Annotated in this window: 51 protein-coding genes and 1 pseudogene (1 of these 52 only partly in view); 7 read left to right on the top strand and 45 right to left on the bottom strand. The window is 44.4% G+C overall.

Annotated elements, in window-relative coordinates:
* Positions 1-10: 10 nt before the first annotated feature.
* Positions 11-1,015, bottom strand: coding sequence for an aldo/keto reductase (locus ACTQWB_RS10605; protein WP_441501631.1), 1,005 nt, complete (start codon positions 1,013-1,015; stop codon positions 11-13).
* 341 nt (positions 1,016-1,356) lie between these two features.
* On the opposite strand from ACTQWB_RS10605, the gene ACTQWB_RS10610 reads away from it, so the two are divergent.
* Both ACTQWB_RS10610 and ACTQWB_RS10615 read left to right on the top strand, forming a co-directional pair.
* Positions 1,357-2,655 (top strand): MATE family efflux transporter, encoded by a 1,299-nt coding sequence (locus ACTQWB_RS10610; RefSeq protein ID WP_441501630.1) that lies wholly within the window; start codon positions 1,357-1,359, stop codon positions 2,653-2,655.
* Positions 2,656-2,736: 81 nt separating this feature from the next.
* On the top strand, positions 2,737-3,105 hold the full coding sequence (locus ACTQWB_RS10615) for a metal-dependent transcriptional regulator (RefSeq protein ID WP_441501629.1): 369 nt from the start codon (positions 2,737-2,739) through the stop codon (positions 3,103-3,105).
* Positions 3,106-3,343: 238 nt separating this feature from the next.
* Here the strand turns inward: ACTQWB_RS10615 and glgB are convergent, their stop codons facing one another.
* Positions 3,344-5,125, bottom strand: a complete 1,782-nt coding sequence (glgB, locus tag ACTQWB_RS10620; protein WP_441501628.1) for a 1,4-alpha-glucan branching protein GlgB — start codon at positions 5,123-5,125, stop codon at positions 3,344-3,346.
* A 199-nt stretch (positions 5,126-5,324) separates the two neighbouring features.
* On the opposite strand from glgB, the gene ACTQWB_RS10625 reads away from it, so the two are divergent.
* The 3 genes and pseudogenes from ACTQWB_RS10625 to recQ all read left to right on the top strand — a co-directional run bounded on the left by ACTQWB_RS10625 (position 5,325) and on the right by recQ (position 7,954).
* Positions 5,325-5,873 (top strand): TetR/AcrR family transcriptional regulator, encoded by a 549-nt coding sequence (locus ACTQWB_RS10625; protein WP_441501627.1) that lies wholly within the window; start codon positions 5,325-5,327, stop codon positions 5,871-5,873.
* Position 5,874: 1 nt separating this feature from the next.
* On the top strand, positions 5,875-5,991 hold the full coding sequence (locus ACTQWB_RS10630; protein WP_441501626.1) for a DUF6783 domain-containing protein: 117 nt from the start codon (positions 5,875-5,877) through the stop codon (positions 5,989-5,991).
* A 25-nt stretch (positions 5,992-6,016) separates the two neighbouring features.
* Positions 6,017-7,954, top strand: a pseudogene (gene recQ / locus ACTQWB_RS10635) (DNA helicase RecQ).
* Between the two features lie 240 nt (positions 7,955-8,194).
* Here the strand turns inward: recQ and ACTQWB_RS10640 are convergent.
* From ACTQWB_RS10640 to ACTQWB_RS10660, 5 genes are all read right to left on the bottom strand, one after another.
* Positions 8,195-8,311 (bottom strand): putative holin-like toxin, encoded by a 117-nt coding sequence (locus ACTQWB_RS10640; RefSeq protein WP_441501625.1) that lies wholly within the window; start codon positions 8,309-8,311, stop codon positions 8,195-8,197.
* A gap of 249 nt (positions 8,312-8,560) precedes the next feature.
* Positions 8,561-9,289 carry a pyruvate formate-lyase-activating protein gene (pflA, locus tag ACTQWB_RS10645; protein WP_441501624.1) on the bottom strand — a complete coding sequence of 243 codons (729 nt, stop codon included), beginning with the start codon at positions 9,287-9,289 and terminating at the stop codon, positions 8,561-8,563.
* Between the two features lie 31 nt (positions 9,290-9,320).
* On the bottom strand, positions 9,321-11,576 hold the full coding sequence (pflB, locus tag ACTQWB_RS10650; RefSeq protein WP_441501623.1) for a formate C-acetyltransferase: 2,256 nt from the start codon (positions 11,574-11,576) through the stop codon (positions 9,321-9,323).
* A gap of 357 nt (positions 11,577-11,933) precedes the next feature.
* Positions 11,934-13,109 (bottom strand): FAD-dependent oxidoreductase, encoded by a 1,176-nt coding sequence (locus tag ACTQWB_RS10655; protein ID WP_441501622.1) that lies wholly within the window; start codon positions 13,107-13,109, stop codon positions 11,934-11,936.
* A 91-nt stretch (positions 13,110-13,200) separates the two neighbouring features.
* Entirely contained in the window at positions 13,201-14,064 is an 864-nt protein-coding gene (locus tag ACTQWB_RS10660; RefSeq protein WP_441501621.1) for a shikimate dehydrogenase, read from the bottom strand.
* A 318-nt stretch (positions 14,065-14,382) separates the two neighbouring features.
* On the opposite strand from ACTQWB_RS10660, the gene ACTQWB_RS10665 reads away from it, so the two are divergent.
* On the top strand, positions 14,383-15,264 hold the full coding sequence (locus ACTQWB_RS10665; RefSeq protein ID WP_441482502.1) for a LysR family transcriptional regulator: 882 nt from the start codon (positions 14,383-14,385) through the stop codon (positions 15,262-15,264).
* A 221-nt stretch (positions 15,265-15,485) separates the two neighbouring features.
* Here ACTQWB_RS10665 and ACTQWB_RS10670 read toward each other — a convergent pair whose 3' ends face one another.
* The 16 genes from ACTQWB_RS10670 to ACTQWB_RS10745 all read right to left on the bottom strand — a co-directional run bounded on the left by ACTQWB_RS10670 (position 15,486) and on the right by ACTQWB_RS10745 (position 33,487).
* On the bottom strand, positions 15,486-15,653 hold the full coding sequence (locus tag ACTQWB_RS10670) for a hypothetical protein (protein ID WP_441482503.1): 168 nt from the start codon (positions 15,651-15,653) through the stop codon (positions 15,486-15,488).
* Positions 15,653-17,521, bottom strand: coding sequence for a heavy metal translocating P-type ATPase (locus ACTQWB_RS10675; protein WP_441501620.1), 1,869 nt, complete (start codon positions 17,519-17,521; stop codon positions 15,653-15,655). The genes ACTQWB_RS10670 and ACTQWB_RS10675 overlap by 1 nt, the downstream gene beginning before the upstream one ends.
* Positions 17,522-17,767: 246 nt before the next feature.
* Complete coding sequence (locus ACTQWB_RS10680; RefSeq protein ID WP_441501619.1) at positions 17,768-18,616, bottom strand: hypothetical protein; 849 nt, start codon at positions 18,614-18,616, stop codon at positions 17,768-17,770.
* Positions 18,617-18,937: 321 nt separating this feature from the next.
* A complete protein-coding gene (locus ACTQWB_RS10685) occupies positions 18,938-20,614 on the bottom strand; it encodes an alpha-glucosidase (RefSeq protein ID WP_441482506.1) in 1,677 nt (558 codons plus the stop codon).
* Between the two features lie 18 nt (positions 20,615-20,632).
* Positions 20,633-21,469, bottom strand: coding sequence for a carbohydrate ABC transporter permease (locus tag ACTQWB_RS10690; RefSeq protein WP_441482507.1), 837 nt, complete (start codon positions 21,467-21,469; stop codon positions 20,633-20,635).
* The gene (locus ACTQWB_RS10695; protein WP_441482508.1) at positions 21,469-22,347 is read right to left on the bottom strand and encodes a carbohydrate ABC transporter permease; all 879 of its coding nucleotides are present in this window, start codon (positions 22,345-22,347) and stop codon (positions 21,469-21,471) included. Before ACTQWB_RS10695 ends, ACTQWB_RS10690 begins: the two co-directional genes overlap by 1 nt.
* Before the next feature lie 23 nt (positions 22,348-22,370).
* Positions 22,371-23,708, bottom strand: coding sequence for an ABC transporter substrate-binding protein (locus ACTQWB_RS10700; protein WP_441501618.1), 1,338 nt, complete (start codon positions 23,706-23,708; stop codon positions 22,371-22,373).
* Positions 23,709-23,899: 191 nt separating this feature from the next.
* Positions 23,900-24,892, bottom strand: coding sequence for a LacI family DNA-binding transcriptional regulator (locus ACTQWB_RS10705; RefSeq protein WP_441482510.1), 993 nt, complete (start codon positions 24,890-24,892; stop codon positions 23,900-23,902).
* Positions 24,893-24,965: 73 nt separating this feature from the next.
* Positions 24,966-25,697: a glycerophosphodiester phosphodiesterase gene (locus tag ACTQWB_RS10710; RefSeq protein ID WP_441501617.1), complete on the bottom strand. Its 732-nt coding sequence runs from the start codon at positions 25,695-25,697 to the stop codon at positions 24,966-24,968.
* A 241-nt stretch (positions 25,698-25,938) separates the two neighbouring features.
* Positions 25,939-27,264 (bottom strand): ABC transporter substrate-binding protein, encoded by a 1,326-nt coding sequence (locus tag ACTQWB_RS10715; RefSeq protein WP_441482512.1) that lies wholly within the window; start codon positions 27,262-27,264, stop codon positions 25,939-25,941.
* 135 nt (positions 27,265-27,399) lie between these two features.
* Positions 27,400-28,323: a carbohydrate ABC transporter permease gene (locus tag ACTQWB_RS10720; RefSeq protein WP_342978929.1), complete on the bottom strand. Its 924-nt coding sequence runs from the start codon at positions 28,321-28,323 to the stop codon at positions 27,400-27,402.
* The gene (locus ACTQWB_RS10725) at positions 28,323-29,180 is read right to left on the bottom strand and encodes a carbohydrate ABC transporter permease (RefSeq protein ID WP_342978927.1); all 858 of its coding nucleotides are present in this window, start codon (positions 29,178-29,180) and stop codon (positions 28,323-28,325) included. Before ACTQWB_RS10725 ends, ACTQWB_RS10720 begins: the two co-directional genes overlap by 1 nt.
* Positions 29,181-29,243: 63 nt before the next feature.
* Entirely contained in the window at positions 29,244-30,368 is a 1,125-nt protein-coding gene (locus ACTQWB_RS10730) for an ABC transporter ATP-binding protein (RefSeq protein ID WP_441482513.1), read from the bottom strand.
* 98 nt (positions 30,369-30,466) lie between these two features.
* The gene (locus ACTQWB_RS10735) at positions 30,467-31,261 is read right to left on the bottom strand and encodes an HAD-IIA family hydrolase (RefSeq protein ID WP_342978925.1); all 795 of its coding nucleotides are present in this window, start codon (positions 31,259-31,261) and stop codon (positions 30,467-30,469) included.
* A gap of 259 nt (positions 31,262-31,520) precedes the next feature.
* The gene (locus tag ACTQWB_RS10740; RefSeq protein ID WP_295278943.1) at positions 31,521-31,796 is read right to left on the bottom strand and encodes a metal-sensing transcriptional repressor; all 276 of its coding nucleotides are present in this window, start codon (positions 31,794-31,796) and stop codon (positions 31,521-31,523) included.
* 5 nt (positions 31,797-31,801) lie between these two features.
* The gene (locus ACTQWB_RS10745) at positions 31,802-33,487 is read right to left on the bottom strand and encodes an AAA family ATPase (protein WP_441482514.1); all 1,686 of its coding nucleotides are present in this window, start codon (positions 33,485-33,487) and stop codon (positions 31,802-31,804) included.
* 169 nt (positions 33,488-33,656) lie between these two features.
* On the opposite strand from ACTQWB_RS10745, the gene ACTQWB_RS10750 reads away from it, so the two are divergent.
* On the top strand, positions 33,657-35,048 hold the full coding sequence (locus tag ACTQWB_RS10750) for a sodium-dependent transporter (RefSeq protein ID WP_441501616.1): 1,392 nt from the start codon (positions 33,657-33,659) through the stop codon (positions 35,046-35,048).
* A gap of 231 nt (positions 35,049-35,279) precedes the next feature.
* Here ACTQWB_RS10750 and ACTQWB_RS10755 read toward each other — a convergent pair whose 3' ends face one another.
* The 22 genes from ACTQWB_RS10755 to ACTQWB_RS10860 form a co-directional block, all read right to left on the bottom strand.
* Positions 35,280-35,831 (bottom strand): response regulator, encoded by a 552-nt coding sequence (locus ACTQWB_RS10755; RefSeq protein WP_441482516.1) that lies wholly within the window; start codon positions 35,829-35,831, stop codon positions 35,280-35,282.
* Complete coding sequence (locus ACTQWB_RS10760) at positions 35,800-36,006, bottom strand: hypothetical protein (RefSeq protein ID WP_441482517.1); 207 nt, start codon at positions 36,004-36,006, stop codon at positions 35,800-35,802. Before ACTQWB_RS10760 ends, ACTQWB_RS10755 begins: the two co-directional genes overlap by 32 nt.
* The gene (locus tag ACTQWB_RS10765) at positions 35,988-36,404 is read right to left on the bottom strand and encodes a sensor histidine kinase (protein WP_441501615.1); all 417 of its coding nucleotides are present in this window, start codon (positions 36,402-36,404) and stop codon (positions 35,988-35,990) included. The genes ACTQWB_RS10760 and ACTQWB_RS10765 overlap by 19 nt, the downstream gene beginning before the upstream one ends.
* Complete coding sequence (locus ACTQWB_RS10770; RefSeq protein ID WP_441501614.1) at positions 36,401-37,276, bottom strand: hypothetical protein; 876 nt, start codon at positions 37,274-37,276, stop codon at positions 36,401-36,403. The genes ACTQWB_RS10765 and ACTQWB_RS10770 overlap by 4 nt, the downstream gene beginning before the upstream one ends.
* 252 nt (positions 37,277-37,528) lie before the next feature.
* Positions 37,529-38,218 (bottom strand): YoaK family protein, encoded by a 690-nt coding sequence (locus tag ACTQWB_RS10775; RefSeq protein WP_441482520.1) that lies wholly within the window; start codon positions 38,216-38,218, stop codon positions 37,529-37,531.
* A 137-nt stretch (positions 38,219-38,355) separates the two neighbouring features.
* On the bottom strand, positions 38,356-38,922 hold the full coding sequence (locus tag ACTQWB_RS10780; protein WP_441482521.1) for a Fe-S-containing hydro-lyase: 567 nt from the start codon (positions 38,920-38,922) through the stop codon (positions 38,356-38,358).
* 2 nt (positions 38,923-38,924) lie between these two features.
* Positions 38,925-39,767 (bottom strand): fumarate hydratase, encoded by an 843-nt coding sequence (locus ACTQWB_RS10785; RefSeq protein ID WP_441501613.1) that lies wholly within the window; start codon positions 39,765-39,767, stop codon positions 38,925-38,927.
* Between the two features lie 118 nt (positions 39,768-39,885).
* The gene (locus ACTQWB_RS10790; protein WP_441501612.1) at positions 39,886-41,499 is read right to left on the bottom strand and encodes an FAD-dependent oxidoreductase; all 1,614 of its coding nucleotides are present in this window, start codon (positions 41,497-41,499) and stop codon (positions 39,886-39,888) included.
* Positions 41,500-41,514: 15 nt separating this feature from the next.
* The gene (locus tag ACTQWB_RS10795) at positions 41,515-42,189 is read right to left on the bottom strand and encodes a 2Fe-2S iron-sulfur cluster-binding protein (RefSeq protein WP_118578143.1); all 675 of its coding nucleotides are present in this window, start codon (positions 42,187-42,189) and stop codon (positions 41,515-41,517) included.
* 32 nt (positions 42,190-42,221) lie between these two features.
* Positions 42,222-42,554: a DUF3784 domain-containing protein gene (locus ACTQWB_RS10800; RefSeq protein ID WP_313719266.1), complete on the bottom strand. Its 333-nt coding sequence runs from the start codon at positions 42,552-42,554 to the stop codon at positions 42,222-42,224.
* Between the two features lie 39 nt (positions 42,555-42,593).
* Complete coding sequence (locus ACTQWB_RS10805) at positions 42,594-43,448, bottom strand: FAD/NAD(P)-binding protein (protein ID WP_441482525.1); 855 nt, start codon at positions 43,446-43,448, stop codon at positions 42,594-42,596.
* Positions 43,448-44,503 carry a 4Fe-4S dicluster domain-containing protein gene (locus ACTQWB_RS10810; protein ID WP_441501611.1) on the bottom strand — a complete coding sequence of 352 codons (1,056 nt, stop codon included), beginning with the start codon at positions 44,501-44,503 and terminating at the stop codon, positions 43,448-43,450. Before ACTQWB_RS10810 ends, ACTQWB_RS10805 begins: the two co-directional genes overlap by 1 nt.
* Before the next feature lie 3 nt (positions 44,504-44,506).
* Positions 44,507-45,481: a 4Fe-4S dicluster domain-containing protein gene (locus ACTQWB_RS10815; RefSeq protein ID WP_441501610.1), complete on the bottom strand. Its 975-nt coding sequence runs from the start codon at positions 45,479-45,481 to the stop codon at positions 44,507-44,509.
* Positions 45,469-45,912, bottom strand: coding sequence for a hydrogenase iron-sulfur subunit (locus tag ACTQWB_RS10820; RefSeq protein WP_441501609.1), 444 nt, complete (start codon positions 45,910-45,912; stop codon positions 45,469-45,471). Before ACTQWB_RS10820 ends, ACTQWB_RS10815 begins: the two co-directional genes overlap by 13 nt.
* Complete coding sequence (locus tag ACTQWB_RS10825) at positions 45,903-47,891, bottom strand: 4Fe-4S binding protein (protein WP_441501608.1); 1,989 nt, start codon at positions 47,889-47,891, stop codon at positions 45,903-45,905. Before ACTQWB_RS10825 ends, ACTQWB_RS10820 begins: the two co-directional genes overlap by 10 nt.
* A gap of 7 nt (positions 47,892-47,898) precedes the next feature.
* Positions 47,899-48,300, bottom strand: coding sequence for a 4Fe-4S dicluster domain-containing protein (locus ACTQWB_RS10830; RefSeq protein ID WP_441501607.1), 402 nt, complete (start codon positions 48,298-48,300; stop codon positions 47,899-47,901).
* Positions 48,300-49,094 (bottom strand): CoB--CoM heterodisulfide reductase iron-sulfur subunit B family protein, encoded by a 795-nt coding sequence (locus ACTQWB_RS10835; protein ID WP_441501606.1) that lies wholly within the window; start codon positions 49,092-49,094, stop codon positions 48,300-48,302. Before ACTQWB_RS10835 ends, ACTQWB_RS10830 begins: the two co-directional genes overlap by 1 nt.
* 31 nt (positions 49,095-49,125) lie before the next feature.
* Positions 49,126-50,073 (bottom strand): L-lactate dehydrogenase, encoded by a 948-nt coding sequence (locus ACTQWB_RS10840; protein WP_441501605.1) that lies wholly within the window; start codon positions 50,071-50,073, stop codon positions 49,126-49,128.
* Positions 50,074-51,213: 1,140 nt separating this feature from the next.
* Positions 51,214-52,431: a peptidase T gene (pepT, locus tag ACTQWB_RS10845; protein ID WP_441501604.1), complete on the bottom strand. Its 1,218-nt coding sequence runs from the start codon at positions 52,429-52,431 to the stop codon at positions 51,214-51,216.
* 245 nt (positions 52,432-52,676) lie between these two features.
* Complete coding sequence (locus ACTQWB_RS10850; protein WP_441501603.1) at positions 52,677-54,188, bottom strand: 4Fe-4S dicluster domain-containing protein; 1,512 nt, start codon at positions 54,186-54,188, stop codon at positions 52,677-52,679.
* A 277-nt stretch (positions 54,189-54,465) separates the two neighbouring features.
* Complete coding sequence (locus ACTQWB_RS10855) at positions 54,466-55,257, bottom strand: glycyl-radical enzyme activating protein (protein WP_441501602.1); 792 nt, start codon at positions 55,255-55,257, stop codon at positions 54,466-54,468.
* Positions 55,258-55,297: 40 nt separating this feature from the next.
* Positions 55,298-57,671 carry the 3' portion of a glycyl radical protein gene (locus ACTQWB_RS10860; protein ID WP_441501601.1) on the bottom strand. Its footprint extends 152 nt past the window's final position, so only the last 2,374 of its 2,526 coding nucleotides appear in the window; its start codon lies off the right edge, out of view; its stop codon occupies positions 55,298-55,300.

Consider the following 57,671-nt stretch of genomic DNA (forward strand, 5'->3'; position numbering starts at 1 on the left):
AATCATTCTCTTACCTGGCTGTATTTTCCGCCGCAATTTCATCAATTCGCGCAAGCTCTTCCTCTGTAAATGGCGCACAATGAATTGCTTTTATGTTATCAAGGATCTGCTGTGGACGTGATGCTCCGATCAGCACACTGGTCACTTCCTCCTGTGCCAGAAGCCATCCAAGAGCCATCTCAGAAAGCTTTTCCCCACGCTCGGCAGCCATATCATTTAATTCACGGATCTGCTGTAAACGCTCTGGTGTAAGCGTGCTTTCTTTCAAAAATCTGCCGTCTGTACGGATCCGGCTGTCCTCTGGAATTCCGTTCAAGTATCGGTCTGTAAGCTGACCCTGGGCAAGCGGGCTGAATGTGATCAGACCTTTTTTCAGAATGCCAGTAGTTTTTTTCAGACCATTTTTCTCCACAGTTCTGTCAAAAATAGAATAGCGGTTCTGGTTGATTACAAATGGACAATGCAATTCCTGCAAAATCTGTGCAGCCTGTGACAAAGTTTTTCCATCATAGTTGGAAAGTCCCACATACAATGCTTTTCCGCTCTGAACAGCACTGGCCAGCGCTCCCATAGTCTCCTCAAGTGGAGTTTCCGGATCCATTCTGTGGTGATAGAAAATGTCCACATATTCCAGTCCCATGCGCTTCAGACTCTGATCTAAGCTCGCCAGAAGATATTTGCGGCTGCCCCAGTTCCCATAAGGGCCATCCCACATTTCATATCCGGCCTTAGTGGTAATAATAAGCTCGTCCCGGTATTTTCCCAGATCTTCTTTCAGAATCCTGCCGAAATTGATCTCCGCACTTCCAGGCTGTGGACCGTAATTATTAGCCAAGTCAAACTGTGTGATTCCATTATCAAATGCTGTAAAGCACAGCTGTATCATGTTCTCAAAATTAGCTGTATCACCGAAATTATGCCACAAACCAAGCGAAACCTTCGGCAGCATTAGTCCACTGTTTCCACAGCGATTATATTCCATTGTCGTATATCGTTCCTTTGAAGCAGTATACATGATAAACCTCCCCAGTACTTATTAATGTTTACTGTTTACTTTTAACGTCATTATACTACCAGGAATATCATTTGTCATGGATAATTATAAATACAATGTTCTCCTTGAATGTTCAAACTATTACTGTTTTCTCCCTGACCAGCCCCTTTCGTGATGCACAGAAATCATGCTTCTTTACATAATAAAATTGCTAGTGTATAATAAGAAAAATTTCGTAAAGGGCCTATCCAAAATGGCAATTCCACACAGATATTATCCACTGCTTGATCCGTAGCCAGCAGATTCAATAAAAAATCCGTTATATTTATAACAATAATAACATTTTCAGGAGTCAATTCAAAATGCGCAAACAATTTTTTCACTATACTATTCAAAGCATTGCTGGAATGATCGGCATTTCCGTGTATATCCTGGCGGATACTTTTTTTATTTCTGTCCACTCAGGAGCAGACGGGCTTGCAGTTCTGAATCTGATTCTGCCAGTTTACGGACTTGTATATGCCATCGGTGCCATGATTGGAATTGGTTCTGCCACCAGATATTCCATCGACAAGGCTCAGCAGAAAAACACAAGCTTTTACTTTACCCAGTCCATTTTCTGGACCTTGCTCTGCAGTGTTCCTTTTATCCTGACAGGAATTTTTCTCCCGGAAAAATTCCTCGGGCTCCTTGGCGCTAACCAGCATTTGACGGAGCTTGGCAAAAATTATCTTCGCATTATGCTGATCGCAACCCCATTTTTTATGACCAATTACACTTTCACTGCATTTGCAAGAAATGATCAGGCTGCATCCCGTGCGATGGCTGGTGCAATCTCCGGAAGTCTGTTCAACATTGTGTTCGATTACATTTTCATGTTTCCGATGGGACTTGGGCTTTCCGGTGCCGCACTTGCCACTGCTGTCAGCCCAGCCATTACTATGCTCGTCTGCACTACCCACTTTCACAGCAGCAAAAATCAGGTAGGATTTCACTGGGAAACACCTTCCTTCCGACACATTCTTTCCTGCTGCCAGCTTGGAATTTCAGCCTTTGTTGGCGAGCTTTCTTCCGCGATCACCACCATTATCTTTAACATGCTGATTCTTGATATTGCAGGAAATGTAGGTGTTGCAGCTTATGGGGTAATTGCCAATCTTTCCCTTGTTGCCATGTCCATCTTCAATGGGCTTGCACAAGGAGCACAGCCTCTGATCAGTCAGAATTATGGCATGAGAAAAACAGAAAATGTAAGAAAACTTTTGAAGTGGAGTATTCTTTGCTGCCTGGTGCTTGAACTGGTTACTGTGGCACTTTCCTTTGGATTTACAGATACTTTTATTGGAATTTTCAACAAGGAAAACAATTTACAGCTTTTAAATTACGCCCATACTGGTCTGCAGATTTACTTCCTTGGATTCCTTTTCGCCGGTATCAACATTATGCTGGTAGCTTATTTTTCCGCCACAGTCAGTCCCCTCCCAGCCATCATCGGATCACTTATGCGAGGCTTTATCGCAATCGCAATCAGCGCTGTGGTGCTCTCAAAGATTCTGGGATTAAACGGTGTCTGGGGATCGTTTTTGAGCTCGGAAATAATCACATTTCTTGTGATTCTTTTTCTTGCAAAATTTAACCATCACCGAATTTTCAAAAAATAATTGCCCAAATCCCTAAACTATGGTAATCTATAAGTATTATACTTGTACAGATGCACAAGCTGGAAATTGAGGTGATCTATCGTGAAATCAAATGAATCCGCTGAGAACTATCTGGAAACCATTCTCGTCCTCAGCAAAAAGAAACCTGTTGTTCGTTCCGTTGATATTGCGGATGAACTTGGCTTTAAGAAATCAAGTGTCAGTGTTGCCATGAAGAATCTTCGTGAGAAGAACCATATCACCGTTACTCCTGAGGGATATATTTATCTTACCGAATCCGGTCAGAAGATCGCAGATATGATTTACGAGCGACATGAATTTTTATCATCCTGGCTGATCAGCCTGGGCGTTAACCCGGAGACTGCTACCTCTGATGCATGCCGTATCGAGCATGTGATCAGCCCTGAGAGTTTTGAAGCTATCAAGAAGCATCTTGCTCCTGGTAAATAAGTTATATATTTTCTAAGAACACACAATTCTCATACACCGTACGATGAATTGTTGTGAAGAGCGTAAACCGTAGCAATGATTAAGACCTGTACTTCAGATAAATCCACTATATTATATTCTTACATAATAATAGTGTTTTATCTGAGTGCAGGTCTTTTTACTTTTCCTAATATTCAAAATCCGCCGATTCATTGCATAAAGCGCTAAGTTTTCATATTGGGCAGGTTATAGCATCCTATTATTTTACGAGATAATATCTCGCACAGAACGGTCCCATTTTGAATACAGCCTTGCCGCCTGTAATCATCTTTTCCTTCTTGGTGTAACGCTTTTTACCGCCATATTTTACCATGTCACTTGCGAGAAGAAGCTCATATCCAGCATAATCTCTTTCCAAAGTATATTCCTGAATTTCATCAGAGAAATTAAATACTGCCAGGATTTTCTGGTCTCCACTGATTCGCTCAAACAGATACAGGCACTTCTGCTCCTGATGACAGTCTACCCAGCAGAACCCTCCCTGATCAATATCTCTCTGATAAAATGCATTATTCTTCAGATAGCACTTATTCAGATCTGCCATAAATTTATGAAAGGCCTCATGGATAGGGAATTTCAGCAGGATCCAGTCAAGCTCATCCTTTTCGCACCACTCTTTCAGCTGGGCAAGTTCATTTCCCATGAAATTCAGCTTGGCACCGGGATGTGCATACATATACATGTAGAAAGCCCTTGCCTGTGGGAATTTCCCATCATAACCACCATTCATCTTCTGGGCGATCGTCGCTTTTCCATGAACAACCTCATCATGGGACAAAGGCAGGATATAGCGCTCATTATAGAAGTACATCATGGAAAAAGTCAGCTTATGGTACTTTTCCCTTCTCTCATTTGCATCTGCCTGGAAATAGGATAATGTATCATGCATCCATCCAAGATCCCATTTGTAATCAAAGCCAAGTCCCCCTTCCCACACAGGTCTGGTTACTCCCTGATAGGGAGTTGAATCCTCTGCAAAAAGAAGACAATCCGGAATCCGCTCTTTCAAGCCCTGATTCATGGTACGGATAAATTTCAGCGCAGCCAGATTCTCCCCACGGCTGGCATCTCCCTGCCAGTAGATCAGATTTCCAACTGCATCCATTCGAAGACCATCAAAGTGAAATTCCTTCATCCAGTAATAAGCAGATGACTGTAAGAAGCTGCACACTTCCCCTCTGGAATGCATAAAGTTGCAGCTGCCCCACTCATTACGACCAACTGCCATATTGGGATATTCATAAAGAGCAGTTCCGTCGTACTCGGCAAGTGCATAATCATTCACTGCAAAATGTACCGGGACAAAGTCCAGAATCACTCCGATTCCAGCCTGATGACACTGGTCTACAAATGCTTTCAGTTCTTCTGGCTTCCCATAGCGGGAAGTAGGGCTGAAATATCCGGTGTCCTGATACCCCCAGGATTCGTCACATGGATACTCACAAAGAGGCATGATTTCCACATAATTATATCCGTGCTCTTTCAGATATGCGATAAGGATCGGTGCCAGTTCTTCATAAGTATACCAGTCTTCTTGTCCCTCTCCTCTTTTTTTCCAGGAGCCAAAATGCATTTCATAAATATTTATGGGCTTGTCATAGGTTACTTTCCGGTTCTTCAGCCATTTGCCGTCATCGAAATCGTAACCGCCAAGTGCATATGTTTTGGATGCGGTTCCCGGACGCATTTCACTATAAAATGCATATGGATCAGCATGATCTATGAAGGAGCCATCCTGACGGTAAATTCTGTATTTATACATCAGGTCTGAGCCTACGCCATCAATCGTGCATTCCCAGAAGTTCCCATCATGGACGCGGTTCATGGGAGTTTCTGTCCATCCATTGAATTCCCCGATCACAGATACCCGCTGTGCAGCCGGGGCAAAGGTACGGAAGGTGGTTCCGCCAGCCCATACATGGGCACCAAGATACTCATACGCTTCAAATTCTTTTCCCGTGTAAAAGTTATAAAAATCCATAAAGTACATCCCCCAATTTTCACTGTAAAAAGATATTAGACAGTAGTTGTTTTTCTTTGTATAATGAGTATAATTGCGTATATGTAAAAATACCACCAACAAAAAACAACTTTAGTTGGTTATCCGACAATTTTTCTAATATGTTGGATTACCTGTTTTCCCTAACAACTGCACTTTACATAAAAAAGGACTTAGCCATATGGATATCAGAATCGAAAAAACCCGCCAGAGCATCATAAACGCCTTCATTGAGCTCCGTTCCCATAAAGAGCTGGAGCGGATCACTATTAAAGAGCTGTGCGAAAAAGCCCAGATCAACAAATCAACCTTCTACGCCCACTACCAGGACATCTACCATCTTTCCGATACTCTGGAAACAGAAGTGGTGATTTCTATTATGGAAAATTTAAGCCATCCGGAAAAAGTACTGGAAAACACAGCCGAATTTTCCCATGAATTATTCATGGGATTTCTGGCAAAAGATTCCCTGATCGGGATTCTCTTTTCCGGGAGCCGCAGTAAATGCCTGGTACAGAAAATCGAGCTGGCTTTGAAAGAGCTGGTTTTCGGAGCCTATCCCAAATACCGGGAAAATCCAGACATTAACATCATGCTTACTTACATTCTATATGGATGCTATTACGCCTTTTATGAAAACCGCAAATATGGGGATATTCCTGTATTTTCCAGTATTACCAGGCTTACAGGCGCAACGGCGGAAGCCGCGCTGAATATGATAAAACACTAGAGTGTGTAAAAAAAATCATTCCAGCAATCTGCATGCCTCACTTTGCGAGAGATTTTGCCTTATTTCAGTCGGCGTAGCCCACTATATTAATCTAGTAACCGTACTTTCAGGAGGTTAATAAATTGACAGGAAACACTTCAAATATGACAGGAAACAACTTTAATCCCCCACCAGTTACTCCCACACAGATTCTAAAAACTTACTTTGGATATGACTCTTTCCGTGAAGGACAAGAAGAAATCATAGATACAATTTTAAATGGAAGAGACGCTTTGGCAATCATGCCTACAGGCGCTGGTAAATCTCTCTGTTATCAGGTTCCGGCACTGCTTTTGCCTGGAATTACATTGGTAATATCACCTCTGATCTCTCTTATGCAGGATCAGGTAAAATCCTTAAATGAGGCCGGAATCCACGCCGCTTATATCAATTCTTCCCTTACTGAAGGGCAGATCAGCAAGGCGCTTTCTTTCGCTGCAAGAGGAGTCTATAAGATCATCTATGTAGCCCCGGAGCGGCTGGAAACAGCTTCTTTTCTGAATTTTGCACTACATACTCCTATCTCTATGGTTACCGTAGATGAAGCCCACTGTATCTCCCAATGGGGACAGGATTTCCGCCCAAGCTACCTGAAAATCGTAGATTTCGTGGAGCAGCTTCCAGGAAATCCTATCATAAGTGCTTTCACTGCCACCGCTACTGAAATAGTTAAAAATGACATTTCAAGAATCCTGAAGCTAAAGAATCCAAACATTGTTGTCACTGGTTTTGACAGAGAAAATCTCTATTATCAGGTGGAACATCTCACTGGAAAACAAAAGGATATCTTCATCCAGAATTACATAAAAGAGCATGCAAATGAAAGTGGTATCATCTACTGCGCCACCAGAAAAAACGTAGATACTTTGTATGAAAAGCTGTTGAAACAGGGAGTCTCTGTCACCCGCTATCATGCCGGAATGAACAACGACATCCGCAAAAAGAGCCAGGACGATTTCATCTATGACCGGGCTTCTGTCGTTATTGCCACCAATGCCTTTGGTATGGGAATTGATAAGTCTAACGTTCGCTTTGTCATCCACTATAACATGCCACAGAGCATGGAAAACTACTATCAGGAAGCCGGCCGCGCCGGGCGTGACGGCGAACCAGCCAGATGTATTCTTCTTTTTTCCACACAGGATGTTATGATCAGCAAAATGCTTCTTGGAAGCAAAGATTTCGAAGGTATGGATTTTCAGGAAATTGAACAGGTCCGACAGCAGGATTTCCGCCGCCTCCAACTAATGGAGGGCTACTGTATGACAACCTCCTGCCTGCGCAACTACATCCTGGAATACTTCGGGGAAAAGCCTGAGAAACCTTGCGATAACTGCGGCAACTGTCATCAGGAATTTGTTGAAACAGACATGACAAAGGATGCCAAATGGGTGATCAACTGTATCTCCGAAATGCGCGGCAGATTCGGCCAGGCCCTGGTGATCAGCACACTCCGCGGTGCAAAAAAAGCACGTCTGAAAGAGATCAGCGCAACCGACTTCACCTCTTACGGGCAATTGGAAAACCGCACCCAAGACGATCTCCGTCTTCTGATCAGTCAAATGGTGCGTGAGGGCTACGTCATTCAGACAGAAGGAGAATACAGTGTTCTCAAGATAGGAAATATTGCAGAATTGCAACAAAAGGACTCAAGGATTATCGTAAAGAAATTTAAAGAAAAATAGAAAATTTCGGGTTCCCGAAGACATAAATCACCTTATAGTGAAGATTTCTTTCAGACAAACTCTGTCGGCAATTCTTCCGGTACATCCAATTCGGGTAACTCAAATAACACAGCTGCCATCCACAAGTCTGACCTCTTCGAGACCTTACGCCAGCTGCGCCTGCAGATTGCCAGGGAGGAATCCGTTCCGCCTTACATTGTCTTCACAGACAAAACCCTGATCGACATGTGCGAAAAACTTCCTCAGAATGAAGATGAAATGCTTGGCGTTTCCGGCGTCGGCCAGAACAAACTGCAGAAATACGGCAGCCGCTTCCTGCAGGAAATTGCCGCTTTTCTTGCAGCAAATACACAGTAAAATAATTTTCTCTTCAACCAGTTGTTATTTTCCGTATTAAAATTTTGAAATTGGTGAGAATAAACACAGGGCTAAACCAAAGCCAGATGAACTGCATATTTGAATTTTCTATTGAAAACAAAAGAAATGTGTGGTACATTTGTTATAGGAAAAGCACCCACTCCAAAGTGGATGCCGCCCGACATGGCTAAATGGTCTTACGACCACCGCCTATCCTGTTGGCCGACAGGATAGGCTTTTTTATTTCCTCTTGTTCTTCCGATCAAGAAAGGTAATAATCGCAATTAACAGGCTACCAAAGGTGATCAGTAAACTGAGTACACCTATGAATATTGAGATGATCTCATAAGCTGTCATATCACGCACCTCCTTTCTTTCATCCTAGAGCCCCGAAAGACTCCAATCTGTAATAGTCAGGAGGCAACCACACCCTGTCGCAGGTGCTTTCCTGTAACATTGCTGTTACCGGATAATCATATCATTATATCCGCTATATTACAATTTATTTTTCTTTTATAATCTCAAAAATTCCGCCAACCTAAAAGAGGCTGCCACAAGGCCATTTGCCTCACAGCAGCCTCCCCTTAAGGAGTTTATTTCACGTTCTTATATTGCCCCGAGAATCCGCCTTGCATTATCAATTCTCTCCTGCGTCGGAGGTTTCACGCCCTCCAGCGGATAAGGGATTCCCAGCTTCTCCCATTTAAAAATTCCAAGTGTATGATACGGAAGTACTTCCACGCGCTCAACGTTTTTCAGTGTATGAATAAAGTCTGCCAGCTGGTGCAGGTACTCATCCTTGTCACTGCCTCCCGGTACCAGTACGTGACGGATCCACACAGGCTTACCCATATCAGAAAGCTCACGGGCCATGGCAAGAATATTGGTATTCGTCTGCCCGGTAAGTTTCACATGCTCCTGCTCATTGATCTGCTTGATATCCAGAAGCAGAAGGTCTGTGTATTTCATCAGCTCCAGCCACTTGGAATGCCAGGGCTCCTTGGTCGTATAAGGATTCCCGCTGGTATCCAGTGTTGTATGGATTCCTGCTTCCTTTGCCTTACGGAAAAGCTCTGTGAGAAAATCCATCTGCAAAATGGGTTCCCCGCCGCTCACCGTGATTCCGCCTTTTTCTCCCCAGTAGGACTTAAAACGAAGTGCTGTCTTCAAAAGCTGATCCGTGGTGTACTCTTTTCCATCTGTCATATTCCAGGTATCCGGATTGTGGCAGAACTGGCAGCGCATAGCGCAGCCGGAAAGAAAGATCACATATCTCACTCCGGGTCCGTCTACAGACCCGAAGCTTTCCAGAGAATGAACATAGCCTTTTAACATTTCTATATCCTTTACATCATAAATTATATGATTACATTCTGTCGTGGCAGGTTCTGGCAATAACATCCAGCTGCTGCTCTCTTGTCAGGTCGATGAACTTAACAGCATAACCGGAAACACGGATTGTGAAGTTTGCATACTCCTCTTTTTCCGGATGCTCCATAGCATCGATCAGTTTCTCTTTTCCAAATACGTTTACATTCAGATGGTGTGCACCCTGGTTGAAATATCCGTCCAGTACATGTACAAGGTTATCTGTACGCTCTTCATTAGTATGTCCAAGTGCGTCCGGATTAATTGTCTGTGTATTGGAAATTCCGTCCAGTGCATCCTCATAGTCAAGCTTTGCAACAGAGTTCAGGGAAGCAAGAAGTCCGTTCTGCTCTGCGCCATAGGATGGGTTAGCACCAGGTGCCAGAGGCTCGCCGGCTTTTCTTCCATCCGGAAGGGCTCCTGTAGCCTTACCATAAACAACGTTAGAAGTAATGGTAAGAATGGATGTGGTTGGCTTGGAATCGCGGTAGGTATGGATGTGTTTCAGTTTGTCCATGAATGTGGAAAGCAGGTTTCTTGCGATCTCATCTGCTCTGTCATCATCATTACCATAGCGTGGGAAGTCACCCTCAACCTGGAAGTCTGTGGTGATTCCATCCTCGTCACGGATAGCTTTTACCTTGGCATATTTGATAGCAGACAGGGAGTCTACTACATGAGAGAAGCCAGCGATACCAGTTGCGAAGGAACGCTCAACCTTTGTATCGATCAGAGCCATCTCAGCTGCCTCATAGTAATATTTGTCATGCATGTAGTGGATCATGTTCAGGGTTCCTACATACAGATGTGCCAGCCAGTCCATCATCTGGTCATATTTCTGGATTACTTCATCATAATCAAGGTACTCAGAAGTGATCGGTTTGTACTCCGGTCCAACCTGAGTCTTTAACTTCTCATCTACACCACCGTTGATCGCATAGAGGAGGCATTTTGCAAGGTTTGCACGAGCTCCGAAGAACTGCATTTCCTTACCTGTCTCAGTAGCAGATACACAGCAGCAGATAGAATAATCATCGCCCCATACCGGACGCATAACATCATCGTTCTCATACTGGATGGAACTTGTTGTAACAGAAATATTAGCAGCATATTTCTTGAAGTTCTCCGGCAGCTTGGAGGAATAGAGAACAGTCAGGTTTGGCTCTGGAGCTGGTCCCATATCCTCAAGAGTATGAAGGAAACGATAGTCGTTCTTTGTAACCATGTGACGTCCGTCAACGCCAATACCAGCAACCTCAAGAGTTGCCCATACCGGGTCACCGGAGAACAGCTGATTGTAGGACTCGATTCTTGCAAATTTAACCATACGGAATTTCATTACCATGTGGTCAACAAGCTCCTGGGCCTCTTTCTCTGTGATCACGCCGTTCTTAAGGTCTCTTTCAATATAGATATCAAGGAATGTGGAGATACGTCCAACACTCATTGCCGCACCGTTCTGAGTCTTGATCGCTGCAAGATATCCAAAGTACAGCCACTGGAATGCCTCATGTGCATTCTTAGCAGGCTGGGAAATATCATAACCGTAGATCTTCGCCATCTCTTTCATTCCTTTCAGAGCGCGGATCTGGTCTGCGATCTCCTCACGAAGCTGGAAATCATAACGTCTCATACCCTGACGGTCACTGTCTGCAAAGTCTTTCTCTTTGCCCTCGATCAGAGCGTCAATACCGTACAGAGCCACACGTCTGTAATCACCTACGATACGTCCACGTCCATAAGTATCCGGAAGTCCGGTAAGGATATGGCTGTGACGTGCTCTCTTCATCTCTGGTGTGTAGATGTCAAATACGCCCTGGTTATGTGTTTTGAATTCATATTTTGTAAACATGTCGTGGATCTGCGGATCTACCTTGTAGCCATACATCTCGCATGCCTGCTCTGCCATTTTAATTCCGCCGTATGGCATAAATGCACGCTTCAGAGGCTTGTCTGTCTGAAGTCCTACAACCTTCTCCAGATCTTTCAGGTCTTCGTCAATGTATCCTGGTCCGTATGCGGTCAGGCCTGTGACAACCTTTGTCTCCATATCAAGCACACCGCTGTTGGCACGCTCTGCTTTCTGCAGCTCCTGCAGTTTTCCCCACAGCTTGTTCGTAGCTTCGGTTGGGCCTTCCAGGAAAGAATCGTCTCCGTCATAAGGGGTATAATTGTGACGGATAAAATCACGAACATTGATCTGTTCTCTCCAACGATTTCCATTAAAGCCTTCCCACTGAGCAAAATCTTTCATTCTTGTACCTCTTTCTTTATTTTTTAGTTCTCCGCGTATATTGAAGAATTGTTATTGGTTTAACGGTTGTAGTATACGAGATTGTTTTTTCCCCGTCAATCGGTTTGGCGCATGCTTTTAATAAAGTACAATCCGTCTGGAAAATGATGGAATTTTCGGGACATAAGTCCTATATTCTGTACTTTATGTTCTTTGCATATTCTCTAGTATCTTCCATTGTTACGGATTGATTCTGATAAATATTCTCAACCTTATCATTGATAATTTTTATCAGTTTAATACAAGGGGCAAAAATAGCTTTGCCCCTTGACTTGTTACATTTATTCGGGACAAAAGTCCCTTATTTTATTTTCCTACTTAAACCTGTAAAGCAGCCTCAAAAGCATCATTCACCGCAACTACTGCATTGCCTGGAGCCTTTGCCGCTTCCCCGATCACCAGCACCTGTCCGGCAACTTTTTCCGCTGTTTCTTTTAAAACACCGTTTGCTCTGGAGCCCATAGCCAGCACTACATTGTCAAAGCCCCTGAGAGATCCTTCTGTATCATCTGCCAGTGCATAATCCACACCATCTGTATAGAAATGACCAACCTTTGCACCAGGACAAAGCTGTACATGGTTTTCCTCAAAATTCTGGAAAATGTATTTGCGGCTTTCTGCTGTCACATCACCTGCAATGACATCTTTCATTTCGATGATCCCAACCTGATGTCCGCGCTCAGCAAGATACTCAGCAGCCTCGCAGCCAACCATTCCGCCACCCACTACCAGCACCTTTTTGCCAGCTTCTTTTTTTCCATCCAAAAGCTCCTGGGCTGTGATATAGCCGCAGTCAGCCAGTCCTGGGATTGGAAGTACCAGTGGATTGGAACCGGTTGCAACAATGATGGTATCTTGGGAAAGGCTGCGAAGGGTTTCCTCATCTGCCTCTGTATTACATCTCAAACCTACTCCGGCGTTCTGACATCTTACGATAATGGAGCGGATCACCTCGGTAAGCTGTCCTTTTCCTGTTGGATAAGCTGCAATACGGAAGTTTCCGCCAAGTTCCTCTTCTTTTTCCAGAAGTGTGACCTGATGTCCACGAAGAGCACACAGCCATGCTGCGTAAAGTCCTCCAGGACCGCCGCCTACAACGACTACTTTTTTCTTACTGTCAGCAGGGGTAAGCTCTGTTTCTCTTCCCACGCACGGGTTTACTGCACAGGTGATGGGCTTTCCGGCAAACATATTCGGCACACAGCCAAGAAGACATCCAATACATGGAGCCAGAGTTTCCAGCTGCCCATTTAACGCTTTATTTGGAAGGTCAGGGTCAGCAATGCTCTGACGGCCAAGGCCGATCGCAGCGATAACTGCCACAACACCGGATACGTCATAGCTTCCGTTTTCCAAAACCTTTGCGCCCCACTGGGCTGCAAAATTCCGCTTGTACTGTCCCATGATGGTGGCTGCAATGCCCAGAACAAAGTATGTAATGTAAAGGGCCAGTGCTGTAGGGTAATATTTTTTTGAATCTGTAGTCTGGTTCATTTTGTTAGACCTTCCTCGTATGTTTTTTGTTTTCTCTGATACTTCATTTATTACGGCTTATTTCTTGTTTTGCCTGTAATTACTAAGTTGTTTATTTATAAAGCAGTTCCCGGATTTCCTCCACCGGCATCTCCAGCCCGCTGTACAGTCTGAATGCTTCGGCGCCCTGCCATAAAAGCATGCCCAGGCCATCACAGGTCTTGCAACCGGCTGCTTTTGCTTCCCGCAGCATCTTTGTCTCTGTCGGAGAATAAACCACATCGGTTACCACCAGCTCCGGGCGGAACCAGGAAAGGTCTGTAATGTTGCTCTGCTCCTCGTATGGTGCCATTCCCACTCTTGTGGCATTGGAAAGAATGTCTCTTTCATCAATTGCAGCTTTTAGTTCTTCTCTGTTTTCAAGATTATGGAGAGTAATTTTACATTCCGGCGCTGCCTTGCTGATTTTCTCAAGTCCTGCCTGTACTCTGTCCCAGAAGCTGTCCTTCAGGTTAAATACGGTAATCTCTTTCGCACCTTCTAAGGCCGCCTGGATCGCGATCGCGGAAGCAGCTCCGCCGCCGCCAAGAAGAACAATTTTTTTGCCGGCTGCTTCTACACCATGAGCCCTCAGATTCAAGGTATAACCGCATCCGTCTGTAATATGCCCTGTGAGCACGCCATTGTCATTCACGATGGTATTTACTGCCTGGATTGCTTCTGCTGCAGGAGTCAGCTTATCCAGATATGGAATGACTGCGTTTTTGCATGGCATTGTCACATTTGCCCCTTTGATGTTCAGGGTTCGAATGGCCTGCACCGCTTCTCCTGCTTTTTCCTTTGGTACGTCAAAGGCCAGATAAGCGCAGTCGAGACCATATTTTGCAAAACAATAATTATACATTGCCGGGGATTTGGAATGCTCTACAGGGGTTCCGATCAGACCCAGCATAGTGGTGGTTCCTGAAATATGCAATTTTTTCTCCTTCCTGGATGTCTCATATGCTTTTTGCACTCGATTGATAATGCCCAGTTGCTACTTTTAACATTATGGCCTATAAACTTTATTGTTCGCACCATACCGTTAGCTCTTCTTTTAGATTGAGACATTTACATTTTTCCATGTTTTTTAAGACCTTTAAAACTTTTTTCTCATCGACCTATGCCTGTACTTTAACTTGTTGTTAAAAAAAAGACAAATTGATTTTTTCTTATAGAACAATAGATTATTTGAATATACAGGTTTATAATAGAGTTGTTTCATTGATTGAAAGAATAGTTGAGGGAATTGAATATGAATTTACTACATTTGCGATATTTTGCAGAATTAGCACAAACACTACATTATACACGAGCTGCAGAACACCTTTGCATCGCCCAGCCAAGCCTTAGCCATGCCATCTCACAGATGGAGGCAGAGCTTGGAGTTCCCCTTTTTGAGAAGGTTGGAAAAAGCATTATGCTCACACATTATGGGGAGCAGTTTCTCGCCTGTGCACAGCAGACGCTTATGACTCTGGACAATGGAGTAGACGCACTCCAGCGGGTTGGACGTGGGGAGGGACTGATCCGCCTGGGGCTTCTTCGTACCTTGGGAGAAGACTTTGTTCCCGAGCTTGCAGCGCGTTTTTTGAAACAGTACCCTGAGAAAAATATCCGTTTTACTTTTAATACCGGAACCACAGGACAGCTGCTCGAAGGGCTTACTGCAAGACGTTTTGACCTGGTTTTCGCTTCCCAGCCACCTGCTGATCTGGGGCTTACCTCTATCCCAGTACACCGGCAGGATCTGGTGCTGATCACTCCAAGAAAGCATCCTCTGGCACAGTTTCATACCATTGATCTTGCACAGACTATTCCTTACCCCCAGGTCTATTTTGCAAAAGGCTCTGGTCTTCGCTCCGTAGTTGACGGCTTATTCCGACAGATCGGGCAGGAGACTCAAATCGCCTACGAGACAGAAGAAGACAGCGTAATCGCCGGACTTGTGGCGCACGGATTTGGTATTGCTGTTGTCCCCTACATGGAAATGCTTCTCCGCCTGGACGTAAAGATCATGCAGATTTCCAATCCCGCCTGGGAACGAAATTTCTACCTGATCAGCAATGACAGGTCTTATCTTTCTCCAGCTGCAAGGGAATTCAGACAGTTTATACTGGAAGGGGTAACATTATAAATAAGTTATAGAAATGAATGATAGATTTTTTGAATGATTCTATATGAAATAAATCATAGTGTAACATGTGACTTATTCCCATATAAATAGAATATGCCTGAAATGCATTCCAACCAAGCCTTCTGAAGCATTAAAGTTCTTGAAAGTTTTCCTACTTTCGGTCGAGAATACATTTCAGGCATATTTTTTTGGTAATAGTTATTTTCTTTAAAAAAGATTTGTTACATAAATAGAAACACTGCTGCCACAATTGCGATCACAACTCCCACTACACTTACAATACTATAAATCTTACGGGATTCCGGGTCTTCTTTCTCCTGGGTGAGGTAGTAGATTTCGGCACAGAGAATTAAGATTCCTATGATAAGTCCAATTACTTTGATTGTCATTATTTTTTCCTCCACTTCAATAAAAATGCTGAGTTTGTAATTACCAGTACTGATCCCGCGTTGTGAACGAGAGCGCCTACGATGGGGTTCAGGATTCCGGTGATGGCCAGTACGATTGCGATAAAGTTCAAGGTCATAGAAAAGGTCATATTCAGCTTGATGGTAGTCATCATACGCTTGGAGAGAGCGATGAGGTGTGGAAGTTCTTTTACTTCATCGTCCACAAGGGCAATGTCAGCTGCGTCTACTGCGATATCACTTCCTACGCCGCCCATGGCGATTCCTACTTCTGCGCGCTTCAGGGCTGGGGCGTCGTTGATTCCGTCACCAATCATACAGACCATTTTGTTTTCCTGCTGGTAGGTATCAATGTATTTCAGCTTGTCTTCCGGGAGACAGTTGGCGCGAACTTCATTGATATGAAGCTGGGATGCGATAGTTTTCGCCGCGTTTTCGTGGTCACCAGTCAGAAGGACTGGCTGAACGCCAAGACCGTTAAGTGCGTCGATCATGCCGGTACTCTCTTCTCGAAGGGTGTCGGAAAGGGCTATGAAACCTGCATATTCTCCGTCAATTGCTACATAGGTAACCGTGCAGCCAGCTTTTATGTACTGTTCTGGATCCAAAGAGTGTATTTCCACACCATTCTCTTTCAGCAGCTCCGGATTTCCAGCCAGAATCTTTTTCCCATCTACCACTGCACAGACACCCCGTCCAGGGATCATCTGGAAATCCTCTGCCTTGGAAAGCACTGCTCCTTCTCTCTTACAACAATTCACAATTGCCTTTCCAAGAGGATGTTCCGACAGCTGTTCCGCAGATGCTGCCAATCTGTAAATGTCATTATTGTTATAATTTTCACTGTTTCTGACGGCTGCGGTCACCTTTGGTGTGTCGTATGTTAAAGTTCCGGTTTTGTCAAATGCGATAACATTTACTCTGGCAAGCCGTTCCAGGGCGTCACCTTCACGAACAAGAAAGCCGTGTTTGGTGGCATTGCCGATAGCTGCCATAATTGCAGTGGGTGTTGCAAGCACAAGGGCGCATGGACAAAATACAACCAGGATGGTCACCGCGCGGATGATCTGACCGGAGATAAGCCAGGTAAGGGCTGCGGCTGTGAGCGCGATCACCACAATCCAGGTAGCCCACCGGTCTGCGATTCCTATGATCTTCGCCTTACCAGCGTCTGCTGATTGGACCAGACGGATCATTCGCTGAATGGAGCTGTCTTCCCCAACCTTGGAAGCTTTCATCTCGAAGGCTCCAAACTGATTCACCGTTCCACTGGATACCTCATCTCCCACCGTCTTATCTACCGGAAGGGATTCCCCAGTCATAACCGCCTGGTTTACAGAGGTCTGTCCGGAAATAATGATTCCATCTACTGGTACCCCTTCACCCGGAAGTACCCGAAGGATGTCTCCTACCTGAACTTTTTCTGCAGGGATGATATTTTCTTTCCCGTCTTTTATTACCCTGGCGATCCGGGGTGTGAGGTGGACCAGCTTCTCAATTCCTGCTCTGGCCCTGGCTACCGTAAGCTCTTCCAGAAGTCCGCCAAGCTGCATGATAAATGCCACTTCTCCAGCTGCAAAATCTTCTCCGATACAGACGGAAGCGATCAGCGCCAGAGATACAAGAACGTCTGCCTTAATGTCGAATTCAGTTACCAGACCAATGATGGCTTCCAGGATAATAGGAAGTCCGCACAGCACAATGGCAATCCAGGACATGTCAAAAGGGAAGGGGGAGATTCCCAGCAGACTTAAGACAATGGCGATTCCAGAGATTACCAGAAAGGTAATATCCTTCTTGGTCCCGCCAAGATCAAGTAACTCTTCTAACTTTCCCATTAGATTTTTCATGGTTTTCCTCTTTTCTATACCATACCAGGTATAGGCTTATTATACCTATAGGGGTATAAGTTGTCAAGTTGCTGAATTACAGTTTCTTGTTTTCTAATTGAGAATTTTTTTCAACGCATACAAAAAACAGGGTACATTCCACATGCAAACTGACACATAAAAATGTGTACCAATGATTTGCTTTGTAAAATGAACCCTGTTCTTCTATTATTGTTCTATTGTATTTATGTTATGCGTTTATACCTTTTATTTCATTTTCACCATTTCCGAAACATATTTCTCACTAACTTCAAGAATATCTGCAATCTCTGCAGCAGACATTCCTTTTTTGGCCAATGACTGTGCGATTTCCCTATCACGCAATTGTATACCTCTCTGCTCTCCAGCTTCGAATTCGGCTTTTCTCAGCTTTCGTTCTTCCTCTTCTTTGTCATACTCAAATATACTCACCGCGATAACCTCCGCTCTATTCCTTTGAAGAAATTCTTCCAGAATTCCATCATGAATACATTTGTCTACAGCTTTTTCCACTGCTGCCTCTAATTCCATAGATTTTGTATATTTACGTACTAGTGCTACATATGCTGCATATTCTCTTAAAGTCTGGCACTGCTCTAATAATTCATGGTTTCTGCCTTCATTAATATTTAAAGTTACTACTTTTAGCTCCAACTTCGGCTCACCGAACAAATTCTCGTACGCTTCTGACAAGCAGTTCTCCCATCTATCTTCTTTCTTATCCATTCCATTGTAGAATACAATAAAATTCGGTGCTGGAATTTTCTGCAACGCTGACGAATACAGAGACTTCTGATTCACCAGCTTCTGGTATTCTGCTGAGATATAGAAAAGATCCCGTAGGGGCATGTTCGGTGTGTAAGTTGACTGGTGTTCATACAGGAAAAGATTCGTGTCAATAATAAATGCCAGATCATTTTTCATTCCCATATAAATAGCATTCTCAAGTGTCACAATTTCCAACTCTTCCGGATTATCATAGGATGTTCCATTAATCGCATTATAAAGCGAAAGCAGATTTTCCCGGTCGGAAAAGAGCATTCTGAATATAGTATCCTTGTAGTTTCTGTTTACCATAAGCTGGTCCTCCTTTTCAGACAGGAGTCAGAAAATACAACTTACACTTACTGTCCGGCAATTACTTTCAGAACTCCTGCTTTTTGAATTTTAATGGGTTTCAAAGCATGAATTTCTGAAATGCAATTAGATGAATCAGATGGCAGATATGCCATGAACTATATGAGAAATATGCTTTTTATAATAGTAACATTGTCAGTGCTGATTTACAAGTACTATATTTATTTTTATCTATTTTTTACTTTATTACTTAAGGATAATTTCCCCCAATTATCCTCATGCGAAAAACGGAATCCCCCTTCAAAGATTCCGTTTTTTGCATTATTTATTCTGTTTTTCTTTCACCGTCATAATTGTCTGATATGGTAATAATTTACCTGTTAATACTTCTGTTCTATTATTCAGCAAAATATGCTTCTCCTCTGCTGCCTCTGGCAGGTCGCTTGTCTCATTGCAGAAATTTATCCAGACTGTAATCTCATATTTTTCATCGGTTCTTCTATAACCAATCAACGTGCCCTTTTCTGTTTCAATTGCTTCAAAATCGCCAAATGTCAGTGTTCCTCCATATTCTGGATCTTTACGCAGGCTCACCATTTTTTGGTAAAAATGATATACACTATGCTGTTCTTCAACCTGAGACTTTACATTAATTGCTTTATAATTTGGATTTACGGAAATCCACGGCTCTTTCTCTGAAAAACCAGCATAAGAAGAATCATCCCACTGCATAGGAGTTCTGCTGTTGTCTCTGCCCCTTGCGCGGAAATATTCCATGTCTTTTCCCGTGTCTTCCCCATCTTTTATGCTCTGCTCATAGCGGTCAATTGCAAATGGATCCCGAAGTTCACTGGCATCTTTAAATGGATAATTCTCCATTCCTATTTCCTGTCCCTGATAAATAAAGGGGGTTCCACGCAGGAAGAAATACAACGCGCCAAGTGCAGTCTTGCTTTCATAACCAATCTCCGCTTTCGGAACATATTTGTCGACGGAACGGGGCTGATCATGATTTTCCAGATAAGGACTTCCCCAGCCATGCTTCTGGATTGCTGCCTGACTCTTAAAAATCCGTTCCTTCAGTTCCTTTACAGACCACTGTCTTTTCCATTCTTTTCCGTTTCGTTTCTCAATATCCATGTCTGTGTAGGTGAAGTCAAATACCATGGAAAAAAGCCCGTCTTCCCCAATAAAGCGCTCCATTTTCTCTTCCGGTACTCCAACCTCAGCAACGGTCATCATATCATATTTGTCGAATACTTCTTCCTTTAGCTCCTGAAGATAATCTTCAATTCCGTCCTGCATCAGCACATGATTTTCCATAGACGCCATGCCGTCTGAGCCATCTGCGGGGATCGGCTTTTGTTCCAATGCCTCCCTGGATTTCTTGATATTTCCAATTGCATCAATCCGGAATCCGGCAATTCCTTTTTTCTGCCAGAATTTCATCATCTCAATGATTTCTTTTCGAAGCTCTGGATTTTCCCAATTCAGATCCGGCTGCTCCTTGGAAAAAGAATGGAAGTAAAAACGATTGCTGTCCCTAATTCGCTCCCAAGCACTTGTGGCATTGTAGCATCGCATATTGTTCGGTTCTTTTCCAGCAGTCTCTTCTATGATAAAATAAGAAGCATATTTACTCTCCGGATCTTTCACTGCTGCCTTGAACCACTCATGTTCATTGGAGCAGTGGTTTACCACCAGATCCATCAATACTTTTATTCCCCGCTTTTTCGCCTCTTCCACCAGTTCTTCCAGATCTTCATTGGTTCCAAAACTTGGATCTACATTATAATAATCCGCAATATCGTAACCATTATCCATCATTGGGGATACATTAATAGGACATAACCAGATGGTGTCAGCTCCAAGTTTTTCTATATAATCCAGTCTCCGAATAATCCCCCTCAGATCTCCGATTCCATCCCCATTGGTATCTTGAAAGCTTTTGGGGTAAATCTGATATACAACTGTATTTTTCCACCACTTTTCTTTCATAATCTTACTGCACCTCTCTTACTTAATAGCACCTGCAACCACACCATCAATGATCTGTTTCTGCAAAAATGCGTAAATAATGATAACCGGAAGGATTGACATGATCAGTCCGGAACACACCAGTGAATAATCTACAGAATATTGCCCAAAGAAAGAATATGTCATAAGCGGCAATGTTTTTAATTTGTTGCTCTGAAGCAGGATATATGGAAGCAGGAAATCATTCCAGATTGCCAGAATATCCAGCACTGCCACTGTAGAAATAATAGGTTTCAATAAGGGAAAAATAATCTTAAACAAAATCTGAAACTCACTGCATCCGTCGATTCTGGCAGCCTCATCCAGTTCCACCGGAATATTTTTTATAAATCCCTGAAGCATAAATACTGCCATGGAAATATGTGCCCCTATGTAAAATACAACCACCATAAAAATATTATCTACGGCATTAATTGCAGAAAAGTTCTTTACAATTGGAATCATGATCGTCTGGAACGGAATGATCATAGATGCAACCATGATCATAAACAGGATCCTGTTAATTTTCCAGTTGTTTCGTGCAAAGAAATAGGCACACATCACTGCAAATAAAATGATTAAAACAATACTTAATACCGTGATGATCAAGGAATTACGGAATGTCTGCAGGTAATTCATTGCAGAAAAAGCTTTCATATAACCTGCAATATTAAGCTTTTCCGGTAATGCCAGCGGATCTAATATAATTTCTTTATTTCCCTTAAAGCTGTTTAACAGAACAAGGAAAAAGGGGACCAGAAAGATAACCAGCAAAATGGAAAACAATACATAAATGAGCGGTTGGCTGATATTGCTTTTTTTCATATTCTTTTTCATTACGCTTCAACCTCCTTACTCTTGGATAGTCCAACCTGTGTCAAAGTGATCACTACAACAATTGCGAACAGAATCAATGCCTCTGCCTGTCCTACTCCATACTGCTGGGATGTAAATGCCCTTTCATATACCTGCATTGCAACAAGCTTTGTAGAAGCAAAAGGTCCGCCATTTGTCAGTGACATATTTACATCATATGCCATAAATGCAGCTTTAATTGACATGAATCCGCAAACTGTGATAGATGGCATGATCAGTGGCATGATGATGTAGCGCAATTCTTTCAGACCAGTTGAACCATCCAGCCTGGCGGCTTCCAACACATCCTTTGGAAGTCCAACGATTCCAGCCATATAAATCAGCATCAGATAACCTGCTAACTGCCATACGGCAACTGCAATCAGTGAGCCAAAAGCTGTACCAGGCTGACTTAACAGATTTTTCTGTAAAAAATCTATATTTAACAGGTTCCCAATAGTGGGAAGTGCTGTGGAAAAAACAAATTTCCAGATAAGTCCTAATACAACTCCACCGATCAGGTTTGGTGTAAAGAATCCTACGCGGAAAACGCCCTGTGCCTTGATTCCTCTTGTAAGTTCATATGCAATGAAAAAAGCTACAATATTGGTAATCACAACTACGAATAAAACATACTGAAATGTCTTTAATAGCGATGTGATAAATTCTGTATCCTTAAAGGCATTGATGAAGTTCTGAAGCCCTACAAACTGGTAGGAATCAGATAATCCGTTCCAGTCTGTAAAGCTTAACTGTACACCACTTACAAATGCTGCACCTATAATTGCAAAGAAAAAGAAAAGTGCCGGTCCTGCAAAACAGATAAATCTTCTTATATTTCTTGCTCTCTTACTCTTCATAGTTTCCCTCTTCTCATCAAGCTCTATTCCTGTCCCTTCCAGTATTCCTCAATTCCGGAAGCCAGTCCTTCACGGTCTATTTCACCAGCTAAGTACTGCTGCATCAGGTTTCCTACTTTTTCATAATGATCTACTGGATATTTCGTATACATAGGTAAAGAATTGCCATCTGCGATATATTCATATGCAGATTTTACAAGGCTCTCTGTCATCTCTTTATCGTTATTTGTATATGCCGGAATATTTCCATCATCCACCACATACTGCTGTCCTTCTTCGGACTGGGTTGCAAACTCAATAAATTCTTTAGCTGCTGCCTGTTGTTCCTCTGTAGCACAAGCTGTGTCTACACAGAAATACCCTGGTACAAGTGAACAGATTTTTCCGTAATTGTTCTCATCTTCAGATGCCAGCGGAACCGGAATAAATCCATACTCATTTTCTGTATCCAGCTGACGGATCACACTTGATTCCCAGCTGCCCTGGAACCAGAATACGGATTGCTCAGTATATAATGTCTGTGACTGCTTCACAGCCTCATCTGCAACATCTTCCAACGGATTATCTTTATAATAATTGTACTTCATCAATGTATCAAAAGTATCCATATAACTATTGAACACATCATTATTGACCAGATCTGCAGTTCCCTCTTTCAGGGATGTTACAAATGCATCCGGGTCATCCTGTCCGGAATATACCATGTTAAAATAGTGATTTCCGAGAGACCAGTTATATGGGCTGATCACCGTAGGTGCAACATCTTTTTTCTCCAATTCGTCACATACATTTGTGAAGTCATCTAGTGATTGAATACTGTCTACATCAAAGTCATCACCAAGCAGCTTGGAAAGGGTTGTCTTATTATAGATAATTCCATATGCCTGTGTTTTCACCGGAACTCCAAGGATTTTCTCATCATAAGTTACGTCATCCAAAGTTCCCTCAGATGCATTCTTGATACATTCCATATCGGACAGATCTGCCAGCTTATCCTGAAGCTTATTCACATCACCAGATTCCAAGAAAAATACATTTGGTGCACTGTTTGAATTATACATAACGGTAAGCATTTGATATCCACTCTGTCCATCTGTCAATGTAACAATTTCTGCTTCTGCATCTGTGCTCTGTGCATTAAATTCATCTACAAGCTGAGCATTTAGATCTGCGTTGTCACCTCCGATATAAACACGGATCTTTGTCTTACCACTGCTTGATGTCTGTGTAGTCTCTGTCTGTGCAGCTTCGTTACTCTCTGCAGTCTGTACTTGGTCAGATCCATCATCTGAACCGCATCCTGCTAATAATCCCATTGTCATAGCTGAAATCAATACTGCGCTGAATAATTTTTTTCTCATTTCTTCCTCCTCATAATAATCTTTTCTTAAAAGTGATAGTTTCGATCGTGTGAAACATGTTTCATTCATGGCTATACAATATCGTATGAAACATGTTTCGTCAAGGACTTTTTTTATAAAAAAAAAGAGCTTTCTGAACTGAAAAATATATTTTCTCATAATATTTTTACATTTCAGAAAGCCTCTTCTTTTTATTTCGTGGTTATTCCCTTTTCCAGCTTTACAGGCAAAATAATTTCACCTGGAGACTGCTCTATTTTCATTTCCTGATGTAATCCCTTCATCAGATACTCCACTGCTTTTTGTGCAATCTCTTCATAGGGCTGACAGATGGTGGTCATCTGTGTGGTGCAGGTTTTCGTCACAAAGGTTCCATCATACGCCACAATTGCCAGGTCCTCGGGAAGTTTTTTTCCAATTGCAAGGGCTGCTTTCAAAAAAGCAGTTGCCGGAATATCTGCTGCCATGACACCGTCCACATCCGGATACTCTTCAAGAATACATTTTGCAAGTTCAAAATAACCGCTGAAATCAAAATCGTTCCAACAAATCTCAACTCTTCTGGATCTTATTCCTGCTTCCTTTAGTTTTTGATCCAGTACTTCGTGACTTTGGAAAGACATAATATTCTTATCCCTTCGATTTCCCGATATATGGATCACATAATGACAGCCACTATTTATAAACTCCTTTGCAGCCAGTTCTGCTCCCATAGCATGATCTGATACAATAACAGGAAAATGTTCTCCCACCTTATAGTCTAACATAACCATTGGCTTTTCCACTTTTTTGTACTCGGAAGCCGACATGGTTGATGTTCCGCAAATAATTCCATCCACGATGTTTGATTTCAGGGTCTGAAAACACTCTTTTTCCCTGTCTTTCTTATCATCCGTGCTGAACAGCATAAGTTTGTACCCCTGTTTATATAAAATCCGCTCAATTGCTGAGGCCAAGGAAGAAAACCAGGGATGCTGGATATTTGGTACCAGCATGGCAATGGTGTTTGATTTTCCCTTGAACATTCCACGCGCCAGTTCATTGGGCACATAGTTTAATTTTTTCATTGCGTCTTCTATTTTTTTCTGAGTTTCTGGTGCTACCTTTGCCGTTCCATTTAATACTCTTGAAACTGTACAGCTTGCCACACCAGCTTCTTTTGCTACATCTCTTATACTTGCCATAAAAAGCACTCCTTATGAAACTTGTTTCATAAGGAGTATAGCACAATCTGTTTTATTTTTCAAACCGAAATTTTTATACCAACGCAATCACTCTATCCGGATAATCCGTGATCACAGCTTCGGCTCCGGCTTCTTTTACAAGCTGGATATGTTCCGGCTTATCGGCGGTCCAGACATGCATTTTCAGGCCGGCGCGTTTTACTTCTTCGCGGAACTGAGGGTATTTCAGATGATAAACGGCAGGATGGACTGCGTTAATCCCCAGTTTTTTTGCATACATGGCAGGATTTACCCAGCCATCACTGAAAAGAATACCAGTCTGTACCTGGCTGTCAAGCTGTTTCATTTTTAACAGGCTGTAATGATTGAAGGAAGAATAAATCAACTGCTCTTCCATTTTCATCTCTTTCACTGCTTTCAGAACCTTTTCTTCCATTCCCGGGTAAAAACAGATGCTGTTTTTCAGTTCGATATTCACCATCATATCGGTGGTGCGCATCAGGTCCAATACCTCCTGAAGAGTCGGGATTCTGTAGATTCCTTCTGGCTCAGCGGATGTACTGACTTTCAGTTCTTTCAACGCTTTCAGTGTTTTTTCTCCTACAAGACCGGTTCCATCTGTAACACGGTCTACGGTTTCATCATGAATAACGATCAGCTGGCCGTCTGCACTTGTATGTACATCAAGCTCAATACCGTCAGCTCCCTGTCTTATGGCAAGCTCAAAGGCCTCCATGGTGTTTTCAGGTCTGTAACCGCTGGCACCTCTGTGTGCCCATACTTTTGTTTCTCTTACTTTTTCCATCTTTCAAATTTCCTTTCCATTTCTTTGCCTGAAAAATCTTAAATAAACATCTCAATAGTTCTAAAAACTACTGCTCCTAGCTGTTATCAACTATAAAAACACTCCATACAAATTTCAAAAGATATTTCGTGCAAACCTGTACCTTAGCGTGTTTCCCTCGTAAATAATAACATGAACAGGGAACCAGCTGTGCCGTCCCCTGCTCGTGTTTTATCACCTATTATACATTTTTCGAATAAGATTACTCATTTAATAGGTTGTATTCCTCAATAGACTTATTCATATCAGAAGCCATCTTCTCCACTGCCTCTTCTGCTGTCTCATTGCCGTTCAGCATGTTCTCGATCTCAGTTTCTACAATAGAACGTGCCTCCGGGAAAACGCTGAGAAGAGCGCCTGCATACTCCGGCGCAGAGTCATGAAGCTGGTCGATTGCGGTCTGGAACTGCGGATACTGTGCAATGTTGTCTTTGAATACCGGCTCGTCATGTGCAGCTGTGGTAACTGGGAAATAACCGGTCTGTGCATTCCAGTATGCCTGGGATTCTGCAGATACAAGGAATTTTACGAATTCCCAGGTTGCAGCTTTCTTTGCCTCATCCTGGTTGTCAAGCATCCACAGGGAAGCACCGCCGATGGAAACACCGCCCTGATCTCCATCTGTAATAGATGGGAAGTATGCAGTACCAACCTCAAAGGAACCATTTACATCCTGAAGGATCTGTTTCAGGGAAGCAGTAGAGCCTAATGTCATAGCTGCTTTTCCAGCAGAAAAATCAGCCAGACCAGAATCCCCGCCCCGTCCTACATTTGGTGCATAGCCTGCATCATAAAGGGATTTCCACTCATTTAAAATGTTCAACGCTCCGCCATTCTCATCAAATACCACTTTTGTAGCGGCGCCCTCACGTCCGTTTCCGTTGTCTACATATTCCAGTCCCTGTTTGCACATAAACTGCTCGAAGAACCATCCGTAAATTCCCATAGATAAGGCTTCCCCTGCGCCGCCTTTGTTTACAAGGTCATCTGAGATACCGGCAATCCCCTCCAGGCTTGTGGGAATCTCAGTGATGCCTGCTGCATCAAACATATCCTTGTTGTAATACAGGATCGGTGTGGAGGAGTTAAACGGCATGGAATATAACTCATCATCAACCGTGTAATATGCCGTAATGTTTGCCTCCAGATCAGATACATCGTATCCTTCTGCATCAATCATATCCTGCATTGGAATCACCCAGCCGGAATCGATCATGAATCGTGTTCCAATATCATAAACCTGTACCAGATCTGCGCCCATGTTTCCAAGCTGTGCACTTTTCAGTTTGTTGATGGCGTCGTCGTAGGAACCCTGATACTGGGAATCTACAGTAATTCCAAATTCATTTTCTTCGTTAAATTTATTTACCAGATAATCAAGTGCCTCACCATTTACACCGCCCATTGCGTGCCAGAATGAGATGGTAGTTCCTTCCGGGATATCTGCGGCTGCTGCCATGCAGTTCACTGGTAAAACACTTCCAAGTAAGGTTGCTGCGGTTACTAAGGTAAGTAATTTTCTTTTCATCTTCTACCTCTTTCGTCTCTCTTCGATTTTTTTCTTCTCTATTCAGTTTTCATCTTTTTGCTGCCGTTTACAACAAACACATTGACTGATTCACACCACAGTCCATATTTTCTCGTAAACAGTAACATCTATTTCTCAGCCTTTTACGGCACCTGAGAACATACCACGGATCAGCTGCTTCTGTCCTGCAATAAATATGGAAATGGACGGAAGGATGATCAGGACAACACCAGCGATCATCAGGGTGATAGACTGGGAGTCCACGCTGTCCAGCATACCGATACCGATCTGGACAGTACGCATTTTGTCGGATCCGGTTACAAGCAGCGGCCACATATACATGTTCCATGCATTGATAAAGGTGTAAACCGCCATAGCTCCCATTGCTGATTTTGTCAGCGGCATCAGGATCTGCCAGATAAAGCGCAGATTGGAGCAGCCGTCGATCTTCGCCGACTCATAAAGGGAGATCGGGAAGCTAAGGTAAAACTGTCTGAACAGGAAAATTCCCATTGCAGAAGTCAGATACGGAATGATCAGTACCTTGTAGGAATCCAGCCAGTGCCAGCTGCTGACAGTCAGGTAATTGGAAATGATGGTCGCCTCTCCGGGAATCATCATGGTTGCCATTACCAGCATGAACAGCACATTTTTTCCCTTGAAATCCAGAAAGGAGAAGGAAAAGGCTGCCAGGGAGCAGGAAATGATCTGCCCGAAGGTGATCAGGCCTGCTACCAGAAAAGAGTTCACTACAAAACGTACAAGGGGAACTTTATGTAAGGCCTGGATAAAGTTTTCCAGGGTTGGATTCTTTGGCAGAATGTTCATTTCCATGGTAAAAAGCTCACCAGATGGCATGAATGCAATGCTGATGGCATATAAAAGCGGTGCCAGGACAATAAATGTCACTACAATATTCAGTGCAATGTGTCCGGCTGTTTTCGCTGCTCTTTTATATTTCTGCTGGGCCAGCATTTTTGCCTTTGTTTCCTGGAACTTCTGGCGTTCCAGTGCCATTTGTTTTTCTTTTTCAGTGGTAATGCTGATGGTCTGTGACATTAGTATTTCACTCCTTTTTTCTCAATCTTAAACATGATCAGTGTGAGTACCAGCACGATCAGGAACAGTACCACTGACTGGGCTGCAGCACTTCCGAAACGGTAATTAAAGAATGCATCCCGGTAAATAGAATATACGATCAGGTTGGTAGACTCTCCAGGGCCTCCCTCAGTCAGGATCTTTACCTGTCCAAAGGACTGGAAGGCCTGGATAATGTTTACTACCAGGGTATAGAACATCATAGGTGCCAGACCGGGAAGTGTAAGGCGGTAAAATTGCTGGAAAGCACTTGCCCCGTCTACAGAAGCTCGCTCGTAAATGGTTTCATCAATGTTGCTGAGACCTGCGGAAAAATACAGGAAATTGATTCCGGTGTTCAGCCATGCTGTGAGAACTGCCACACAGATCAGCGCATATTTCGGATCACTGACCCAGTTGATATCCAGATTAAAAATCTTGTTGATAATTCCAACAGAAGGGTGAAGCATGATCTTGAAAACCATTGCGGCTGAACTGGAAGCAATTGCCATTGGCAGGGCATACGCTGTACTGAAAAAACGGATTCCAGGAAATGTTTTGTTGCAAAGCATGGCGGTAACCAGTCCAAGAAACATGCTGACCGCTACTACGATCACAACAAAGATCAGGGTTACGGTAAGACTGTTCCAAAATGAGGAAGACTGAAGCAGCTCCTGATAATTTCCCAGTCCTACAAATAATTTTGCCTGTCCCATTTTATTCGTTTTAAAAAGACTTAAATATAAAGTTTTGAAAAACGGAAAAAACAGGAAGATTCCAAAAATAAGGAAACTTGGCACCAGGTACCAGTAGGCACCTGCGTTTTTTAACTTTTTCATGAAATAAACTTCCTTCCTTTTTGTGTTATGATAAACCTCTGTATCTATGGCTGTGAGTTTCGGTTACGGCTCACACAGCAGTATGTTTTTCTGATTTCCCATGTCAAACATACAGATGCGCTCCATATCGATCCAGAGTGTTACTTTATCCCCTTTATCCAGGGTACTGTCTCCGGAAACCTTTGCGCAGCAGTCCTGGCCCATGTAACTGAAATGCAGGATCACCTCTGCTCCAAGAAGTTCTCTGGCGGTGACAGTTACTTCGATTTTCCACTCGCTGAATACATCGCCGGATGCAGGCTTTTCCAGGAAATGCTCCGGGCGGATACCCAGCTCGATATTTTTTCCAAAGTATCCCTTTTTCCGAAGGGGCTTCCACAGGAAATCCGGAATAGTAATGGCTGCGTCCTCTTCCAGTTCAAACACCTTTTCATTCTTTTCTTCCCAGACACGGGCCTGGAGGAAGTTCATGGATGGAGAACCGATGAAGCCTGCCACGAAACGGTTTACAGGATATTCATAAAGGCTCTGTGGGGTGTCTGCCTGCTGGATCAGACCATGGTTCATAACCACGATCCGGTCGCCTAATGTCATGGCCTCTGTCTGGTCGTGTGTTACGTAGATAATGGTATTTCCAAGGGATTTATGGATGTTTGCCAGTTCCACGCGCATCTGGGTACGAAGCTTGGCATCCAGATTGGAAAGGGGCTCATCCATGAGAAGCACCTTCGGTTCCCGGATAATGGCATTTCCGATTGCAACACGCTGGCGCTGTCCGCCGGAAAGGTTCTTCGGTCTTTGTTTCAGAAGATTTTCAAGTCCCAGAAGTCCGGCTACCTTGTGAACCTTCTCGTTAATTTCTTTTTTTGGCACTTTTCTTACCTGTAAGGAAAATGCAATGTTGTCATATACGTTCATCTGGGGATAAAGAGCGTAGCTCTGGAAAACCATTGCCAGGTCTCTCTCTTTTGGCTCCAGATAATTGACCAGCCTGTCTCCGATCCACAGTTCTCCGTCTGAGATATCCTCCAGACCGGCAATCATTCGAAGGGTTGTGGATTTTCCACAGCCAGATGGACCGACAAATACAATAAACTCGCCTTTTTCTATTTCCAGATTAAATTCATTGACTGCGTGGAAGCCATTTTCGTAGCTTTTGCAGATGTCTTTTAGCATTATTTCCGACATGTTGTTATTCTTTTCCTCTCCTTCTATTGTGGTAAAGCGGAACCGTTGATCTGATATCTATCTTCACTTATACAGCAAATGTTCTGCTGATTAGTTTTCTACATCAGATACCCTGCCAGTTTTCCCAGCGACGGGCACTGGAAACCATTTTTCCACTCTTCTGCTGTGCCTTCCCCGGTCAGTACCAGACAGCTATCGATTCCAGCCCTTTTGCCGCATTCCATATCTGTGTAGATCCGGTCCCCGATGAGAAGTGTCTGCTTAGGAGTGCAGCCGGTCTCTTCCAGACAGGCGTACACCATTCCAGGTGCCGGTTTGCCGATGTATTCCGGTTCTCTTCCAACGGAGGCGGTGATCATTTTGCAGATGGATCCACAGTCCGGAACCATTCCGAAATCAATGGGACAGCGAAGATCCGGGTTTGTGGCAAACCAGGGAACCTTTGTCTTGGTAAGCTGCCGGCATACCTGAACCAGCTTTTCGTAAGTCAGCTCTGTATCGTAAGCACAAAGCACACAGTCCACATCCTCCCCGGCCTGGCAGGTAATATTCAGTCCTGCTTTTTCTAATTCTTTACAATAAGTCTCTGTGGCTGCTACCAGTATTTTCTCGTTTCTATAGTATTTTTTCAGAAAATCTCTGGCGTAGGTTCCTGCTGTAACAAACTCTTTTTCAGTTGTCTCAATTCCCCATTCCCGGAATTGCCCTACATAATCTTCTGCTGCTTTGGAAGAATTATTTGTAAGGAAACGGAGCATTCCGCCGCTGTCTCTCACTGTTCGGAGAAAGTCTGCGGCGCCCGGTAGAATTTCACTTCCAAGTGCTACTGTTCCGTCAATATCCAAAAGGAATAATTTCTTTTCTTTTATCATTGATGCAAGATCGTGATGCATAAAAATATATTCTCCTCTTTCCATCCTGCTGCAGATGGGTTACTGTGCCTTCCAGCCAGTAACTCCAGCCGCTCCCTGACACAATGGTATTATAAAATTTTTCAGGTCTCCTTAACAATCTTAGTTGTGTCAAATGGATGTTAAATTCAGGCAAAAAAAATCACGGCTCTTCACCGTGATTTTTTACATTCATCTGTCCATGTTAAATTCGGGTAAAAATAACGAAATCAAACGCACATTGAGGTTTTTCAAGCCGTCCTTAGCTCATATTGGAAAAACGTTCCACAGCTTTCGTAAAGCTCTCAATAGTTTTATCCGCGTCACCGTGTTCGATGCCATCGCGGACACAGTGCTTGATGTGGCCTTCTAACACCACTTTTCCGCAGCCGTGGAGGGCAGATTTGGCAGCGTTGATCTGGGAGAGCACGTCCTCACAGGGAACGTCCTCGTCGATCATACGGTCAATGGCCTGTACCTGGCCGATTATTTTTTTCAACCTGCGATGCAGGTTTTCGGAATCCATACATTGTCTCATTTGTGTTATACATCCTTTCTGATCAGTACTTTTTTCCCCTCAAAGGCAAATCCGTAATGATGGATATTCTCTTCTGGAATCCCCCGGGATTTCAAATCCTGATCATATCTTTTATTTTTAATCTGGTTTAAAGCGTTTTCCACTGTATCTTCCAGGGTTTTCTCCTTCACAGCCTGCCGGACTTTAAATTCAAATATATAGGCATTTTCCTTCTTATCCGTAGGCTCCAGAACTACATCATACCTGCCAAGGCCACTTTCACGGTTGGAAGTTATCAGATATCTTCCACCAAGGTCTACAATCAGTCCAAGCACGAATCCATGATAAAATCGTTCTGGTTCAGCTTCTTCTGAGGTCTTTTTTCCTGTGTCAAAAGAGCTGAACGTCTGGAGGGAAATCTGGTTCATGTATTCATTCATGTAATCTACATCATCAGCCAACAGTGCCTTAATAAAATCATTATAACGTACATTGGATTTCTGGAACCAGCTGCGAATCATTTTTCGGAACATATTTCGCACTTCATGGTTGGTAATAGAAAGCAGATATACTTCTTCTCCATTTTCCGGAATATGGTCCGCTTTCAAATAGCCGGAGGCCAAAAGCAGACTCCAGACTGCACAATCGCTTTCCTGAAGCTGATCAAATACCAGTTCCTCTTCTATTGGAGATGCAATCGTTTTTCCTGCAAGAAGATCTTCCATTTCGATTTTAATATCCGGGGAACCTTCCTGGATCAGTTTGCCAACCAGACTGTTCGAGCTGGTGTTGGCCCAGAAATTCTCAAACTTCCCGGTATCCAGAAACTTGGTAATGGACCACGGATTATAGATATCTGTGCGGCTGCCAAAATGAAAGCCATCATACCAGTATCGAATCTGTTCCAGCTTGTCTGCACAATTAAATTCTGTCAGAATCTGTTCCACTTCTTCCTCAGTAAAACCAAAAGTAGTCTCATATTTCCGCGAACCTGTTGTAACGATTTCCAGATTATTCAGATCTGAAAAAATGGATTCCTTGGATATTCTGGTAATTCCTGTGAGGATTCCTCTTTCCAGATATGGATTCGTCTTAAAAGCTGAGTTAAAAAGCCCGCGCAAAAACGCTGTTAATTCGTTCCAATATCCATTTACATAGGCTTCCTGAAGAGGAGTGTCATATTCATCCAGAAAAATAAGGACTTTTCGGTCATAATGTTTCGTCAGACATAGCGCAAGCCGATAAAGTGCAAGCCCTGCCACAGAATCAGAAACATCTTCTTTTATATAATCCAGATATGCCTTTTCTTTTTTATTTAATGCAGAAGATGTTCTTAAAAAATCATACTTTGCATACAAGTCCATCAGAACCTGTATGATTCCCATTCTGGAGTCCTCATATGTTTTTCCTTTTACAGAGGCAAAGCTGATAAAAATAACAGGATAGCTTCCCTGCAATTCCCGATATTTCTCATTCGCCCAGATATGCAGATTCTCAAAATATCTGCCATATCCGGCGTACTGATTAGAAAAGAAGTATTCCAGCATACTCATATTCAAAGTTTTTCCAAAACGGCGCGGTCTGGTGATCAAAGTTACCACATCTCCGTTTTCCCACCATTCGCGGATAAAATCAGTCTTGTCCACATAGAAATACCTATTTTCTCTAATAGAACCAAAGTCCTGATTTCCAATCGAAATAACCGGTTTCATATTGCGGTATGCCTCCTTTCCCAAACATTTATGCCTCTACTTTAACATTTATGTCCTTAATTTACAAGTTATCAACTCGGTGTATTCAGAAAAAATCTGCGTATTTGTTTTACTATTATCTTACCATATGTTATCATATTCTTACAACATTAAGGGGGAAACAAATGTAATGGAAAAGAAATCGAATCATTTTTCAGGGCAGCTTGGTTTTGTCCTGGCCGCAGCCGGAAGTGCTGTGGGAGTGGGAAATCTTTGGCGATTCCCATATCTTGCCGCAAAAGATGGAGGCGGCTTATTTTTAATTGTCTATCTGATCCTGGTATTAACCTTCGGATTTACCCTTCTCACCTCTGATATTGCCATCGGACGGCGCACACAGAAGAGTGCCATCGGAGCCTATACCCAGATGCGTCCTAAGTGGAAGTTCCTGGGCATCCTTACCTTCCTGGTACCAGTACTGATCATGACCTATTACGCGGTGATCGGCGGATGGATCACCAAATATGCAGTGGTATATGTAACCGGACAGGCACAGGCCGCTGCCGCAGATGACTATTTTACATCCTTTATCACCTCTTCCACTTCACCGGTGATCTTTGCACTGCTGTTCATGGGTGTCACTGCTTTCATCGTGTACAATGGCGTGGAAAAAGGCATCGAAAAGGTATCCAAATGGATGATGCCCATCCTGCTGGTTCTGGTTGTGGTGATTGCAGTTTACTCGCTGACACTTTCTCATACAGATGCTTCTGGTCAGGTGCATACAGGATGGCAGGGATTTCTTTACTACCTGACACCGGACTTTCGTGGACTGACGGTGCAGCGCTTTTTGCAGATCCTGCTGGATGCCATGAGCCAGTTATTTTTCTCACTCAGCGTGTCCATGGGAATTATGATCACCTACGGTTCTTATGTAAAACCTGAGGTAAACTTAAACAAAGCGATCAACCAGATCGAAATTTTTGATACCGGCGTTGCCTTTCTTGCAGGTGCCATGATCATTCCGGCTGTATATGTATTTTCCGGTACAGAGGGAATGGGGGCTGGACCAAGCCTGATGTTCATTTCCCTGCCAAAGGTATTTTCCGCTATGGGAAAAGCTGGTACCTTCGTAGGAATCCTGTTTTTCGTGACTGCTATTTTTGCGACCTTGTCTTCCTGTATTTCCGTACTGGAATCCATCACCGCAAACTGCATGGAAATTTTCCATACCAGCCGCAAGAAAACAGTCCTGGTTTTATCTGCAATCTACCTTGCCGCTTCTGCTGTCATCGCTTTGGGATACAGCATTTTCTATGTGGAAGTAAAGCTTCCAAACGGTTCTGTTGGACAGCTTCTTGACATTATGGATTACATCAGCAACAGTGTTATGATGCCTTTCATTGCACTGCTTTCCACTATTCTCATTGGCTGGATCGTAACGCCGGATTATGTCATTGACGAGATGGAACGAAGCGGAGATAAGTTCCGGAGAAAGAAATTATACCGTGTCATGATCCGCTTCGTTGCGCCGGTTATGATGTTTATTCTGTTTTTACAATCTACTGGGATTTTATCTTAAATGAGACAAATGCCAAGGTCGCGTACAAGTATGGGGTAAAATTCACCTGTCCCATAAATATCAACGCGCAAACAAGCTCTGCGATTTTTTCTCATTATCGCAGCAAACGCCAAGGTCTCATGCAAGCACGGACTTTGGCTCGACGGTCGCGAAAAATGAAGAGTGAGGCTGTGATTCAAAAGGTAATCAGCCCCACTCTTTCTCTATAGCACAATATATGCTTCTTTTGTTTTATTTCATAACTTTCTGTATCATCTTCACCAGAGTATCCGGGTTCACAGGTTTGGCCAGGTGGCCGTTCATGCCGCTGGCCAGGGCCTTTTCACGGTCTTCCCCAAAGGCGTTGGCAGTCATGGCGATGATCGGGATGGTAGTCAGTTCAGACTTCAGGGAGCGGATCTCCCTTGTGGCTTCGTAACCATTCATGATCGGCATCTGGATGTCCATTAAGATCAGATCATAATCCCTATTTTTCGCCTGTCTTATTTTTTCTACGGCGATCACACCATCATTGGCAGTCTCTACTGAAAAACCGGCATCTTCCAGAATGGTCTGTGCAATTTCCTGGTTCAGTTCATTGTCCTCCACCAGAAGGATCTTCTTTCCGGTACAATCAAAATCTTCCTTCTTTTCTTCCTCCTTTACCAGAACCGGCTGGGACAATATGTTCCTAAGCTCAGACATAAACAATGGCTTGGAACAAAAAGCGGTAACCCCCGCTTCTTTTGCCTCTTCCTCCACGTCTGACCAGTCATAGGCGGTAAGGATGATGATGGAATTCATCCCCGATCTCCGTGGCAAGCTTAGCCCGGATCACAGCCTCTTTTCCGGAGACAGTCCACTCGGAGCGCATACCGATCTCTGTAAGCATCTTGGAAATGCTGATGCAGGTATCTGTATCGTCATCTGCAACCAGAACTTTCAGTCCCTGAAGCTTTTCTATTTTCTGATATACCACTTTTTCTCCTGTTTGATCCTTAAACTGAGCATGCCGCCGGTTTTATTAAATTTCACGCCATTTCCCAGAATGTTCAAAAGAACCTGGGTTAATCTCAGCTTGTCTGCAATAATATCCTCATCCACCACATCTACGGTATCAATGAGGAAATCCAGCTGCTTGGAGCTGACTGTAGGCTGGATGATGGTTCGGATATCATTCAGCAGTTCCGGCAGATGAAGGGGATTTTCGTCAATCTTTACTTTTCCGCTCTCAATGCGGCTCATATCCAGCACATCATTGATCAGGGAAAGAAGATGCTCACTTGAAGTTCCAATCTTCTTCAGATACTCTTTCAGCAGTTCTTTATTGTCAATGTGGGAGCCAGCCAGGGAGGTAAAACCTATGATGGCGTTCATAGGGGTACGGATGTATGGGACATGTTGTTGAGGAACTGGGTCTTGGCCCGGTTGGCGTGCTCTGCTGCTGCAAGGGCTGTAGCAAGAGCCTCGTTTTTCTGCATTTCCGCAAGCATCATATCGTTGACATTCTTAAAACCAACTACGAAATCATTGCTTTCCCCGCCATCTGTAGCCGTGAAGTTTGCCTGGAAATATTCTTCTTTTCCCTGATAAGCACTTCTGTAGGTTACACTGTAAACAGGCTGCTTCCGGATTTCCTGCTGGACCGTTTCGTAAGCAACCTTCTGGGCAAATTCTTCCCGGATGTCTTCACAGATGTAATGGTCAATATACTCCTGCATGCCTACGCTGTAGTCAATTTCTTTTTTATCAGAAAATCTTGCCTCACCAGCCACACCGATTTGTCCGTTATTTTGAAATTTCACACTGGTTCTGCCGTTGTTGGTAATATACCATACAGCGGAGTACTCTCTGGAAAGTCCGCTGATCACATGGTTCTGATTTTCCAGTGTATCGTTGATGGACTGAAGCTGTTTATTCTCTGTAATATCCAGAAAAGTGGTATAAGACACGCGTTCCCCCTGAGGATTTGTGATTGCCTCACTGTGAACAAGCAGATTGCCTGCATGACCGTCTTTATTTATAAATCTGCACTCATAATCTACGGAACCATCTTCTGTTCGAAGTAAAGTCAGTTTCCGCAAAATAAAGGGATTGTTATAGACAGCTGTAGCCAGTACATCTCTTAAATCATATCCCAGAATTTCCCGGAACGCTTCTGACCAGATGCACCTGGACAATTCTCCCTTTTCATTGTATTCGATCCGCCACATTCCGGTGGTGATCGTTGTATGTACTGTAATTCCCAACACGCCTTGCAAAAGTTTTCTTTTATTATACATTTACTGACCAAAAATGTCTATTTCCATTCCATATTTTTTGTGTAAAAATAAAATGTGGAAGTCACCATGAGAGACTGGTGCAGGCACTTACGCCTGCCCTCTGTACATGAAAAAACGGAACCTCCATCCGGGCAATGTGATTTCGCTAAGACATTGCATCTCTGAAGATTCCGTTTTGTAAATTCTGTATTTTTTATGTTTCTGATAGAAGCCGTTCTTTTACTGCCAGTGATGTTCTGCTTCTTCAATCTCCTCGATGAACATTAAGAGGAAGCTGATGAGAAGCAGGATGCTGGATACCCAGATGGCTCTTACACCGTAGGCCAGGGAAAGTCTGCCGCCAACTCCTGCGCCGATGGCGAACAAGAGGATGATGGCGAAGTAGCATGATGCCTGGTGAAGCAGACGCGGCTTTCTTTCCCGCATGTAGGCGGAAAGGGCTGCGGTACCGCTCCTTAAGTTTCCGATGCACATAGTGCTGGCGTAGGCGTTTCCTTCTACTTTTCGGAAGGTCTGCACCTGAAGGGCGCAGGAAAAGGATACCAGGGTGGTGGCTAGTACGTTCAGGTTTCCTGGGATGAAGCCTACCAGAAACAGCAGGATGATTTCTACCAGAAGAATTCCCTGGCGCCAGTGAAGGCGTTTGGCGTAGCGGAATTTGTCCTGGATGCATTCCGCTAACAAAACTCCAAGGAAGAATGCGGACAGGGGGATCAGGTAATGCAGGCCTGCCTTCACTTCACCGTTCATAAACCGCTCACTCATCAGTACCACGTTTCCGGTCTGGGCGTTGGAAAATACGCCGTCGCGAGTAAAGTAGGTATAGGCATCCTGAAATCCTCCTGACACTGCAAGAAATGCACTGTTTATGAATGCTTCTGAGGTCTGTACCCTTCTATGATGGTCCATAATAAGCTCCTTCTTTCATCTTTTGTCTTTCTTATCCATACATATCCTCAAATTATAGAATAAACATTGGATCCTGTAAACACCTAATTTGATATATGGAGTATATATATCTTATATACCTAAGACAAAACCGCCAATCAGTCTGCTTTGTGTGCTTCCAGATACTCTTTTCTTCCCTCTTCATAGAGGTTGTTGCCTTCGCTGTCGATAATAACAACAAGTGGCATGTCTTCTACGTAAAGTTTACGGAGGGCTTCGGCGCCAAGATCTTCGTAAGCGATAAGTTCAGCTTTTTTGATGCATTTGGCAAGAAGGGCGCCGGCGCCGCCGATGGCTCCGAAGTAAACACCGTGATATTTTTTCATAGCTTCTACAACTTCAGGAAGGCGGGCTCCCTTGCCGATCATGCCGCGGGCTCCTACGGACATCATGGTTGGTGCGTAGGCATCCATACGGCCGCTGGTGGTCGGGCCTGCGGAACCGATAACCTGTCCTGGTTTTGCAGGAGTTGGTCCTACATAATAAATAGTTGCATCTGTTGGATCAAATGGGATTTTTTCTCCCTTTGCAAGGGCTTCACACATACGCTTGTGGCCTGCGTCACGGGATGTGTAAATGGTTCCGGTAAGGAGAACCTGATCTCCTGCGTGAAGGGTTTTTGCCAGTTCTTCTGTCAGAGGCAGTGTAATATGTCTTCTTTCCATGATCAGATCACCTCCGTTTTATGACGGGTAACGTGGCAGTTGATGTTGACTGCACATGGCATTCCCGCAATATGTGTAGGCATTGTTTCAATGTTCAGGCCGATGGCTGTGGTCTTTCCGCCAAAGCCCTGTGGTCCGATTCCAAGCTGGTTTACTTTTTTCAGCATTTCATATTCCAGGTCTGCGTAGAATGGATCCGGGTTGTGGGAATCCAGCGGACGCATCAGTGCTTTCTTGGCAAGAAGGGCACATTTGTCAAAGGTTCCGCCGATTCCAACGCCAACTACCATAGGCGGGCATGGGTTCGGTCCAGCTGTTTCTACTACTTCCAGAATGAAATCCTTGATTCCCTGAAGTCCTGCAGACGGCTTGAACATGCGGATCATACTCATGTTCTCACTTCCAAAGCCTTTCGGGCCAACTGTGATCTTAACCTGGTCACCAGGAACGATTTCTGTGTAGATCATAGCCGGTGTATTGTCACCAGTGTTTCCACGGCGTACCGGATCTTTTACAACGGATTTACGAAGATAGCCGTTTGTGTATCCGCGGCGTACGCCTTCATTAATTGCATCGGTAAGGTCTCCACCAACAAAGTGTACATCCTGTCCGATTTCAAGGAAAACACATGCCATTCCTGTATCCTGGCAGATCGGCACATTCTCATTATCCGCAATGTCAAAATTCTCAATAATATTGTCAAGGATGCCCTTGGCAATCTCTCCGTCTTCGCATGCGCGGCATGTTTTGATGGCGCATTTTACGTCTTCCGGAAGATGTTCATTTGCTTCGATACAGAGTTTCTCGATCACGTCTGTAAGTCTGCTTACTTCTACTTCACGCATTTGGGTAAGCTCCCTTCTTTAATAATGATATCGCCTGCAGGCGGTATGTTCTTTTTTCATTATAGCAAATGCCTCCGGCACCGGCAATTCCCTGGCGATACCGGAAGCAGTTATTTCATTATCTCTGCTCGTGACGGGCGTAGTTTGGAAGCAGTAATGGGGATACCTTATCTGTTTCTGCACCTGCCGCTTTTAATTCTTTCTCATATGCGTAGATATGATCCAGGTTCATTTTTCCAAGCTCTACCTCTTTGCATTTTGCAGCTGCCTTTTTACCAGCATTTCTTCCGAAAACGATCACGTCCAGAAGAGAGTTGCCCATCAGTCTGTTTCTTCCGTGGATTCCACCTGCTGCTTCTCCTGCAACTAAAAGGTTCGGGATTTCTTTTGTAAATCCGTCTCCGTTGATCTCCAGACCACCGTTCTGGTAGTGAAGAGTCGGGTAGATCACGATCGGGACTTTTCTCATATCTACACCGTAGTTCATGTACATACGGAACATAGCCGGGATTCTCTTCTCGATGGTTCCCTCGCCGCCCAGGATCTCGATCATCGGAGTATCCAGCCATACGCCTTTCAGTCCGCCAGGAACTTCTACGCCGCGGCCTTCCTCACACTCACGGATAACACCGGAAGCATTTACGTCACGGGTTTCCAGTGGATGAATGTAAGCTTCTCCGTTTGCATTTACCAGCTGTGCACCAACGGAACGTACCTTCTCTGTTACCAGTGCTCCAAGGATCTGTGACGGATAGATGGCACCTGTCGGATGATACTGGATGGAATCCTGATAAAGAAGGGAAGCACCTGCTCTGTAGCCAAGTACAAGTCCATCTGCAGTTGCACCGTAATGGTTGGAGGTTGGGAATCCCTGGTAATGCATTCTTCCTGCACCGCCAGTTGCGATTACAACAGTCTTTGCTCTTGCAACGGAGTAATCTCCGGTCTCCATGTTAAGAAGAACAGCACCTGCTACCTGTCCTTTTTCATCCTTCAGAAGCTCAACAGCTGAAGTAAACTCCACTACCGGAATTCCAAGGTTCAGGACTTCATCTCGGATAGTACGCATGATTTCTGATCCGGAATAGTCCTTTGCAGCGTGCATTCTCTTTCTGGAAGTTCCGCCGCCATGTGTAGTGATCATGGTTCCGTCATCTGCTTTATCAAATTCAACGCCAAGGTCATTGAGCCATTTGATTGCATCCGGAGCTTCCATTACAAGTCTTTTTACCAGCTCTGGTTTTGCAGCAAAATGTCCGCCGCCAAAGCAGTCCAGGTAATGCTGTACCGGGGAATCGTTCTCTTTATCTGCTGCCTGGATTCCGCCTTCTGCCATCATGGTATTGGCGTCACCGATACGCAGCTTTGTAACGATCATAACGTTTGCGCCTGCATTGTGTGCCTCGATAGCACAGGAAGAACCTGCACCGCCGCCGCCGATTACAAGTACATCTACATCATAATCAATTTTTGTAAGGTCGATTTTTTCGTTCATCAGACGGCTTGTTGAGTGAAGCATTTCAGCCAGTTCCAGAGGAGCTTTCTGTCCTTTGTTCGGGCCTACTTTGATTTCTGCAAATGCGTCCGGGTTATAATCTGGATGGAATTTTTTAAGAAGAGCGTCTTTCTCATCAGCACTCAGACGTCTTGGCTCTGTTGCCATACGCTGTGCTCTTGTAGCCTCTACCTTTTTGATGGATTCCATCATGTTTTCTGGATATGGTGCATACATGGTTTTACGCCCTCCTTATTTCTCAATTTCTCTGTTGTTATAAAGTTCTTCCATGTCTGTGATCGGTTTCTGCATGATCTGCTCGATCAGATCATCGTATTTGCCTTCATGGATTTCTTCTACACGTTTCTCAAGATGCTCACTCTTAGGGGCAATGTATTTTCCTGTGAGACGTCTTGCAAGAAGACCTACCATCGGGTGGGAGATACCTGCCGGACATCTTACAGAACAGCATCCGCAGCTTACGCAGTCAAAGGATTCTTCTGCGCATTTCTCAAGCTCGCCTCTCTGTGCATATGCGATGTACTGCATTACATTTAAGCCCTGGGTACATGCTTTTGTACATGCGTTACAGCCGATACAGCTGTAAATTTCCGGGTAGAGCTCCATCATGACCTGCTGGTTTGGCTGAAGGTCTTCGATGTTGTAGAGTCTCTTGTCTGTAGGGAAAAATGGGATGCTTGCTACATACATGCCTTCCTGTACCTGTGTCTGACAGGCAAGACAGGTTTTCAGTTCGTTGTCTCCTTTGATTCTGTAGATTGTGGCGCAGGCTCCGCAGAAGCCGTGACGGCATCCACAGCCGCGTTTTAAGGTATATCCGGCGTATTCCATGGCCGTCATAATGGTCAGGTCAGCTGGTACGGTGTATTTTTTACCGAAGAAATATACGTTTACCATATTTTCCATGTTGGGAGTTCCTTTCTTCTGATTGTCTAACTCTATCTCTTACAAATTGTGTTACTCAGGATAATAATAATTACAACATCTATGACAATTAAAACTAATAGCACATAAACAAAACTGGATGGCAAAAAGATTTCAAATAGTCCGGTTATCAGAAGGAGAATAGCAATCACGCCCATTCCAATTCCGTATACACGGCACAGCTTTTTCTCATCATATCTGGCTTTCTCTTCTTTTGAAGCAGTGTTATAACCAGAAATAAATTTGCTGCCATGACCACTTAGTAAAGCAATGGTCAAAATTACAAAGACAGCAAAAACGACCCAGAGTATCCAGTCTGATCCATGAGCTGTATCCGCCAATGTCATAAAAATCCCCCTTGTATTTACTGAAACTTTTGGGTTTACTTAGTACTCGTCAGGTAACTGGTCAATCTCGTCCATTCTAAATACCGGACCGTCTTTGCAGACATATTTAGATCCAATGTTGCAACGTCCGCATTTACCAATACCGCACTTCATGCGAAGCTCCAGTGTTGTGTAAACCTGGGTTCTTGTAAAACCAAGCTCCTCAAGGCCCTGAAGTACGAATTTGATCATGATTGGCGGGCCGCAGACTAATGCGACTTTGTTGGTGTCGAAGCCGATTTCTTTTAAGTAGGTTGGTACGAAACCTACGTGGCCGTCCCAGCCTTCCTGCTCGCGGTCGATGGTCAGGTAGACGTTTACGTCTTTGGCGTTCATCCAAACTTCCTGGATCTCTTTTAATTTTACAAGATCATCTGCGGAACGGGAACCGTAGAGGATGTCTACTGTGCCGTAGTCGTCGCGGTTATCAAGAACATAGTTGATCACGGAACGAAGCGGAGCAAGACCGATACCACCGGCGATAAACAGAAGATTTTTGCCTTTCAGCTTGTCTTCCACCGGGAAATGGTTTCCGTATGGTCCACGGACTGTGATCTCATCTCCCACCTGAAGGCTGTGGAGATAAGAAGTCAGCTCGCCGCATTTTTTAATACTGAACTCCTGGTACTCTTTGTTTGTAGGAGAAGAAGTAATGGAAAACATACCTTCGCTTACACCTGGTGCGCAGACCATTGCGCACTGGCCAGGCATGTGTTCGAAAAGCTTTCCCCCTTCCGGTGCTGTTACACAGAAGGTTTTTACATCCGGTGTCTCCTCGTGAATGTCGGTGATCACGCCAACCTGCGGGATCAGAGTATCCAGAGTATAATTTTTATGACAGGTACACTCGCTCATTACTTTTCACCTCCATGGTTTTCAAAAGCCTTGATCACCTTCACAATGTTCAGGGATGACGGGCATTTTTCCACGCAACGGCCGCATCCTACACAGGAATACATACCGTTATTATTCGCCGGGAAATAAACAAGCTTGTGCATGAATCTCTGACGGAATCTCTGCAGCTGGCTGGTACGGTTATTTCCATGTGCCATCATCGTGAAATCAGAATACATACAGGAATCCCAGCAACGATAACGTTTCACACCGTGTCCTGTATCATAATCCTTAATGTCGTAGCACTGGCAGGTCGGACATACGAAAGTGCATGTTCCACATGCCAGACAAGGTTTATATAAGGTCTCCCAAACAGGAGAATTGAATTTCTCATCTGTGGCATTTCCATCCCAGCCTTCCAGGGAAAGATGGGTGTATGGAAGTTTTTCCACAATGCCTCTGATTGCTTCTTTTTCAGCATCCACTTTTGCCTGCTCACTGTCAGCCGGGGTAAGCAGTTCTTTTACAGACTCTGTAAGTGCCTCACCTTTCTCTGTGAGTGCTTTCCAGTAAAGGCTTCCCTCTACCATCCATGTAGCTACATCTGCCACTTTGTCAGCGTCTGCTGCCGGATCCGCTGCATCTGTTCCGAATACTTTACAGAAACAGGATTCCTCTGGCTCATGACATGCCAGGGCAACGATGGTTCCATGATCTCTTCTTGCTGCATAAAAAGTATCTACAGGATCTGCAAGGAAAACCTTGTCCAGAACTGCAACACCTTTTACATCACAGGCTTTCATGCCAAATACAACGAACGGACGGTTTCTCAGTTTCTCCGGCTCAACAGTCAGCTTCTTTCCATCGCGGACAACCGTATAAAGTGTCTCACTCTGCGGGAAAAAGGCGTCCTTACCGGATTTTACTGTTTTTAATGTATCAAGATCTGCCTCTTCTTCCTCATTCCACAGACCGAAGTTGGTCTGTCCGGCTTTTTTCAGCGGAAGGATCAGATCCTGGCTTTCAGCGATTTTCCGGAATAATGCTTCCAGATTTTCTTTTGCAATCTTATACATACATTATCCCCTTTCTGCCACTACACCAGGCTCTACATCATCGAAGGTAAAGCTGGTCAGCGGGCCTTTAGACTCTGCATCTGCTCCTGCCTGATATTCTCCGTAAAACTCATCAATATCCTTGATAAATTTACGGTTAAACAGGTGAAGCGGAATGCCCTGCGGGCATACACGGCTGCACTCGCCGCAGTCTGTACATCTTCCTGCCACGTGGAAGGCGCGGATAATGTGGAACATTTTTTCCTCGAAGGAATCTACATTTGCTTTCTGCGCACTGTCGAACTTGGTGCTGTCAAATACGCATTTACGACAGCTGCATGCAGGACATGCATTACGGCAGGCATTGCAGCGGATACATTTACTAAGCTCCTTCTGGAAAAATGCAAAACGCTCTTCGGGGCTCATTTTCTCAATTTTCTCAACCTCTGCGAAGCGGTCTGCATCCTTTGTATCCTTGGACTCACCAATGATCTCATCGTAGATCATATGCTCTTTTCCCTTGCATACGTGGCAGCGCTCCAGCATGGCGTCCTTATAAGCTACAGTTTTGTCTCCGTAGATAGTGGAAATGTTAAGTGTTTCACAAGCATCTGTAAGCTCAGCACCGGAAATACTCTGGATTCCTTTAATTCCCAGACCACGGAGCTTTTCCACATCCAGCTTGCCCTTACAGCCAACACCGATAATGTAAGCTTTTTCACGGTCTACACGGTGTTCTTTGATCAGCTGGTTAAAACTATAGGTATCACAAGGCTTCAGACAGACAAGTGTTTTGCCTTCTAACTTGGAAGCCTCGATCATCATCTTACTTAAATTGGCACCGCAGAAGCCATTGTAAACGAATTCATCCAGGCTTTCTGCTGTTTCGAAATATGCTGCTTCCGGATTGTAAGGCAGGTCTCCGGCTTTCCAGCCAAGAACACGTGCTACGGTTCCGTCAGCCAGCAGTTCTTTTGCACGGGCGATCAGTTCCTGCATCTTAAATCCTCCAATCTGACGTTTTTACCCAGAGAATAGATTTTTTCCACAAATTCGTTCATGGTCTGGGAGAATTTTACACCTTCTGCGGCAGATACCCACTCTACACGGGTACGGCCGTTTTCCACACCGATGAAGTCCAGCATGGAGAAAAGAAGGGTCATACGTCTTCTTGCGTAATAGTTTCCAGTTGTGTAATGGCAGTCTCCCGGGTGGCAGCCGCACATGATCACGCCGTCAGCGCCTTTCTCAAAAGCACGGAGGATGAACATTGGATTTACACGGCAGGAGCATGGCACACGAATGATCTTTACATCTGCAGGATAGGAAAGACGGCTGCTTCCTGCAAGGTCTGCACCAGCGTAGCTGCACCAGTTACAGCAGAATGCCACGATCTTGGGTCTGAATTCTTCATTTGTTTCTATCGACATATTGCATCTACCTCCGCTAAAATCTGTCTGTTGGAGAATCCCTGCAGATCCATTGCTCCGGACGGGCAGGTTACAGTACAAGCACCACAGCCCTGGCAAAGAGCATTATTTACTACTGCGATTCTTCTTGTCTCACGGATTCCGTGGTCATTTACCTGTTTTTCCTCATAGGAAATCGCACCGTACGGGCACACATTTGCACACTGGGAGCAGCCGTTGCAAAGGAGCTCGTCAGAATGGGCCGTACAAGGGTTGGTGGTCAGCTTGTCTTTTGCAAGAAGGCCGATTGCCTTTACTGCTGCTGCGCCAGCCTGTGCAACTGTCTCTGGAATGTCTTTTGGTCCCTGGCAAACACCAGAAAGGAAAATACCAGCGGTAGGAGACTCAACAGGACGAAGCTTTGCATGTGCCTCTGTGAGGAAATTGTTGGTATCAATACTTGCGGTAAGCATAGTTGCAATTTTTCTTACATCCTTGTTTGGCTCAATGGCAGCTGCAAGAACTACCATATCTGCTTCCATAAGGATCTGTTTGTTTTCCAGAAGGTCAGAAGCCTGAACCATAAGAGTTCCATCCGGCTGTGGAATTACTTTTCCAACCTGGCCTTTTACATAATTTACACCGTAGTCTTCAACGGCTCTTCTGTAGAACTCATCAAAGTTCTTTCCAGGAGTACGCACGTCGATATAGAATACTGTTACATTTGTATCCGGATATTTATCACGGATCAGCATAGCATGCTTTGCAGTGTACATACAGCAGATCTTGGAGCAATAGCTCTTTCCTCTTTCGTCTGAGCAACGGCTTCCAACACACTGTACAAATACAATATTCTTCGGGGATTTTCCATCGGAAAGTCTCTCCAGATGACCTTTCGTCGGTCCTGCTGCGTTCATGATACGCTCCAATTCCAGGGAGGTGATAACATCCTTGCTCTGGCTGTAAGCATACTCATCATATTTATCAAGAGGGATCACATCGAAACCAGTTGCAACCACGATGGCACCGTATTTCTGTGTGATGATCTCATCCTTCTGCTCATAGTCGATAGCACCAGCTGCGCAAACCTTGGAGCAGGCACCGCATTTTCCGGTTTTGAACTTGATACAGTTCTCACGGTCAATTACCGGAACATTTGGGATTGCCTGTGCAAACGGAATGTAAATGGCACTTCTGTTGTTCAGGCCGCGGTTAAATTCGTTTGGATTTTTCTTAGACGGGCATTTCTCTGAGCAGACACCGCATCCGGTACATTTGCTCATATCCACGCTTCTTGCTTTTTTACGGATATCAACTGTGAAGTCACCAACGAAACCGCTTACCTTTTCAACTTCACTGTATGTATAAATATTGATCTTCTCATGTGCTGCTGCCTCTACCATCTTCGGGGTAAGGATACATGCAGAACAGTCCAGAGTCGGGAATGTCTTATCAAGCTGGGACATTCTTCCACCGATACTTGGAAGCTTCTCAACAATATCAACTTCATAACCAGCCTCTGCGATATCAAGGGCTGACTGGATTCCGGCAATACCTCCGCCGATTACAAGAGCACGTTTTGTTACAAGGCTCTCTCCTGGCTGAAGAGGAGCATCCAGATTTACCTTTGCGATGGCAGCTCTTGCAAGGATCACTGCCTTTAAGGTAGCTTCTTCCATATCCTTGTGGATCCAGGAGCAGTGCTCACGGATATTGGCAATCTCTACCATATATGGGTTTAAGCCCGCTTTTTCAGCTGCTTTACGGAAAGTAGCCTCATGCATACGCGGGGAACAGGAACAGACTACGATTCCTGTCAGATTTTTCTCATGAATGGCATTGATGATCTTGGCCTGTCCAGCTTCGGAACACATATACTGGTAATCTTCCGCATGAACTACGCCAGGCTCTTTTGCCGCCATCTCTACTACTTTTTTTACATCAACTGTGGCTGCAATGTTGGTACCACAATGACATACGAATACACCTATTCTCTGCACCTTTTTCTCACCTCCTGTATCTTCTGAAAGCACTTACCAGCAGCTGCTGTGGTGTGTCCTCATCAAGCAGCTCTGGAATCTCGTCTGCGGTCAGATAGTTCTGTCCACGTTCACGGACAACCAGCTGTCTTGCAGCGTCGATCAGTTTTCCAGGCTTTACATCTCTTGGGCAGCGCTCCACACATGCAAAGCAGGAGAGGCATTTCCATAAGGATTTTGACTGTGCCAATGATTCGATGTCGCCGTTCTGTACATAAGTTACAAACTGGTGAGGTTTGATATCCATTTCATTAAATGCAGGACAGGTTGCGGAACATTTGCCACATTTCATGCACTTTAAGGGATTGACTCCGGAAATCTCTTTAATTCTTTCCGCTGCATTTTCTTTGTTTCCATATGTATAAGCCATTATTTCGCTACCTCCTCTTTTACGCCAAGAGCTTCTGCAAGAAGTTCTGTGAAATAATAAACAGGAAGAGCGCCGTTTCCGTTCTTTCTCAGGTTATACATGCAAAGTGGACAGGCTGTGATCAGCATGTCTGCCTCGAAGCCTTTTGCACTGTCCATGATCTTTTCACACATATTCTGTGCCATGTCTTTTTCTTTCAGGGAAATATAGCCGCCGCAGCACTCATTACGGTATGGATAAACTACCGGCTCTGCACCCAGGGCACGAATAAAATCTTCCATAATAGTCGGGTTTTCCGGATTGTCAAATGCCATGATCTTGCCAGGTCTTAAAAGCAGGCAGCCATAGTAGGCGCCGATTTTTTTGCCTTTTAAAGGATTGACTACTTTCTTTTTGATCTCATCAAATCCAACTTCATCGCGGAGCACTTCCAGATAATGAAGGACATTTGTCTCTCCCTCATACGGAGTATCCAGTTTCAGATAGTTATTGGCTCTCGTGCGGATGTCATCCACATTTTTCATGTCGTCATTCACACGTTTGAGCACATGATGACAGGCTGAACAGACCGTGATCAGATCCTGTCCTTTTTCTTTTGCGTCATTTAAAGCACGGACGGAAGAAAGCTTGGTAGCAATTTCATCGCTGCCAAGGGGATATACACCCCCGCAGCACTGCCAGTCTTCTATCTCTTCCATTTCGAAGCCCAGTGCTTTCGCAGAAGCTCTGGCATAGGCATCCAGATCTTTTGCCTTATTCTTCAGGGTACATCCTGGATAATAACTGTACTTCATGCTTCTTGTTCCTTTCTTATTCCTACAACTCTTACAGTTCGATCTGTGCGATTACTTCTTTCAGCGCATCTGCACTCTTTCTCAGCAACGCTACCTCTTCTTTGTTCATGCGCATCTGAACTTTTCCCTGGATACCATTTGGACCAACAAGGGTAAGAGTACTCAGGCACACATCCTCAATTCCGTACTCACCATGAAGCATGGAAGATACAGTTGCGAGGGAATCAGAAGCAGCCAGGATCAGGCCTACCAGCTGGCAGACAGTTGCAGATACAGCGTAGAAGGTTGCGCCTTTCTTTGCAATTACTTTTCCGCCGGATTTCTGAACGTATTCAAGCATGGCTTCTTTGTCCAATGGTTTTACATCTTTACCGTGAGCTTTCATTTCTTCATAATACTCATCAGTGCTGAGGCCGGAAATGTAAGCACCTGTCCATGGAATAAAGGATGTATCGCCGTGTTCTCCGAAAACATATGCGTGAATATTTCCCTGTGCCACCTGGAAATGCTCGGAAAGTCCGTAGCGAAGTCTTGCTGTATCAAGGATGGTTCCAGAGCCCATGATCTGATTCTCCGGAAGTCCGGAAATCTTGGTAAACACATAGGTCATAATGTCTACCGGATTGCTTACGATGATATACTTTGCATTTGGAGCTTCTTTTACGATCTGGGGAGTAATGCTCTTCAGAATGTTTACGTTTGTCTGAGTAAGCTCAATTCTGGTCTGTCCAGGTTTGCGGGCAATTCCGGATGTAATGATTACGATGTCAGAATCTTTTGCGTCTGCGTAATCTCCGGCTACCAGAGATACAGGGCTTCTGAAGCAGGTTCCCTGCTCAATGTCCATAACCTCGCCTTCCACCTTCTCCTTGTTGATGTCGATCAGAACAATCTCGGAAGCGATCTCGTCGTGTGCCAGTGTGTACGCAATTGTGGAGCCAACGCTTCCAGCTCCGATAATGGTGATTTTGCTGCTCATAAAAAACTCCTTTCATGGGGTTTGTGAGATTGTGTCAACTTTCCACTTCATTTGGTTACTTTTCCGTGGGATTCGTTGGTTTTCCCTGTGTGATGCCCTTTGTTTCTTGTTTATTTTTTAACAATCACAGTTAGAAAAAAAGCGGGTAAAACTTTATTTTCTGCCTTGTGACATGGGCTAAACCAGAAACACAGATGATTTTCCGCCTGTTTTCCTGGTTCAAGTCATGTCACTTTTTGTTTATTTATAAACATTTCTCAACAAAAGGACGTTTCCCTCTTGGTCTCCGCATAAAATATTTGTTTTTTCCGCTTTCATTAAGATACCACAATGATAATCTTTTAACAACTACTTTTTGAAATTTTTTATTATTTTCCAAGTGTTCTACATATTGCACAAATTCATTTCTGTGTTTTTATTTATTTTTTATATTGCACTCACTTGCTATTTAATGTGCTGGATGTCGATTCCCGGACGCGGTCTGGCAATGTATATTCACCGCCGTGCGGAGCAACGTTCCGGCAAGCTAATGACTAACTACGACTAAGACGCTCAGGAGAGCCTTCGCGCCTAAGTCTCCGTAAGTCATGGATCTCGCCTCCACTAAAACCGCTCCTGAAATGCACGGCTACGTGAATATACATTACCAGACCGCTGGTTATCGACAACTGCAACTAACCAAACAGGAGTTTATCGGCTGGAATACAAGCATCGCACAGCTATTAATTGTAGTGGGGCACTTTCAGTTACCAGTTACTCACGACTGAAAGCAATTAGTTCTATCCAGTTCACAGCAGTTGGACAACTGTTATTACCTAGCGGGCCATTTCAGGTGCGCCCTTAGCGAAGGTGAAATCCACTGCTTACGGAGACTTAGGCGCGAGGGCTCTCCCGAGCGTCTTAGTCGTAGTTAGCAGTTAGTTCGCCGTAGCGTTGCACCGGCCCGCGGTAATAACAATTGTCCAACTGCATCCGATTTTGACAAACTACAATCCTTAAGTGTTTTCAGCACACAAAATAGCAAATTAATGTATAACAGAGCGATCCTCGTACAATGTAAAAGAGCCTTCCGAAAGATATCTTATAACTTTCAGAAAGCCCTTTCTCACTTTATTTCCTATTTTAATTTATTATATATTTTCAGCAGGCATACAGCTTCACAATATTTTTCAGATTCTCCACCACATAATCCATGCCCTCTACGGTAATGTGTTCGCATGGACCATGGAATGCGTAGCCGCCGGTTCCAAGATTCGGGCAGGGAAGTCCCATGAAGGAAAGGCGGGCGCCATCAGTACCGCCACGGATTGCTACCTCTATGGGATTCAATCCGGACTGCTGTACCGCTTTCTTGGCATTCTCAATCAGGTGCATGCAAGGCTCGATTTTCTCCTTCATATTGCGATACTGCTCTTTAATCGTAAGAGTTACAGTGCCCTCACCATATTTCTCATTGAGAAGCTTCGCGATGTGTTTCATCATCTCCTGGCGGCAGGCAAACATGGCACTGTCATGATCGCGGATAATATAGTCAAGACTCGCACTTGTCACATCTCCGCTCATTTCACAGAGGTGGAAAAATCCCTCGTACCCTTCTGTGTTCGTCGGAGTGTCTCCCGCCGGAAGCATACTGTTAAACTCCATGGCAACCAGCGCCGCATTGATCATAGTATTTTTGCTGCTGCCCGGGTGTACGGAAAATCCCTTGATTTTCACTTTTGCACTGGCTGCATTAAAATTCTCATATTCGATTTCGTTCTCGGCTCCGCCGTCTACGGTATAGGCAAAATCGGCGCCAAAGCCCTCTACGTCGAAGAAATCTGCTCCGCATCCCACTTCCTCATCCGGAGTAAAGCCAATGCAGATTTTTCCATGGGGAATATTCTCCTCTATGATCTGCTCTGCCATAGTCATGATCTCAGCGATACCCGCTTTATCATCTGCACCAAGAAGGGTGGTTCCATCTGTGGTGATCAAGGTTCTTCCCTTCAAATCTGCCAGATGTGGAAAATCTTTCAGGGTAAGTGCGTATTCACTTTCTCCAAGCTTTACATCCTGTCCGTTATAATCCGGAATAAGCCGTGGGTTTACATTCTCACCAGAGAAGTCCGGTGCGGTATCCATGTGGGAAATAAATCCAATGGCAGGCTTACCCTCAAGACCTTCTGTCGCCGGAATTACACCGTACACATAGCATTTGTCGTCAATGCGTACATTCTGGACTCCAATCTTTTTTAATTCTTTGGCCAGCTGATTGCCAAGATCAAACTGACGCATGGTAGACGGTACCGTCTCCTGCTCATCCTTACTTGTTGTATATACTTTTACATAATTAAGTAAACGCTCGTATGCACGCATTTTTGCTTCTCCTTTTCGTTACAAATTTAGTATGAAAGTCCTGTGCGGCAGCCATGAATCCAGCATGCTTTCATGTTGGATTTATGGGTATCGCACAGGCTGGACTGTATGAGTAAGTAGGGCAATAGCCCGGATTACGAATACAGTGGTTGATTGCGGGAGCGCCAACGGCGCGGAGCAATCGACTTTCATTCATGGTGATGTCTGCGTAGGCAGACACGTCCGTTTAGTATGAAAGCAAGCTTTTATAGCTCCTCCAGCTTCTCCAGTTCCCCGCCAAATGAGGTATCCATACATTCTTCAAAAGCTGCCTCTTTTTTCATTTTCTCAAGTGCCATTCCAGCCTTCTTTACATTCTGCACCGTTCCGGCACCTGCTATACATCCACCTGGACAGGCCATGCCCTCAAGCAGATATCCATTGTATTTTCCAGCTTTGGCAGCCATCATCATCTTCTTGCATTCCTGAAGTCCATTGGCGCTGACTACCTTCACTTCACGCTCCGGATCCATTCGCTTCACTGCTTTCACCACAGCTGCTGCCACGCCGCCGCTTGCTGCGAAACCGCGGCCGTCACTGCTGGCCTGGCTAAGTGGCTCTTCTTCCGGAATGCTTCCGAAATCAACACCCTTCGCCTCAAACATTCCCTGTACTTCTTCAAAGGTCAGCACAAAGTCCACATAGCTGCGGACAGATTTCCGGCTCGCTTCCAGCTTCTTGGCTGCACACGGTCCTACAAAAACGATCTTGCAGTCCGGCTCTTCCTGCTTCAGAAGACGGGCTGTGAGGACCATAGGTGTCAGTGCCATAGAAATGCAGTTTGCATACTGTGGGAACATTTTCTTCGCCATCACAGACCAGGCCGGGCAACAGGAGGTTCCCATAAATGGAATCTTCTCTGGCACTTCTTCCATGAAATCCTTCGCTTCCTCGATTGTACAAAGGTCTGCTCCAACAGCTACTTCTTTAATATCTGTAAAGCCAAGTGCCTTAAAAGCTCCACGGAGCTGGGTATTTTTCAGATCCGGCTCAAACTGTCCTGCTACAGCCGGAGCTACAATGGCATATACCGGGGTATCGCTCTTTAATGCCATGATGGTCTGGTAAATCTGTCCTTTGTCCACAATGGCACTGAATGGGCAGCTTACCAGGCACATTCCACAGGAAACACATTTTTCATGGTCAATTTCTGCCCTGCCGTATTCATCGGAATGGATGGCATTCATTCCACATGCCTTTGCACAGGGACGCTCCTGCTTAATGATCGCATCATAGGGACAGGCTTCCTTACATTTTCCACATTTGATACATTTCTCCTGGTCGATCACTGATCTGCCGTTTTCCATGTGGATGGCGTCCTTGGGACAGACTTCCTGGCAAGGGTGTTCCAGACATCCCTGGCAGCCTTCTGTCACCATCACCCGCTTTTCCGGACAGGAATTGCACGCGAATTTGATAATATTGATAAGCGGCGGTTCGTAATATTTCTCTTCGATCAAGCTTGCCTCCACACCTTTGGAAATCGGCGCATGCTCTGAAATATTACGAAGAGGCAGTCCCATGGCCACTCTAAGCCGCTCTCCCACAATCGCTCTTTCCAGGAAAATACTGTCGCGGTATGTAGCAACCTCTCCCGGAAGAATCTTATAGGGAAGTTCATCCATTTCTTTCTCAATATTGCCCTCGTAAGCCAGACGGGCAATTTCAGTAAAAATCTGGTGTCTGATTTTTGTCTTTGATGAGTATAATCCTCTCATTCTCTTTTCTCCTTAAGCTGTAATTTTACACCAGCCAGATTTCACCGCATTCAATCCAACTGTATTTCTATGAGTTCCTGTATACCTCCGCTTCATATCCCTTATCATACACAAAAAACGAAAATTATTCAATGGACTTTAGAGCGTGTTTGAAAAAGGCGCTAGATTTAAAATATGAAAGGAACCGAAATCTCTATCTGAAAATTCCGGTTCCTGTTCTGATTCACTTTATATGTTACCATTCGTGATAAATGCAATAAATCTTATAATCCGTTTCTCATCCACCAATCTGACAATCCAGCTCACAAACCGTATGTACAGCTTTTTTCAGCATCTCCATATGCTCCGGTTCCGGGGGCAGGATTTCAGACAACTTGTATTCTCTTCCAAGCCAGTCATATTTGTCCTGTCCAAGACGGTGGTACGGAAGAAGATGAATCTTCTTCACGCCTGGTAATGTAGATGCAAAAGAAGCAATGGACTTGATTTCCTCTACCGTATCGTTAAAGGTCGGGATTACCGGCACACGGATCACCAGATTCGTCATACCCGAAAGGGCTACCTTTCTGGCATTTTCAAGTGCCAGTCCGTTAGGCTTGCCTGTAAACTGCTTATGTTTCTCCTGGTTGGTATGCTTGATATCCATCAGATAAGTATCCAGATATGGCAGTACCATCTCTATATTTTTCCAGGGAACACAAGCCATGCTCTCAATAGCGGTATTGATTCCCCGTTCTTTCGCTGCACGTAAAAGATCCCGGGCAAACTCCGGCTGACAGAGACATTCTCCGCCGGAAAGTGTCAGACCGCCACCGGAACGGTAATAATAAGGTCTGTCCTTCTCTACCGTCTCGATCATTTCCCTGACCGTTACATCGCGTCCCATGGTCTTCACTCCATCGGGAGTTTTCATGGTCTGGATCTTGTACTCCTGGGATTCCGGATTACAGCACCACTGGCATCTGAGCACACAGCCCTTTAGAAATACAATGGTACGGATTCCCGGACCGTCATGGATGGAATAGCGCTGGATGTCAAACACACGCCCTGTGGTATCTAAATATTCCATAAGTTTCTCCATTATATAGGACGTCTGCAGACTTCTCTTTTTAGAAGCCCTGCTCCGTTCTTCTGATAATATCATCCTGTAAGGACTTGGACAGTGTAGTAAACAGTGCACTGTAACCAGCTACACGTACAACCAGATGTTTATAATTCTCCGGATGTGCCTGTGCATCCAGCAGTGTCTCTCTGCTTACAACGTTGAACTGCATATGCATTCCCTTCTGATCGAAGTAGGAACGGATCAGTGCAACGAATTTCTCAAGACCTTCACGTCCGGAAAGTGCTGACGGATGGAATTTCTGATTGAACAGAGTACCATTGGATACGATAAAGTGATCCAGCTTCGCAACAGAGCTTGCTGCTGCAGTAGGTCCGTTCACATCCTTACCTGCAGACGGGGAAACACCATCTGCAACCGGAGTATGTGCATATCTGCCATCTGGTGTAGCACCAGTCTGTCCGCCAAGGGGTACGTTTGCAGAAACCGGATAAAGTCCTGCCTGGTACTGTCCGCCACGTGGGTTCTTAAAGTTCTGAAGCGGTCTTGTATAGGTATATGCCACATCTCTTGCGAAATAATCAACTTCCGGAATATCATTTCCAAATTTCGGAACTTCTGCGATCATATCATGGATTTCCTGGTATCTTGCCATCTTCTCAGGTGCCATCTGGGCATTCATAACAGATTTCAGAACAACAGCTGCTGTATCGGCATCAACCTTAGCGCCACTTTCGGTCATCTCTCTTAAAATGCCGGTTGTGATTTCTTTCACAGACTGCTCATCCAGACCTTTACCATAGTTCCATGCAAGAGCTTCTTTCAGCTCCTCCATTGTGAACTTCTTCTCCTGATAAACCAGCTGACGGATTGCATACAGGGAATCTGCCATGTTTGCAATACCAAAGCCCTGAGGACCTGTGAAGTTATAAACTGCACCGCCTTCCTGTACGGTCTTTCCACGTTTGATACAGTCGTCGATCATACTGGAAAGGAATGGAAGCGGGCAGCGCTTGGAATGAGCCACATCAATAGCATTATCTGCATTAACCAGAAGGGAAATGCAGTATTCCATCTGCTTCTTATAAGCATCGTAAAATTCATCGAATGTTTCCATCTTGGTTACATCGCCGGTAGGAATACCAACCATCTCGCCCTGATCCATACCATTTGCAAATACAAGCTCCAACGGACGGCACATATTAAAGAATGCTGCATCATGCCAGCCCTCTGTCTTACCTGCCTTCTGCGGCTCTACGCAGCCGATAATATTATACTCACGGGCATCTGCAAGGGAAAGTCCTCTGTTCTGCAGTGCCGGGATGATTACCTCGTCATTATAATAAGCCGGAAGTCCGATACCCGTTCTGGTAAGCTCTACTGCCTTGATCAGAAGATCATGTGGGGAGCCGTTCCATACACGGATGGAAAGGGACGGTGCCGGAAGATGTACATGCATGGATGCCTCAATGCACATAAAGGAAAGGTCATTGGTCACATCATTTCCATCTTTATCCTGTCCACCTACGATCAGGTTCTGGAACAGGCTGTAGCCTGCGAATCCTTCTGCGGATGCTGCATCACGGACTTTATTCAGATCATTTAATTTCACCCAGATACAGTCGATCAGCTCCTGGGCTGCTGTTCTGGTGATCGCACCACTCTCAATATCCTTCTTATAATATGGATACATATACTGGTCGAAACGTCCCGGGGAAATGGAATGTCCGCTGGACTCCATCTGAAGGAGCTGCTGTACAAACCAGAAGGACTGACATGCCTCCCAGAAATTGGTTGCTCCCTTGGCCGGTACTTTACTGCAGTTGGATGCAATTACAAGAAGCTCAGCTTTACGCTGTGGATCTGTGCATTTCTCAGCCATCTCAAGGGCAAGTCTGGAATATCTGTTTGCATAATCTATAACAGCCTGACAGCTAAGGATCACTGCTTCAAGGAAACGGGAACGCTCTGCATAATCTCCGTCACCTACATTACATTTATCCAGTTCTTCCTGAGCTTTCGCCATGATGCCTTCGTATCCGATTTCGAGAACTTCCCAATATTTTACTGTAACATGACCTACGCCATTATAGAAATAGTTTCCCGGTGTAAAAATGTTATGATCAATAGCACGGATGGCTTCTGGTGCCATATAGGCAGTAGCAAGCTCACTGGTAGTCTTACCTTTCCAGTATTTATGCACTTCACGAAGATCTGCCTTGGCCTGCTCGGAAATGTAGAACGGGTCAGCTGTTCTGGTGGCAACTGTATCCAGCTCGTCTTCCAGCCACTGGAATGAGAATTCCGGGAAAGTCTGACATCCTCTTGGTGCAATGGAATTACTTCCCACGATCAGTTCCTCATCACGGATGATGATCGGAATATTATGTAAAATGTGGGCAAAAGCTTTCGCTCTTCTG

It is taken from the genome of Blautia sp. HCP3S3_H10_2 (assembly GCF_052122375.1).
Lineage (GTDB): Bacteria > Bacillota > Clostridia > Lachnospirales > Lachnospiraceae > Blautia_A.

Coding starts and splice junctions, on each gene's coding strand:
- ACTQWB_RS10605 (WP_441501631.1), bottom strand. CDS start 1,015: ATGTATACTGCTTCAAAGGAACGATATACGACAATGGAATATAATCGC.
- ACTQWB_RS10610 (WP_441501630.1), top strand. CDS start 1,357: ATGCGCAAACAATTTTTTCACTATACTATTCAAAGCATTGCTGGAATG.
- glgB (WP_441501628.1), bottom strand. CDS start 5,125: ATGGATTTTTATAACTTTTACACGGGAAAAGAATTTGAAGCGTATGAG.
- ACTQWB_RS10625 (WP_441501627.1), top strand. CDS start 5,325: ATGGATATCAGAATCGAAAAAACCCGCCAGAGCATCATAAACGCCTTC.
- ACTQWB_RS10640 (WP_441501625.1), bottom strand. CDS start 8,311: ATGACAGCTTATGAGATCATCTCAATATTCATAGGTGTACTCAGTTTA.
- pflA (WP_441501624.1), bottom strand. CDS start 9,289: ATGTTAAAAGGCTATGTTCATTCTCTGGAAAGCTTCGGGTCTGTAGAC.
- pflB (WP_441501623.1), bottom strand. CDS start 11,576: ATGAAAGATTTTGCTCAGTGGGAAGGCTTTAATGGAAATCGTTGGAGA.
- ACTQWB_RS10655 (WP_441501622.1), bottom strand. CDS start 13,109: ATGAACCAGACTACAGATTCAAAAAAATATTACCCTACAGCACTGGCC.
- ACTQWB_RS10665 (WP_441482502.1), top strand. CDS start 14,383: ATGAATTTACTACATTTGCGATATTTTGCAGAATTAGCACAAACACTA.
- ACTQWB_RS10670 (WP_441482503.1), bottom strand. CDS start 15,653: ATGACAATCAAAGTAATTGGACTTATCATAGGAATCTTAATTCTCTGT.
- ACTQWB_RS10675 (WP_441501620.1), bottom strand. CDS start 17,521: ATGAAAAATCTAATGGGAAAGTTAGAAGAGTTACTTGATCTTGGCGGG.
- ACTQWB_RS10680 (WP_441501619.1), bottom strand. CDS start 18,616: ATGGTAAACAGAAACTACAAGGATACTATATTCAGAATGCTCTTTTCC.
- ACTQWB_RS10685 (WP_441482506.1), bottom strand. CDS start 20,614: ATGAAAGAAAAGTGGTGGAAAAATACAGTTGTATATCAGATTTACCCC.
- ACTQWB_RS10690 (WP_441482507.1), bottom strand. CDS start 21,469: ATGAAAAAGAATATGAAAAAAAGCAATATCAGCCAACCGCTCATTTAT.
- ACTQWB_RS10695 (WP_441482508.1), bottom strand. CDS start 22,347: ATGAAGAGTAAGAGAGCAAGAAATATAAGAAGATTTATCTGTTTTGCA.
- ACTQWB_RS10700 (WP_441501618.1), bottom strand. CDS start 23,708: ATGAGAAAAAAATTATTCAGCGCAGTATTGATTTCAGCTATGACAATG.
- ACTQWB_RS10705 (WP_441482510.1), bottom strand. CDS start 24,892: ATGGCAAGTATAAGAGATGTAGCAAAAGAAGCTGGTGTGGCAAGCTGT.
- ACTQWB_RS10710 (WP_441501617.1), bottom strand. CDS start 25,697: ATGGAAAAAGTAAGAGAAACAAAAGTATGGGCACACAGAGGTGCCAGC.
- ACTQWB_RS10715 (WP_441482512.1), bottom strand. CDS start 27,264: ATGAAAAGAAAATTACTTACCTTAGTAACCGCAGCAACCTTACTTGGA.
- ACTQWB_RS10720 (WP_342978929.1), bottom strand. CDS start 28,323: ATGTCACAGACCATCAGCATTACCACTGAAAAAGAAAAACAAATGGCA.
- ACTQWB_RS10725 (WP_342978927.1), bottom strand. CDS start 29,180: ATGAAAAAGTTAAAAAACGCAGGTGCCTACTGGTACCTGGTGCCAAGT.
- ACTQWB_RS10730 (WP_441482513.1), bottom strand. CDS start 30,368: ATGTCGGAAATAATGCTAAAAGACATCTGCAAAAGCTACGAAAATGGC.
- ACTQWB_RS10735 (WP_342978925.1), bottom strand. CDS start 31,261: ATGCATCACGATCTTGCATCAATGATAAAAGAAAAGAAATTATTCCTT.
- ACTQWB_RS10740 (WP_295278943.1), bottom strand. CDS start 31,796: ATGAGACAATGTATGGATTCCGAAAACCTGCATCGCAGGTTGAAAAAA.
- ACTQWB_RS10745 (WP_441482514.1), bottom strand. CDS start 33,487: ATGAAACCGGTTATTTCGATTGGAAATCAGGACTTTGGTTCTATTAGA.
- ACTQWB_RS10750 (WP_441501616.1), top strand. CDS start 33,657: ATGGAAAAGAAATCGAATCATTTTTCAGGGCAGCTTGGTTTTGTCCTG.
- ACTQWB_RS10755 (WP_441482516.1), bottom strand. CDS start 35,831: ATGAATTCCATCATCATCCTTACCGCCTATGACTGGTCAGACGTGGAG.
- ACTQWB_RS10765 (WP_441501615.1), bottom strand. CDS start 36,404: ATGAACGCCATCATAGGTTTTACCTCCCTGGCTGGCTCCCACATTGAC.
- ACTQWB_RS10775 (WP_441482520.1), bottom strand. CDS start 38,218: ATGGACCATCATAGAAGGGTACAGACCTCAGAAGCATTCATAAACAGT.
- ACTQWB_RS10780 (WP_441482521.1), bottom strand. CDS start 38,922: ATGGAAAGAAGACATATTACACTGCCTCTGACAGAAGAACTGGCAAAA.
- ACTQWB_RS10785 (WP_441501613.1), bottom strand. CDS start 39,767: ATGCGTGAAGTAGAAGTAAGCAGACTTACAGACGTGATCGAGAAACTC.
- ACTQWB_RS10790 (WP_441501612.1), bottom strand. CDS start 41,499: ATGTATGCACCATATCCAGAAAACATGATGGAATCCATCAAAAAGGTA.
- ACTQWB_RS10795 (WP_118578143.1), bottom strand. CDS start 42,189: ATGGAAAATATGGTAAACGTATATTTCTTCGGTAAAAAATACACCGTA.
- ACTQWB_RS10800 (WP_313719266.1), bottom strand. CDS start 42,554: ATGACATTGGCGGATACAGCTCATGGATCAGACTGGATACTCTGGGTC.
- ACTQWB_RS10805 (WP_441482525.1), bottom strand. CDS start 43,448: ATGAGCGAGTGTACCTGTCATAAAAATTATACTCTGGATACTCTGATC.
- ACTQWB_RS10810 (WP_441501611.1), bottom strand. CDS start 44,503: ATGTATAAGATTGCAAAAGAAAATCTGGAAGCATTATTCCGGAAAATC.
- ACTQWB_RS10815 (WP_441501610.1), bottom strand. CDS start 45,481: ATGCAGGAACTGATCGCCCGTGCAAAAGAACTGCTGGCTGACGGAACC.
- ACTQWB_RS10820 (WP_441501609.1), bottom strand. CDS start 45,912: ATGTCGATAGAAACAAATGAAGAATTCAGACCCAAGATCGTGGCATTC.
- ACTQWB_RS10830 (WP_441501607.1), bottom strand. CDS start 48,300: ATGGCTTATACATATGGAAACAAAGAAAATGCAGCGGAAAGAATTAAA.
- ACTQWB_RS10835 (WP_441501606.1), bottom strand. CDS start 49,094: ATGAAGTACAGTTATTATCCAGGATGTACCCTGAAGAATAAGGCAAAA.
- ACTQWB_RS10840 (WP_441501605.1), bottom strand. CDS start 50,073: ATGAGCAGCAAAATCACCATTATCGGAGCTGGAAGCGTTGGCTCCACA.
- pepT (WP_441501604.1), bottom strand. CDS start 52,431: ATGCGTGCATACGAGCGTTTACTTAATTATGTAAAAGTATATACAACA.
- ACTQWB_RS10850 (WP_441501603.1), bottom strand. CDS start 54,188: ATGAGAGGATTATACTCATCAAAGACAAAAATCAGACACCAGATTTTT.
- ACTQWB_RS10855 (WP_441501602.1), bottom strand. CDS start 55,257: ATGGAATATTTAGATACCACAGGGCGTGTGTTTGACATCCAGCGCTAT.